Here is a 55,426-nt window from a genome sequence, read left to right on the forward strand (position 1 = left end):
CCCGCCCCCCCCCGCCCCGCGCCCCCCCCGCCCCCCCCCCCCCCCCCCCCCCCCCCGCCCGCCGCCGCCCGCCGGGCGGCCGCCGGCCCCGCCCCCCCCCCCCCCCCCCCCCCCCTCTCTCTCCCCCCCCCCCCCCCCCCCCCCCCCCCACGCTCAGGGATTGCTTCGCTGCGCTCGCAATGACGGAGTGAGACGGCTATGCTGGCGCGTCAACAAGCGTTGAGGAAATGACCCATGCAATATCGCCAACTCGGCCGCAGCGGCCTGAAAGTGTCGCCGATCTGCTTGGGCACGATGATGTTCGGCGGGCCGACCGATGAGGCCACCTCAAAGCGCATCATCGCGAAGGCGCACGAGGCCGGCATCAACTTCATCGACACCGCCGACGCCTATTCGAAGGGTGCATCTGAAGAAGTCGTGGGACGCGCCATCGGCAACAACCGTCACGCCTGGGTGCTCGCGACGAAACTTGCGAACCCCATGGGCGAGGATCCCAACCGTGTCGGCCTGTCGCGGCGCTGGGTATTGGAGGCGGCGGATGAGAGCCTGAAGCGGCTCGGCACCGATCACATCGACATCTATTATCTGCACAAGGAAGACCATGCGACGCCGCTGGAGGAGACGGTGCGCGCGATGGGCGACCTGATCCGCGCCGGCAAGGTGCGCTATTTCGGCGTCTCGAACTACCGCGCCTGGCGCGTCGCCGAAATCTGCAACATCTGCGACCGGCTCGGAATCGACCGGCCCGCGGTGAGCCAACCCTATTACAACGCCATGAATCGCATGCCTGAAGTCGAGCACTTTCCGGCCTGCTCCTACTACGGCCTCGGCATCGTGCCCTACAGCCCGCTGGCGCGCGGCGTGCTGACCGGCAAATACAAGCTCGACGCGGCTCCCGACAAGGAGACGCGCGCAGGCCGCAATGACACGCGCATGATGCAGACCGAATGGCGGCCGGAATCGCTCCAGCTCGCGCAGGAGATCAAGACCCACGCCGAGAAAAAGGGCATCACCGCAGGCCAGTTCGCGGTCGCCTGGGTGCTGAACTCCGCCTTTGTCTCCTCGATCGTTGCCGGTCCGCGCACCGAAGAGCAATGGGACGGCTACACCGGCGCGCTCGACTATCGCTTCACTATGGAAGACGAGGCGCTGATAGACAGACTGGTCGTGCCAGGTCATCCCTCGACGCCGGGCTACAACGACCCGGCCTATCCGATTGAAGGACGTCGCGCGCGGACCGCCTGAGCCGGAGACAAGAATGGCCTTCGAAGATCGCTATGGCCTGTCGATCTCCACCTCTTCGCCCGAGGCGGCATCCGCCTATCGCGAGGGCGTCGACCTCATGCTCGCCGGCTGGACCGGCACGGCGGAGACTCTGGAGCGCGCGATTGCGGCCGATCAGGATTTTGCGCTGGCCCATATCGCCCGCGCCCGCCTGCATGGCTTCTATCAGCAAGGCGATCTGGCACGGCAGAAGGCAGCCCGCGCGCGCGAGCTCGTGGCGAACCGCGGCACGGAACGCGAGCGTTCGCATGTCGAGACGTTGGTGCTCGCAATCGAGGGCCGGCTGCCCGAGGCAATCGCGGCGACTATGAAGCACGTCGAGGCGTGGCCGCGCGACGCATTAGTGCTGTCGCTGCCGCTCGGCGCGTTCGGCCTGTTCGCGTTCTCCGGTATGGCCGATCACGACCGTGCGCGGCAGCAGCTGTGCGAGCGCGTCGCGCATCGCTATGGCGAGGATTGGTGGTTCCTCACCATGTACGGCTGGGCGATGACCGAGAACGGCAATGTCAGTCGCGGCCGCGGCGTCACCGAGCGCGGCTTCGATCTGCGCCGGCAGAATGCCCATGCCGCGCACGCCGTGCTGCATGCGATGTTCGAGGACGGTTCGATCGAAGCGGCCGACCGGCTCGTCGACGACTGGATCCCCTCTTACGACCGCGCCGGGATCTTGTACGGCCATATCCGCTGGCATCAGGCGCTCGGCGCACTGGAGCATGGCGATGCCGCGCGGGCGCTTGCGATCTATGCCGATGTGCTGCAGCCAAAGGCGACACAGGCGCCGCCGCTCAATGTCGTCACCGACGGCGCGTCACTGCTCTGGCGCCTGTCGGCTTACGGCCACGCCGTGCCGAAAGCGCTCTGGGTCGAAGGCGATGCCGCCGCGCAAAAACTGTTTCCGAAATCGAGCCTGCCCTTCGCCGACGTCCACATGGCGCTGTTCGCGGCCGCGACGCAAAATCGCGAGGCGCTCGCCGCGCGTCTTGCCGTGATCGAGCAGCGGCTCGCCGACGGCAAGCTCCCGGCCGGTCCCGTGGTGCCGGCGGTCTGCCGCGCGCTGGCAACCTTTGCGGACGAGGATTACGCGGCATGCGTGCAAATGCTCGCGCCGGTCCTCGGCGAGGTCGTGCGTCTCGGCGGCAGTCACGCCCAACGCGAACTGATCGAGGACACTTTTGTCGTCGCCCTCATGCGCAGCGGCGACCTGCCCCGCGCCCGCGCGTTACTCGATGCCCGCCTGCACCGCCGTCCCTCCCTGCGCGATACGCGCTGGAAGGCGACGATGGGCTAGCTCCGCCACGAAAAAAACACCGGCCGGGCGGCAAGTGCCGGCCGGGAACGGGTTGGGCGATATGGGCGAATCGCCGTTGGGGTGGCGCGGTGGTATTTCAGACGAATCAGGCAGAACAAACGGGATCGCAACCAATTTACGGTTCGACGGTTGTCGGACGGAACTTTCCCGTGGTTCCCTGGCATGTGAACCTTCCGATGCGCCTCTGCCGACCAGTCCTCACCGCCGCCCTCATCGCCTTGGCAAGCCCTTGTTTTGCCGAGTCTTCCTTGTCGATTCCCGTGAATAACCCTCAGGCCGCAAACGCCTTCGTCGACCTGCTGGCGCTGATGTCCGGCCACTGCAAGACGCTGAAGGTCGCGGGCCGCACCTTTGCCTGCAAGACGGTCGCCTATGCCCATGGTGACAAGGGCCGGGTCAATTTCGCGGTCGCGGTGGACGATCCCGCCGACGAGAATCACGTCGTGTCGTTCTCCGGCGAGAACGGCAAGCGCGCCGACGACAATTCCTATGAGCTGCCGATCGACCGTATGCTGCTCAATTCCAAGGACCGCCCCAAGGTCGACGGGTTGCCGGTGCCGGCCGAGCAGACCTCCACAGGCCTCTGCCGCCAGACCGGCAATTTCGCCGCCAGAAAGGTGACTGACGTCACCTGCTCCGCCACCGACAGCGAGGGCCGCCGCTACGAACTGCTGTTCGTTTCCGACGGCACGCCCGTGAGCGTGCGTCGTATCAGGCAGTCGGCTCCGTCGATCCAGGATCCGTTCAAATAGCGGACCTTGTTCGCTCCGCATGCGGGCGAGGTGAACCGCCGCCTGCGCGGCACAGCCGGATCAAATCCTTTCATTGAAACTTCGGAACCGGCAGGTATGCTCGGATGCGTCCTCATCGAGGAGGCGCCCGTTGCAAACACAGGCAGGCACAGAGTCCAGCAATGCGGATGGTCAAGGCGATCAAGCGGCTCCTGATCGTCTGCCTGTTCGCAACCCTGGCACATGAATGCCCCGCGGCCGACAGTCCGGGGCAGCGCTCGATCCTGGTGCTGGAAGACGCCGACTTTCGTTCGCCGTTCTATTCGGAGATTTTTGCCGGTATCCGCACGGCTGCGAAGGAAAATGGACAGATCCATACCGTGATCTACGGCGAAAGCCTCGATCTCGCCCGTTTCCCGGGACCGGACTACGAGGAGAGTCTGGTCGGTCATCTCAAGACCAAATACGCGCACCGGTCGATCGACGTCATCGTCTCCATCGGCGTCGCGTCGGCGAAATTCCTTCAGGGGCGCAAGCACGACATCTGGCCCGCTGCACCCGTGGTTTACGGCTTCGTGCCCGATCTGCCCGAGACGCGCGCGCTGTTCCTACCCGACACGACCGCAATCTTTGCCAAGGTGTCTCCGGCGCAGTTACTGACTGCGGCACGCGCGGTCGTTCCCGACCTGACTGGTGTCGTCCTTGTTGGCGATGCATGGAAAAATCCGCTGACATACGGCCACTGGAAGCAGGAATTCGCGGCCGCGATGCCGGATCTCGAGATTGTCGATCTGTCCGGGATGGTGCTGCGGGAAGTGCGCGAACGGGTCGGCTCCTTGCCCCCTGGCTCTGCAATCCTGACCTCGGCAATGTATTCCGACGGCGAAGGCACCCACTATTTGCCGGCTGCGGCGCTTGCGCGTGTCGCCGAGCACGCGAACCGCCCGATCATCATCACCTCCGATACATTTCTCGGGCGGACGGGAGTTGGCGGCTTCCTGCTGCTGCCCGGAACCATCGGACGGGAAGCCGGCCAATTGGCAATGCGGATTCTCGGCGGCGAATCGCCGTCGAGCATCCCGCCCGTTGCCGGGGACAACGTGAAGCCGATCTTCGACTGGAGACAGCTCAAGCTCTGGAATGTGGACGAAGCTCATCTGCCTCCGGGCAGCGAGGTGCGTTTCCGAGAACCGAGCTTCTGGGAGCAGTATTACTGGCGCGTCATGATCAGTGTCGGCTTGGTGCTGGTGCAGGCGACGATGATCGTCATCCTCCTGCGCGAGCGCAGGCTGCGATTCCTGGCGGAGGTCGAAGCGCGCCAACGCATGTCGGAGCTTGCCCACATGAATCGCCTTGCCACCGCGGGCGAGATGTCTGTCACAATCGCGCATGAGCTGAGCCAGCCGCTCGCCGCCATTCTGATCAATGCAGAGACCGCCGAGCAACTGTTGCAGATACCGGCACCTGACCTTGGCGTGATCAGGGATATACTGGGTGACATTCGCCGAGACGATAAGCGCGCCAACGAGATCGTCGTTCAGGTGCGCTCATTTCTGAAGAGGGCCCGCACAGAGCGGAGCGAGCTCGACCTCAACGCGGCGGTCGGCGACGTGTTTAGGTTCCTCTCCGTTCAGGCCCTGACCTACGACGTTGCGCTCGCGACGGACCGATCGGCCTCGGATATTCACGTAACTGCCGACAAAGTGCAGCTCCAGCAGGCTATTCTGAACCTGGTCATGAATGCCATCGAAGCGGTGGCCGATCTGCCGGAGGATCGGCGACGCATCGTCGGTCGAACCAGCCTAGCGGGCAATCAGGCCATGATCTCGATCGCAGATGCCGGCGACGGCATCTGCACAGAAAAGATAACCGAAATCTTCAAGCCGTTTTTCACAACCAAGACGCAGGGCATGGGAATCGGCCTCTCGATCACGCGCACGATCGTCGAGGCACACGGCGGGCGGATCTGGGCCGAGAACGCGCCGACCGGAGGCGCCGTCTTTCATATCAGCCTGCCGCTGGCCGCCGCGCGATCGTGAGTCGAGGCCTTCTGCCGCCAGACGTCAACCATCGCATATGATGGTCACCATACCTCGGAGCGACCCATGACGCGCGACCGCCTGTTTCTGCTGCGTCCCGGGTTCGAGGACCCGACTTTTCCTGGACGCCGCTTCTATTGCTGGCATTGCGCGCTGATCGAGGGCGTGCTGGTCTCGCTTCCGCAGCTCGCCGGCAAGCTCGACATCGAACGCATCCCGTGGCCACGCCCGCGGCAAGCCGTGATCGCGCTGGCCGGCGAGGAGAACTAGTCGTTGCCGCTGCTCGTGCTGGCGGTTGGAGCGACCTCGCCGCACCAGACCGGCAGCTATCAGGGCCGCGCGTTCATTGCTGACAAGGACGCCATCCTGGCCGCGCTCTCCGAACGCCACGGCTTTCCCGATCCGCATCCGTGAGGGGGAGAGCGCGTAGCCTGCAATCACGTCGCGAAACGAGGGAAAATTGACATTGCGTGTCGTCACTGTCGCCTCGCATAGTCGGCGCTGCAGGTAAGTCTGCAAGTAAGTCTGAAAGCCGCCCCTCATGTCACTCGCGCTTCCCGCCCTCATCGTCGTCGACGTCCAGCGTGCGTTCGACGAATGGGAGGCGGCGGGCAAGCGGCGCAATAACCCGGATGCAGTGGCACGTATTGCCGATCTCCTGACGGCGTTCAGAACCAGCGGCGCGCCAATCTTTCACATTCGTCATGAGGGCACCAAGCCGTCCTCCTCATTTCTGCCAACGAGCTCCGGATATGCCGTCAGGGACGAGGCATGCGAGCGGCCGGGCGAGATCGTGATCGTCAAGCACGTCAACAGCGCCTTCATCGGCACCGATCTGGAAAGGCGCCTGCGCGCGGGCAACATCGGCACTCTCGTCATTTGCGGCGCCACCACCAATCATTGCGTCGAGTCGACGACGCGGATGGCCGGCAATCTCGGCTTCGACGCACGGCTGGTGCGCGACGCGACCTGGACGTTCGAGCGGGTCGGGCCGGATGGCGACAGGCATTCTGCGGAGGAGATCCATGCGATGACGCTGTCGAACCTCAACGGCGAATTCGCGCGCATCGTCACCACCGATGACGTGATTGCATCATTCGCGGCAGAGTGATGGCGGAGTTACGGCCACGCCCGTGATGCGACAATAAATCTCACGAGACGCACGTAGCCGCGCGAACCGGACGCCCATGAAACTGCGTCGTTTCGACGCCCGCACTGGCCGGAACGTGCCGGATGACCAGGTGTTGTCACACGACATTCAACTGGAGTGATGACATGAAGTATCTCATTGTCGCGATGGCCGTCGGTGCTGCGGCGCTTGCCGGCGGATCGGCGGCGAACGCGGCCAATCATTCAAGCGCGAAACACAACGCGCCAGCCGCCCAGTCAACCGACATCAGCGCGCAGCACAGGCACCACCATCACGGACATCGCCATCACTGGCGTCCTCACCACCATTACGGATTTCATCGTCCGCACTACCGGAGCTACGGCTACTATCCGCGGCACCACGGCTATTACGGCGGCGGACCGTACGGATATTATGGCGGCGGCGGTCCGAGCGTGACGTTCGGCTTCGGCGGCAGCCGCTGGTAAGACGAAAGGCAGCAACGCGAAAGGCTCGCGAAATGCGGGCCTTTCTTTGCGCGCCAGCCTATCCTCGCAAGATCATCCCCGCCGTCTGCTGACCGCTCGCCAGCGCCGCCTCGACCGTGCCCATATCGGCTCCGCGATAGAGCGCCTCGCCGGAGAAAAGCACCGGACCATCGGCGCGTGCGAGGATCGTCTGCGCCTCGCGCGTTCGCGGCGTTGCCCAGGAATAGGCGCCGCGGGCGTAGGGATCGTGCGCCCAGTTTGTCGCAACGGCCGCGACGAGCTCGCGCGCGAGGTCCTCACGCGACAGGCCGAAGACGGTCGCAAGCGAATCGAGCCCGGCATCGATCAGCCCTTGCGGGTCGAGGTGCGACAGCGCTGCCGTGCGCGGGCCGCCGAACCATCCGGTCAGCACGAGATGCCGGTTCGGATATTGCGTCCACCATACGGGAATGGCCTGGTCGGACAAAAGGAAGCTCATGTCCGCGAGCTCTTCCTTGCGCTCGCGCCACCATGGCCGCCTGAAGCGCAGCAGGATTTTTATCACGTTACCGAAGCCGATATCGTCGGCCGCCGCCGCCTTCGCGCGCGCGCCGCTCGGCAGCCCGATCTCGCGCAGCAACGGCAGCGGAACGGTGAGCATCACGCGATCGCAGCCATGCACGGCGCCGCCGACACAGCGAACGGCGATCGCGCCGCCCTCCTCCTCGATCGCCGACACCACGCAACCGAAGCGAATAATCACGCCAAGCTTGCGGCACTCGGCTGCCAGGAAGTCGATCATCGCACCATAGCCGCCCTTGATGCGCGCCTGCGGAGAGTGCCCGCCGGCCATCCATTCCTCGCGCAGCGCCAGCGTCGAGGCGCGCTCGGGATCGGCCGCATCGTAGCCCTCGACCATTCGCTCGATCGCATGGCGCAGCCGCGCGTGCTCATCCCCGGCAAAATGCCGGCGCAGGAAATCGGCGACCGTGAGGTCGTCGTTCAATTCCCGAACCACGGCGTGCAGCTCAGCCTCATGCGGATCGTGGCGATCCTCGCGCACGATGTCAGCGCCGTCGAAGCCCCATCGCTCGCCCTCGATCTCCTGAAGGGACAGCCCGGCCTCACGCAGCAACGCGCGCGTGACCGGCGCCTCGCCGTGCACGAATTCGGCGCCGCCGTCGGCGCGGTAGCCGAACTCCGAAGCAGGCAGCGGATGGATGCGGCCGCCGCAGCGCTCGCGCGCCTCCAGGATCGTCACGGTCCTGCCCGCGCGCGCCAGCTCGCGCGCCGCCATCAGGCCGGCCGCGCCGGCACCGGCGACGACGATATGCTCTGATGTTGCCGACATCTCGGTGCTGCTACTTGCCCACGGCCTGCGGATCGTTCTGGATCAGATAGCGCAGCAGCAGGACGCCGCCGCCGAGATCCCGCGTGCTCTCCAGCCTCATCGCGCTCAGCGGTGCACGCCGGTCGCCGTCGGAGTCCGTGGAATCGAACACGAAGGGCGCGCCCCTGGCGCCGTCGATCGCGGGGCTGAGGATCAGGTTGAACTCGTCGATCAGGCCGGCACGCAGGAACGCGCCGTTGGCGACGCCGCCGCCCTCGACCAGCAGGCGCTTCACGCCGAGTTCGCGATTGAGAATGTCCAGCGTCAGCGCGAGGTCGATCTCGGACTTGCCGGCAAAGATATAGGACACGCCCTCGCCGCGGAGCCCCGCGAGATGCGAATCGGGGACACTCTCGGTCAGCACGACGACGATCGGATCGCCGCCGATATCGGAGCGGCCCCAGCCGATCTTGCCTTTCGCATCCAGGACGACGCCATAGGTTTTCGCATCACGTCGCGCGAACCAGTTTTCGCGCGGAAATTTCGCGTCCGCCGTCGTGGGATAGGGCTCGCCCTTGGCGAACTCCGAGCCGGTGACGCGGCCGATCGCCCAGGCATCACCGCCGAGCTCGTCGTGGATCTTCTCGAACCAGTCCGTCCCTGCCCCCTTCGGGCGCCAGCGGCTCGGATGGGTGCGGCCGTCCAGACTCGAATGCATCAGACAGATGACGTAAGGCTTCATGCGTATCTCCGGGCCGCGCTCAGGCGGCCGGCTCATTGCCCTTCTCATTCCCCGTGGCGCGATCGTTCACGATCACCGCGAGGGGATTGAGCTTTGGCGGCGCGACGAGTTTCAGCGTGTTGGTGTCGCGATGGTTGAACGGCGCGCCGCGCACGAACAACTCGGTCTGGATCAGATAGGTCCAACTGCCGTCGTCGTTGAAGGTGATGTCGCAGCGGTAAGCGTCGGTGCGGAACGCTTGTTCCAGAAAATCAGTCGAGCAGATCCCGTAAGCGGTATCCCCACGCTTGGCGGTGACGGAGATCGCTTTGTCGTCCGGCCCGGCCTTGCCCGACGCCAGCAGCACCTGCCCGCGCGGGATCGCCAGCGTCTGCATGATCAACCCGGTCGCGGGCTCCCACAACCAGTAGCCGACCTGGTCGTGGAAGGTGATGTCTTCCTCGGGCGTGTTGATGTGGATGTGATAGCGCAGCCCGTAGAGCAGCTGCGGCCCGTTGGCCTGCGGATCGATCGGGTCCATCCGGATGCGCTCGATGAACGTCCGCCGCTCCGGCCCCTGCGCCTTCGGATTGATGTCGATACCCTTGTCGGCCTGCCAGCTGCCTGCGAGACGGCGGAGCGGGCCGAGATTGGCAAGGCCGTCGGGCGAGACATCCTCGGGCTCGGTGAAGATATCGGCTGGAAGGGGGAGCATGGGTGTCCTCGCGTCATTGCGGAGGCAGCAATAGCACGAGAGTGCGGGCGTGGCTCGTTCTCAAGCCTCACAATCGCGAATGGACATAGGCGCCACGCGCAGACGATCCATGAGCGAGCCACCTGATAACAGGCTACACTGACCGGCTGGAATGATATGTGTCGTCAATTACGGGCTGATTGTCGACGCGCTTGCGACTTGCCTCGTGCAATCGGAGGAGAGGCCATCCGCGCTGCTACTTCAATGCAAGGCTGCTGCAATATGCCGAGGTTTCGCCGGACCGCCAACCGGTGACGCGTCCCGCTTCCTTGCACTCGTCGTAGGTCTTGTAGTTGCCGACGTTGCGGCACGTGAACGAATAGACGCCACCCGAAACGTTGCAACCGACCCAGGGCTTGTCGCCCGCCTTGAAGCTCGATTGACAACCGCCGACGCAGCTGCCCGTGGCGGCGGCGAGCTTGGCAAGCTTCGTGGCGTCCGAGGTCGGCGCCAGTGACGCCGTCGAAGCGGCTGACGTGCGCGATCCGGTCCCGCGAGCTGTCGCGTGATGCGCTGGCCGGTGTGGCCGCGCCACATGCTTCGGCGCATCAACCATGACGCCGGGAAGCTGGGTGTCGGCGGCGGTCGTGGTCGGCGTCGGTTGCGACATCGCGGTGCCGCCGAGGGCGCACAGGAGCAGTGCAACCGATGAGATGGCGACAGCGGGACGCGTAACGAAGCATGATGACAACGTCATGGCCATGTCCATCCAGATGCGGGGCCGGTCAATTCCGTCCCGAGGGCCAGGATATCACGCCCTGATCCAGGTTGCATGGAGAGGAACCATGCAACTTGACACGGCCTGTCGACGCGCTCCGCATCGCACCTGCCGCAGTTTTGAGCAGGCATCGAGCATGACAGACACGCGGCAGCAAGGCAGGAGCGCGAAACTCGCCCCGGTCGCCAACAAGCCACCCAAGCATTTGTGTTGGGTCCCTCTCGTCATCCACATTCTGCCGTTGCGACGCAGCCACACGCGATCAGGCCTGATCCAGAGCGCCGCCGCCATGTTCGTGACGTCGCCCTCCGGGCCGCCGCGATTGCCTCACGATGCGCTCAACCAACTCTATGACCTGACGCCGGCCGAGATTCGCATCATCGAGTTCATCTGCGAGGGACACACACGAGACGCGATCTCGGCCTTGCTCGGCGTTTCCGTCAGCACCGTGAAGAGCCACCTCATTCACGTCTTCGAAAAGACGGGCTGCAGGCGCCAGGTCGATCTGGTCAGGGCGCGAAATCGCTGACGCTCCCGGTGTAGGATGCGGGACCGACGGTAGCGACGGACGCGCGCGCGGCGGCTCAGGAGGTCGTGGCAGTGATCAAGAACTCGAAGAACGTCATCACGGCAGCGACTGCGATGGCTACGACCAAAATGTTTGGTTCCTGGAGCGGACGGTAATCCTTGTTGCGTTCCGCTCTGACGCGGGCACAACCATGAATGAGCATCGTCAGCAGCACCACGCCGATCAGCGCATAAGCGACGTAGACGAGCATGGATTGCGCCAGATCCGAGTCGCAGACGACTCTTATCCAGGGACCGGGTTCGGACTGGCACAGAAGGCCTTGAACCACGTCTCGCGGACGCGATGAGCGCCCTGCTGTAAGGCTGGACGAAAGGCAGACCAGAGCCAGCGCAAACGCCCATGTGCCGAGCATCGACGAGACCAGGGAGCGGGCGGCGTCGTAGTAATACTCCGAGCGCGGATAGAAGATCGCAATCACCCCGGCAACGCAGACCATCGACGCCACCAGAACGATGACGAGGGCCGCCGACGGCAAATAGCTCTCGAGGTTGAAACCGGCCGGCAATTGCTGCGCGTAATAGTATTGAAGCGGGACGACCAGCCACAGCAGCTTCGGGAAGAGCTGCTGCATCCACTGGGTCCGGAGCAGCTTGTTGATCGGCAGCAAGCGCCGTTCCAGCAGGCGCCGCCAGCCGGACTTTGGCGCCGCTTGCATCGCGCTTCCTGCGTCCAGGCTCATCGGTCCGCCCAAGTGATCGTCTTCGATGTCAACGGAATCACCCGCCTTCCCTCGAGCCGCTTGATGACGAGCAGCGTCGATCTCGGCCTCCAGCCGGCCGCCGCCTGCATGGCGTCGTCATAGGCGTTGCTGAACCAACCGCCGCGCTGTACCGGCCCGGTCGGAATCGGTGACGCAAAGGAGACGCAGACGCCGTTGGGCGTGTCGCGATAAGCGAACTCGGAGCTCAGTCCCTGATAACTCGACGATGACGCGTAGGCACGCGGCACCAGAGTCGTGGCGACTTCGAACGCGGAATCCAGGTCACGCCGGTTCACGTCGGTGAAGCCATATGTGCCGCTGAGGTCGAAAGCCTTGTCGTTGTCGGTCCAGACGCAATCATTTGCCGCGACATCCTGGATCGGCATGTGGAACCGCCTGGTCAGGCGGTAGACCTTCTGGCGCGGGTGGTCCGGATCCGACAGATGATGATCAAGATACGCCGTCAACGTCACCAGCCGGTCGCCGCCCTCCAAGGCCGGAAGCACGTCCCGGGAGCAGCGCGTCTTGACGGGCGGGCGATAGACATAGGCCTTGTTCGCCCGCCTGCTCTGCTCGGCAACCGTCTGGGTCCGGACATGCCACACGCCCTCGAAGTCGCGCTCCTGCCGTGGCGGCACCGGCGCCGTGATCAGGACGAAGCGCGCATCCCTGTCATAGGACAGCGGCGCGCCGTTCACCGGCGTGTGCTGGTATGGCGGCTGACTGCGGGCATAGAACAGCCCCGGCTTGTTGATCGCGGCGCAGATCGCCTGCTCGTCGAAATTCTGCGCGACGACAGATCCTACAGAGGCCAGCAAGAGAAGCACGGCGACGACGAGTTTCATACGCATCACATCATCCTCCCCAGGGAACAGTCACTGTGGCAGCGACGGCCGCGGGCTGTGCAGCCGCCGTCCCGGCGGCCGATGCAGTCGGCTGCGCTGAGTGTGCTCGAATCGCGGCCACGAATGCGTCTACGCCCGAATAAGGCTTGCCCGCTGCGCCATCGATATGATCGACCGCGAAGCGGCCGAGCGCGCGATAGGCTTCGAATTGCGACTCGCCGAAGAACTGGTCCGCCGTGCTTTCGTGCGGGAAAACCGTTGCCTTGAGGGCATAACTGCGGACTGAAATTGGCTCGATGCCCTGGAAGTTCGGCTTGATGTAGACAAGGATTCCCTCCTTGCCGCCGAGGTCACGGTACTTGATCCGGGCAACCGCAAAATAGGGCCCTTCAGCGGGCGGCGTCTTGCGGGCCACCATCTTCAGCGCCTCGAACTCGATATCGACGTCCTGATCGATGGAAATTTTCCTGCATGCATTGCCGAGATCCTCGAACCCGAAGTCCGGATCGCAACCTGCGTCGCTGATGATGATCAGCCGGCAGCGGCGCCGGATCATCTCGTAGAGGCCGAGATTGTCGAAGTGCCCGCCGTCGGAAAGATAGACGTAGCCCCTCGTCCCGTCGGTCAATCCCAGCGCTTCCTCGATCATCGGCCGGCCGGCAATCCTGGGTCCTGCCTGTCGCCAAGTACGCTTTCCGGCAGAGTTGGGATTGCCAAGCCAGGCTCCGAGACGGACGTTGAAGAAAGTCAGCAACAGACTGAGGGCGGGCGAGGAGTGATAGCCCATGTTGGGACTTGCGGCCGCGCCGGAGATTGCCATCGAAGTTCCGACGCTGATGCCTCCGCCGTAGTTTTGCGAAGGCCTATAGCAACCCGAGGCTCCGGAAAGATCGGCGCGTAAGACCTCCGATTCGCGGTTCTGATCCCCGCAGCCGCACCACCATGGCGTGACGACGAAGGACATCGCCTTGCGCTCCTGCCAGGCCAGCTCGCGCGTCGCGACGATATTCATCGCAATGTTCTGCACCAGATACTGCGGCGGAATCCGTCCTTCGTCCGGCGTGACATTGGGCCAGAGATCGCTCAGATTGAGGTTGTCCTGCTGGTAGAAGTCCGTGAACGCGTTCGGTTTGCGCTTTTGCTTCGAGGCGCCGAGAAAGGTCCTGATCAGCCGGTTGCGATAGACGCCGTGAAGCGAGAAGCGGTTGGTATTGACGAACCATGACGCGATAGCCCCGACGAGCAACGTCCAGAGGAACACTTTGCCGAGTGAATAGAACACATGGTAGTTTTGATCGAACCAGAGCGCCTTGCGTACCGGCAGGACAAGCCAGTCGACCACCGCGGAAAGCACGCTCGTCAAGACGACGATGAACAGGGTCGCAGCCACCGCGAGGACGAAATTGAGTGACCGGCTCGCAAGGGTCGCGTAGCCCTTCTTGAAAACCGCCATGGTCGAAGACGACTTGCCGACCAGGCTCGCGGCCACGCCGGCGAGACCGCCGGTTGCGATCAAGCCGCTGAACGAGGAAAAGGACCAGTTGTAGAGATAGTTGACGCCGTACGAACCAAGATAGACCACGGCAAAGGCCAGCGACCAGAACACCGCCGCACGCGCGTGATACCCGGCGGCCCTGCCCAGCCACTCCCGCTCGGCGTCGGCCCAGGAGACCTTGCCGGTCAGCGCGCAGTAAAGCAGTTCGGCGAGAAACACCGCCGTCATGAACACCGGGGGGCCGAGGCACAACAACAGGAACACCCTGACCGGTGTGAGCGCCGTGACCGTCTCTGCCTGCGACATACCGATGGCATCAATGATCTTGGCAAGCACCAGACCGACCACGGCGCCGGAGGCGGTCAGCTTCAAAACGATCAGCATGCCTCTGTGCAGGGCGCCCTTATGCAGATCTCCCGAGCGGATATTCTCCGACGTGGACTTGTCGTCGTCCTTGTCGGCGCGTGGTGGTGAAAAGGACAGAGCGAGCACTGCGGCAACGAAATAGGTGCCGGCGGCTACCACCGCGATGCTCCAGTACCATTTGATCCCTTTCAGCAATGACAGGAGCTGTAGCTGCCCGTTGCCCTTGAGGTTCGTTTCGGCCGCGAACTGCTGATAGATCTTCAGGGCAGCAACGCTGATCAGCACCCCCGCAAGCAGCGTCGGCAACAATTCAAGCGCAATGAAGCGCGAACGACTGGAGGATTCATCGCCCCAGCCCGGCCGCTGCTGGAGGGAATCGACCATCGACATGCCGGCAAGAGCTACGGCCAGAAGACCGAGCATCGCGACCGCCGTGGGACTGGCCTGGGACGTCCAGGCCCATAGCGTGATCGCTTTCAACGCAATGATCGTCAGCAACAAAATGGGAATCAGCACGAACCAGTTCAGCAGCAGATTGCGGATATAGAGCGCAACGAGCGCCAGCATGTCGGTCGAGAGCAGCCCTGCGGTCGGCGACAGGTAACTGCTGTACCGTCGCAGGTGCTGAAGCGGTGAGATCGTCGCATTGCTCAGCGGGCCGTCGACGAGCGCCTTCTCGACGTTGTCGTAGCCGGCACGCTGCACCCAGGCGGTCAGCATCGCACCGGTATAGCCGCCGCCGGACACCGTCGAGAGATAATCGAACGTGCTCAGGATCTTTCGCGCGGCGAGGCCCTGCACCACCCCGAGCGCGAACGCGGCGCTGCGAATACCGCCGCCGGACAAGCACAAGGCCGACAGGTTGAGGTCCCCGGCCCTGGTGACGAACTCCTCCAGCTTTTCTGGCAAAGCTCTTGGATCGCGCGGCGGCGCGGGGATCGGCTGCAGGTGGCGCGCTGCATCCGCCAGCAACGCACGTCGTTGCTCAATCGCCTGCAACTCGCCCAGCAACACGTCGCCATTATCGACTACATCCGCGACAACGGAATTGATAGGGTCCGCGACAACAGGTTGCGGCATGGCCAAAAAATCCCGCCAGCGGGAGTCTCTGCCGGATCGAAGCCCGGCTGGGCTCCACACGAAAATCACGACGTCATCGAAAATATCCCGCCAAGATTGCACGAAGTTTTTGCTGGCGCCAGCACAATTTGGGCGATGTGCGCGTCAGCGATGACACGGTTCGGCAAACGATTCCGTCCGCCGAATCGGCGGTTCACGATCGGTCGTGATGCGTTGTGTTCGTGGGATCGGCCGGAGAAATTGGTTGTCAGCGGATGCCGGAGAGCAAAGGCAAACACCGGAATGGTGCCCAGGGAGGGTATCATACGCAACCACCGACGGGACGAATTGCTGTTTGTCCTCAATATGGTGGCGGGAGTGCCTGGCAGCGGTGGCCTAGATTCGCTTCATCGCCAATCCGCCACCGCGTTAGTCCCGCGCTTGATTGGAATCAGAGGCTTGCTCTTTCATAAGCCGATACAAATGCCCGCGACTGATGCCGAGCAGCCCTGCTGCTTGTCGCTTGTTACCGCCGGATCTCTCCAACGCGGCTCGAATTTCCGCCGCGGTTTGAGACCGGATGCGTTCCTTCAACAATCCGGACACCTTCTCCGCTTCCGGCGTTGGCAAAGCATGTGCGGTGAGCACCGACAATTGACCGGTCACGATGAAGCGAGTGAGCACGTTTTCCAGCTCCCGCACATTTCCAGGCCACCCATGCGCACCCAGCGACGCTAACTGTTTTCGCGATAGGTCCCTGGTCTCGCTGCCCAACCGCTCTCCAATCCGGGTGAGCAATTGTCGGGCGAGAAATTCGATATCGTCCCGCTCACGGAGCGATGGCACGTTGATCGGCAACACGCTCAGGCGGTAATAGAGATCCTGCCGAAAGCGGCCGGCCTGGGCCAGTTCCGGAAGTGATTGATTGGTTGCGCAAACAATTCGGACATTGACCCCAACCGGAGTTGTGCCGCCTACCCGCACCATCTCATTCGTCTGAAGCACCCGCAGCAAACTGCCCTGCAGATGCAGCGGCATATCTCCGATTTCGTCCAAGAACAGGGTGCCCCCGGAGGCTAGCTCGAACTTCCCGGGCTTTCCCCGGCTTCGGGCGCCCGTGAACGCGCCCCCTTCATAGCCAAACAATTCAGCTTCAATCAGTTCGCCCGGGATTGAAGCACAATTAATCCAGACAAAGGGGCCCTCGGATCGGCTCGAATTCGTGTGAATCGCGTGGGCGGCCAGTTCCTTGCCGGAACCGGTCTCTCCCGAGATCGACACGGGAAGGTCGTGGCCGGCGACGATCTCGAGCGAGTGCCGGTACGCGTCCATGAGCCCGCCTTGGCCAACGATGTCGCGCATGCTGAAGCGGGAGCGCCATTGCTTGTTCGCCTGCGGCAGTGCCAGTTCGGCTTGCGCGACCCGGCGAAACGTCCTCTTCAAAGCACCGAGATTCGAGAACAGGGCCAGACCGACCGCGCCAATAATGCGGCCATCCTGAAGCACTGGGACCTGTCGCGTAATGAGTTGGTGTCCACGCACTTTCAGGGGATAACCGATATGGCTGCCTTCGCCGCGCGCCACGAGATGGAGCTTGGTTTGTGGACCAACGACATCGGTAATATGTCGCCCGATGAAGTCCTCCGCCTGGCCTTCTAGCAATCTGCAATACGGCTGGTTGATCAATACGATTGTGCCTGACGTATCAACCGCGACCAAGCAGTCCGAGACATGATCGAGGACAAGCTTCAGGAAGCTCGCTTCCTCGGACGAGCCGGCGATCCACTGGGACAGAACCATTTTACGGAAACCTCAGATCAGCAAGCGTTACACTTGGGCGACATACTGTCTCATAAACGCGACACTAGCGTCACGTTCGGAAAGCGTCAAACCGGAAGGGCCGCTCCCCGCCACACGCGTTTTGGCAACGAGAACAATTCACTAGGTGCCCCCGTGCAGCGGGGCGCCGACATGGCACGGCGCTTGCGATCTTACTGTGATGGAATCGACCTCGGGAGGGAGCGAAATGACGACCATAAGAACCATCGCAGTCGGCGATACCGTCGTGCAGGTGTCCGGAGCCGGAATGCCGATGGTGTTCGTGCACGGCTTTACGACAACAGCGGAATTCTGGCGTGAGCAGGTCGAGCCGTTCTCGACCGGTTACCAGATGATTCGCATCAACCTGCCCGGTCACGGTCGCTCACCACGCCCTGTAGATCGAAAATATACGATCGCCGCCTTCGTCGAGGACGTGCTCGGAGTGTACCGCGCATTGTCCATCGAGTCGGCCATTCTCGTCGGCCTTTCGATGGGCGGAACTGTGGCCCAGAGCCTCACGCTCGCCCACCCGAAGTACGTGCGGGCGTTGGTGCTGGTGGGAGCCACGCCTCATGGATTGGGCGCAGACGTCAATGTCGACAACGTGCGCAAAGCCATTGAGGAACTGGGTGCGGCGACGGCGAGCCAAAAGGTGATCGAACGATCCTTCGGCTCCGCCGCGAGCGCCGAGCTCATCGACTTTGCCAGGAACGAGGTCACGCAGACTCCGGCCTTTGTCGCGCGCCAGGCGATTGCCTCGCTCAACGCCTCGGATAGCCGCGCAAAGCTTGGAGAGATCTGCGTGCCAACGCTGGTCCTCGTCGGCGAGGAGGACGTCATCACCCCACCGAAAGAATCGCAAACCTTGGCGGACGGCATTCCGAATAGTCGCCTTCACATCATACCATCGGCGGGCCATTTCCCGATGCTTGAGCAACCGGATACTTTCAATCGCTTGCTGAACGAATTTCTGGCGCAGCAGGACGTGCCGCCACGCCCGACCGAAGACGCGTCGTCTTACACACACCAAGCCGTTTGATGCTGGAGGATCGAATGTCCATTCAAGCTATCGAATCAGAAACCATCCTCGCGTCCAACGGCCTCGATCGCGATACCAAGCGCATTGTCTTCGCGGCCGCCCTGGGCACCGTTTTCGAGTGGTACGATTTTTTTGTCTACGGCTCGTTGGCAGCGTTTTTCAGCACGCTGTTTTTTCCGAAAGGAAATGACACCGCGGCATTGCTCGCAGCATTGGCGACCTTCGGCGCGGGGTTCGTTCTTCGCCCGCTCGGCGCCATCGTGTTCGGACGCCTCGGCGATCTCGTAGGCCGCAAAAAGACATTCCTCGTAACCATGCTGGTGATGGGCCTCGCTACCGCGGCGGTCGGCCTGCTGCCCTCATTCGAGACTTTCGGCTGGTGGGCGCCGACCATCTTGGTCGGATTGCGCCTGCTGCAAGGGCTCGCCGTTGGCGGCGAGTTCGGGGGTGCGGTGACCTACGTTGCCGAGCACTCCGATCCGGACAAGCGAGGCTTCACGACAAGCTGGATCCAGATCACGGCGACGCTTGGGCTGTTTCTCTCGCTGGCGGTGATCATTCTTTGCCGTTCTTCGATGTCGGCGGAGAGCTTCTCGAGCTGGGGCTGGCGAATTCCATTCATCGGATCGATCGCGCTTCTGATCCTCTCTTTGTACATCCGGCTGAAGCTGCACGAGTCGCCGGTGTTCCAGCAGATGAAGGCCGAGGGCAAAGGCTCGAAAAATCCTATCGCTGACACATTTGGTGACAGGCGCAATCTGCGTTTGGTGCTCGTGGCCATCTTTGGAGTCGTAGCGGGGCAGGCGGTGATTTGGTACACGGGGCATTTCTACAGCCTTTATTTCATGACCACCGCACTGAAGATGAGCCAGGATCAGGCCAATTTCTACCTTCTGGTCGCACTCATTCTCGGCACACCGTTCTTCCTGTTCTTCGGCTGGCTCTCCGACAAGGTGGGGCGCAAGTGGATCGTCGTCACGGGATGCGCGCTATCAGCCCTGCTGATCATGCCGTTATTCCAGAGTCTGGCGACTTACGGCAACCCTGCGCTTGCAGAATTCCGCGCCAAGACTTCTGTGGTCGTGCACGGCAACGACTGCAGCGAGGATCAGTCCTGGATTGGCCAGCTATTCCGCCCGCTAGCGACGAAGGAATGTACGCGCGTGAAGGCATTCCTGACTGCGAATGCCGTTCCATACGTCGTGAAGGCCGATACTGCTTCCCTTAGCGTCCAGATCAACGACGATCCGGCGACCGCCTTCGATGGAGCCAAGCTTCTAAAGGAGCTGACCGAACGAGGCCTCCCATCGGCGAAGGCGCCGGCTCAACCCAACGGTCCGATGGTGATCGCCATCTTGTTCGCTTTGGTCTTCCTGGCGACCATGGTTTACGGGCCGCTGGGCGCTCTTCTGGTCGAGCTCTTTCCTGTCCATATCCGCTACAGCGGCGTGTCCGTCGCACTGCAGCTCGGTAACGGCTGGATCGGCGGTTTTGCTCCATTCGTCGCAACGACGGTCGTCATCGCGAGCGGCGACATCTTCGGCGGGCTTTGGTACACGATCGCGTTTGCCGGTTTGACCGCGATCATCGGAGCACTCTTTCTGCCGGAAACCCGTGGTCGCGATATCCGAGGGCAATAGCGCGATCGCATACCTGCGGCGCCGAGTTTCGCCGTCGCAGGTCTTCGTTGGGATGCGCCACTCGAGCGGCGCATTCCACTGCATCAGACATGCGACAGGCGTTGGAACAATCTGGCGGCAACAATGACAATATCACAAAAAATTCCGGTCACTATCCTCACGGGCTTCCTCGGATCCGGCAAGACGACGCTGCTGAATCAATTGCTCGAAAGCGACTTGATGGCCGAGTCAGCGGTCATCGTGAATGAGTTCGGAGCCATCAGCATCGACGCCGAGCTGGTCGTCGGCGTTGACGAGGAGATTCTGCAGATCAACAACGGCTGCATCTGCTGTACGGTCCGCTCGGATCTTGTTTCGACGATCACCAATCTTCTCTCAGGAACAAGGCCCATCCGCCGCATCCTCATCGAGACCACAGGGTTGGCCGATCCAGCCCCCATCATTCAAAGCTTTATTGTCGACGAGGTGCTTTCTGAAGTCACGGCGCTCGATGCAGTCGTGACCGTGGTCGACGCCATCAATATAGACCGGTGGCTCGCCGATCAGGGCTCCGGCGAAAACGTCGCGGCCGAACAGATCGCCTTCGCCGACGTCCTGGTGATAAGCAAGCTGGATCTTGTCGACCAAGACGCACGCGCCAGATGCGAGGCGACTATTCGGACCATAAATCCCATGGCTCCGATGGTCCGAGCGATCGACAGCCGGATTGACGCCGCCTCAATCGTCGACGTCAAGGCCTTCGATCTGAAAAACTGCTTGTCGATTGAACCGCTGCTGCTCTCTGAGCTCGAGCACGAGCATGATCTCTCGGTGGTCAGCGTCGAAGTACGCGCAGAACGCGCCCTCGACGGGCCTCGATTCTTCCGGTGGCTCAATGTGTTCGTCCTGGAGAATGGTGAGACCCTTCTACGCTGCAAGGGTGTCCTGTCGCTGGCAGGCGAGGCCCGGCGTTGGGTTTTCCATGGAGTCCATATGACGCTCGAAGGTCGACCAGGCAGGGCCTGGGCCTCGAATGAGCACCGCGCCAGCGCGATCGTCTTCATCGGAAGAGGGCTCGACGCAACGCGAATTCGAAATGAAATTTCGGATCTGACCTCGTCGGATACCGGCCTGGTCACGTGATCAAAGCCAGAAGAGGGGCGCTGTAACAATGAAGTTGCAACACTATCTAGGAGGCCTCGAAGGTCTCGATCCGATCTCGCTTGAAACGCGGGTGTTCGTGGAAGCTTGGGAGGAGAGGATCTTCGGCATCCACACGGCGATGATGGCACTGAGTTCGCAACTCGATCTCGAAGCAACACCGAGTACATTCAACACCGAATGGACCTGGGCCGACCTGCGCAAGGGCGCAGAGTCGATGAATCCGTTCGATTACTTCAAATTCCGCTACTATGAGAAGTGGCTGGGCGGAATCTCTGCGTATTTCGTCGCGAAGGGTTACATCACTCAGATCGAACTCGACGCGCGAACCGAAACCTTCTTGACGTCAGCCCCAGTCATGCCGAAAGGCGGAGACGCGGCTGTGGACGCTCGCGTGCGGAAATATCTGCTGATCGGCGACGATCCGAAACGGGAGCGCTCGACCCAACCGCGCTTCGCGGCCGGCGAGGCGGTTTGCGTCGCCGATCCGAAATCGGTCGATCACACTCGCTTGCCAGGGCATCTTCGGAACAAGGCGGGCATTATCGATAGCGTGTATCCTGACGCTTACACTTATCTTTGCGAGATCGGGCCGGACGGGATCGGCAAAGCAATGCCCGTCTACTGCGTCAAATTCGATCCCGAAACTCTGTGGCCAGGAAATACCGAGCAGAATTTTACTTTTTACGCAGACCTGTTCGAGGCCTATCTCGAACCGGCCATCGCATCCTGAGGAGCCACATGATGCAACGTTTCGAGTATTCCACGGATCGAGAAACGGTGAACGCGGCGCGCGTCCGCGCGCTGGAGGCTCTGCTCATCGAGAAGGGAGTCATCACGCGCGAGACTGTCGACAAGATCATGGCAATCTTCGCGACTGAAATGGGCCCGTTCAATGGCGCCAAGCTTGTTGCGAAAGCGTGGGTCGATCCGGCATTCAAGAAGATTCTGGCCGAAGACACCATGGCTGCGGTCGAACAGATGAAGTTCGTGACCGGGGGAGCCGGCGCCGAAGGCGAGCATATGCGAGCGGCGATCAACACGCCGGAGGTGCACAATCTCATCATCTGCACCCTCTGTTCCTGCTATCCTTGGCCGATTCTGGGCCTGCCGCCCTATTGGTACAAGGATCCTTCGTTCCGCGCGCGAGCTGCACGCGAGCCCCGCAAAGTGCTGAGCGAATTTGGTCTGAACATTGGGCCGGAAAAGGAAATCAGGACCTGGGACAGCAGCGCCCAGATCCGCTGGTTCGTTGTCCCGGAACGACCGGCGGGCACCGATACCTTCAGCGAAGAGCAGTTGGCAGCTCTTGTCACACCCGAGTCGATGATGGGCGTCGCGATCGTCAAGCCGCCGAGCACCTGAAGCGATGCAAACAAATTTCGAGCATTTCGCCCTGGGAAGCATGTTGGGGAAGACCGACATGCCACCCAAGGATAACGGAAGCCTTTGCTTCGGCGCGCCTTGGGAGCGTCAGGCATTCGGCCTGGCGCTTGCTCTCTCCAAACAAGGCTTGTTCGAATGGGAGGATTTCCGCTCGGAAATGATATCAAGCATCGCCGCTTGGGAGGCCACCCACGACGAGACCGACCCAAGCTGGGACTACTACGAGATCTGGCTCACCGTAGTTGAGCAGATGGTGCAACGATCCGGCTTGATCGAGCAATCGGCCCGGTCGTATTTCTAGGCGTCTCGATGTCGGGTCGATGCAGCGGGCCCCAGAGCGCGGCGGGCTGGACTTGATCGTACGTACACTTAGCGAGCGCTAGAGAGATAGATCTGCGAGGGCCTTCGCGCCGATCATCTGGTGAATGTAGCCGTACGAATTGTGCCCCAGCGCACAAAATCGTGGATTTGGTGCCCAGGGGCGGAATCGAACCACCGACACTGCGATTTTCAGTCGCATGCTCTACCAACTGAGCTACCTGGGCGTGCTCCAAAGAGGGGCCAAAGCCCATCGAGCGGGCGGTTTATAGTGGGCTGAAGGCTGCCTGTCCACCCACGCTTCGCCGATGGCTTCGCGGGCCGCGGCCCGGCTGTGCACAAGGCGGGACGGGGCTCGGAGGGAACGGCGCGCGACGGCGCATCGAGAACTTAAATAATTGATACGATAGGCTTATTCCTCTCCATCGGCCTCGTCATCCCGGCCGGGAATGACATAGGAGCCTTTCAGCCAGCGGTTCAGATCAACGTCGCGGCAGCGCGAGGAGCAGAACGGGCGGGTGGCCCCGGACTGCGGCTTGCCGCAGATCGGGCAGGTTTTGAGCGGGCTTGGGGGCTTTTTCACCTGGTCGTCCATAGGGTGCTCGGCTTGCACGAGGTGAGAGAGTTCAAGAGCCTGTCGCCAAAGGGGTTCCTCCGGCGGAAGCGCAGGCGTCCCGGCCAGGTTCCCGCGGGGCAATTCTACTGTGCATGGGGTTGTTTTCGCGATTTTTGCAGGAGCGGCTGTTCGGCTCACACCGCGGTGGCGTTGAGCCAGCCGAAGCGGATCGGGAAACCTTCGCCGCCGAGCAGCGTGGTGGTCTCGTAGAGCGGCAGGCCGACCACGTTGGTGTAGGACCCCACCATCTTGACCACGAATGAGCCGGCGATGCCCTGCACGGCGTAGCCGCCGGCTTTGCCGCGCCATTCGCCGGAGCCGATATAGGCCTGGATGTCGTCTTCCGAGAGGCGCTTGAATCGGACGCGGGTCTCGACCAGGCGCTGGCGGAAGGCCTCGCGCGGCGTCACCAGGGTGATCGCGGTGTAGACGCGGTGGTTGCGGCCCGACAGCAGCCGCAGGCACTGCGCGGCCTCGTCGACGAGGTTGGCCTTGGGCAGGATGCGGCGGCCGACCGCCACCACCGTGTCGGCGGAGAGGATGAAGGCGCCGCGCAGCTCGTCGTCGAGCTGCACCGATTTGAGCGCCGCATCCGCCTTGGCGCGCGCGAGCCGGTTGGCGCAGGCGCGAGGCAGCTCGCCCCGCTTCGGCGTCTCATCGACGTCGGCGGGCCGGAGCGCGTCCGGCTCGATGCCGGCTTGGTTGAGCAGCGACAGGCGCCGCGGCGAACCGGAGGCGAGAACGAATTTGGGGCGGCCGAGCATCAGGTGATTTGGGGAATGAAGCAGGGGGTGAATTGCGCGCGGAACCTATCGGACGGGGGCTGATTTCACAACCCGGGAACCCGGACTTTACCGATTCGACGGGCACGGGAAGCGTGTGCCTGCAGTCTGTGACGCGGGTGTTACGGGCGTCGAATGCTACCCGTTCGCCGCGCCCACCTTCGAAAATCGCCGGCGGATGCGCATCAGGAGTTGGTCGCAGACGTCGCGGTAAGCCGCCAACTTCTGGTCGCGGCTGCCTTCCATGGTGGTGGGATCAAGCGTCGGCCAATACTCGACCTCGGCCGCAAGCGTGCGGGTCAGCTCCAGCGCCTTATGGTGCGCCTCCGGCGACAGCGTGATGATCAGGTCGAAATTCAGCCCCTCCCAATCCTCCAGTTCCTCGAAGGTCTGCGGCTTGTGGGTGGAGATGTCCTGGCCGAGCTCGGCCATCACGGCGACCGCGAACGGATCGAGCTCGCCGCGCCTGGCGCCGGCCGACTTCACGTAGAGGCCTTGCGGAAACATGTGACGCAGCAGGCTCTCGGCCATCGGCGAGCGCACGCTGTTCATGGCGCAAGCGAACAGCACCGATTGCGGATCGCGTGCGCGTGGCGGACCCGCCATCGCGCTTAACCCTTCCAGTGCAGGACGGTAATGAGCGTGAACAGCCGGCGCGAGGTCTCGAAATCGACCCGCACCTTGCCCTTCAGCCGCTCCTGCAGCGTGCGCGAGCCCTCGTCGTGGATGCCGCGGCGGCCCATGTCGATGGCCTCGATCTTGTCCGGCGTCGCCGTGCGGATCGCCTGGTAGTAGCTGTCGCAGATCATGAAATAGTCCTTCACGATCCGCCGGAACGGCGTCAGCGACAACAGATGCGCGACCACGGGCGTGCCGTCCTCGCGGCGGATGTCGAACATCAGCCGGCTGCCGGTGATGCCGATATGCAGCGTGAACGGCCCCTTCCCGTCGGCGCCCTCCGGCGCGAACAGATTCTGCTCGATCAAATCGTAGATCGCGATCGCGCGCTCATGCTCGATGTCGGGCCCGGAACGGCCGATCGAGTCCTCGTCGAGCGTGACGCCGACGATGCGATTGGTCGAGTCGTCCTGTTCGGGCGGCTGGGTCATGACAAATTGAGGCGCAATCCAATCGAGCGCGAATGGGCATCTAGCCCCTCCGCCTTGCCGAGAATCATCGCGGCCGGACCCAGCGCACGCAGCTGATCCGGGCCGCATTTCAGGATCGAGGTGCGCTTGAGGAAATCGTGCACCGAGAGCCCCGACGAGAATCGTGCCGAGCGCGCCGTCGGCAGCACGTGGTTGGAGCCGCCGACATAGTCGCCGATCGCCTCCGGCGTATGCGGCCCAAGGAACACGGCGCCGGCGTTACGGATCTTTGCGGCGAGCGCGTCGGGATCCTGCGTCATGATCTCAAGATGCTCGGCGGCAATCGCATCCGCGAGCGGAATGGCGTCGTTGAGGCGTTTCACCATGATGATGGCGCCGAAATCGGCCCACGATGCACTGGCGATCGCGGCGCGCGGCAGCGTCTTCAACTGCGCCTCGACGGCCTTTTCGACATCGGCGGCAAGGCGCGCGGAATCGGTAATCAGGATCGACTGCGCGCTGGCATCGTGCTCGGCCTGGGCCAGCAGGTCGGCGGCAATCCAGTCGGCATTGCCGGTGTCATCGGCGATGACGAGCACCTCGGAGGGACCGGCGATCATGTCGATGCCGACCTTGCCGAACACCAGCCGCTTTGCCGCGGCGACATACGCATTGCCGGGTCCGACGATCTTGGCGACGGGCGCGATCGTCGCGGTGCCATGGGCTAGCGCGGCAACCGCCTGCGCGCCGCCGACGCGATAGATCTCGGTGACGCCGCCAAGCTTTGCCGCCGCCAGCACCAGCGGGTTGAGCTTGCCGTCGGGCGAGGGCACCACCATCACGAGACGCGTCACGCCGGCGACCTTTGCCGGCACCGCATTCATCAGCACCGATGACGGATAGGCCGCGGTGCCGCCGGGCACGTAGAGGCCGGCGGATTCGATCGCGGTGTAGCGCCAGCCGAGCTCGACGCCGAGCTGATCGGTGAAACGCTCGTCCTTCGGCAGTTGGCGGCTGTGATAGGTCTCGATGCGATCGCGCGCGAGCTTGAGCGCATCCAGCGTCGCCGCATCGCAGGCTTGCACCGCGGCCTCGATCTCGGTGGCGGTGACGCGCAGGCCGGAGGCATCCAGCGTCAACCGGTCGAACTTTGCCGTGGCCTCGAGCAGGGCGGCATCGCCCCGCTTCGCCACGTCGTCGACGATGGCACGCGCGGCCGCCTCGACGTCGGCCGAGGCCTCGCGCTTGGCGGCGAGGAAGGCCCCGAATCGCTGGTCAAAATCGGCGCTACTGCGGTCGAGACGAACGGGCATCTTGGCTTCTAACTGGTTTTTGGGGGCGCGGTTTGGCTCACCAGGCCCCTGCTCAATGGCGCGGCGGGGAAGCTGCGTCAACCCTTGGGCCGGGCCGTTCCCCTTCGGCGTTGTCCTGGCGAAAGCGGAATGCGTGGCCTTGGCATGCCACTCACCCCTCGCCTTCAGCCTCCAACCCCGTTCCTAGCTGATCCGCTCCCAGATCAGTCAGCTCGCATTCCAGGCATTCGACGTCGAGGCGGATGGCGCCGCCTTGGGCAAACAGGAGCAGCGCGCTCCCGCCGGGGGCGTCCTGGCCGTGGAATTCGATGCCGATAAGGTCCAGGACGGTGTCCGGCGCGTCGAGGTCGATGTTGCGCGACTTGCAGGCGAGCACGCGGTCGAAACGGAGGGCGGCCACCAGCCTGCGCGGCTCGGCCTCGCCGTCCAGCGTCTGCTCCCAGTCCAACCGGCTCATGCCGACGACCAGCCGCTTTTCGCTCTGCCGCCAGATGATGTCCGAGGGCTGCACGCGGGCGTCCTGGACGTGGGCCGAGATCACGGAGAGGTCGTCGGCGTCGAGTGCGATCAGTTTGAGCTGGGGAGACATCGACGGCGCTTTCTGCTTCGGGCGGACGGGGCTCAACGCGCGCCGGCGGCGAAATTTCCCTAGAACTAACGCCCCACTGGTCTAGAGGCTATTGATATCCTCCATCTCCAGCACCTTTCGCGGATACCCCTCCCGCGCAACCCGGATCATGGCGCGGCCGATCTGCTCGGTCGAGGTGACGAGCCGCGGCGAGAACCGGCGCAGCACCGACCACAGTGGCCAGGTTGCGGCATATACGGCCTGCACCCACGCGGTCTTGGAGCGGGCACCGTGGAGCGGTTGGATCGCACCGGGCCGGAACATGTAGGCCGCCCTAAACGGTAGCTTGAGCAGATCGTTCTCGGTCTTGCCCTTGATCCGCGCCCACATCCGCGCACCCTGCTCGGTGGAATCGGTGCCGGCGCCCGTGACATAGACGAATGTCATCTGCGGATTGAGCCGTGCCAGCGCGGTCGCCGCTGCGAGCGTGAGGTCATAGGTGAGACGACGGTAGCGCTCCTCGCTGATGCCGATCGAGGAGACGCCGAGGCAGAAGAAGCAGGCGTCGAAGCCGGTGAGCTGCGCTTCGATCGCCGAATAGTCCGTGAAATCGCCGTGCGTGATCTCCGTGAGCTTGGCGTTGCGCACGCCGGTCGGGCTGCGGCCGATCGCAACCACGCGGTCGATGCCGGCATCGATCAGGCATTCGCGAAAGACGCCCTGCCCGACCATGCCGGTCGCGCCGAAAATGATGATCTGCATCGGGAGCTCCCCGACAGGCTCGCGGCTCATGCGGCGGCCGCGATCTCGTCGAAGGATATACCGGTCAACGTCGCCGAGACATCCCACAGCATGGCTGCCGAGGCGAAATCCTTCGCCTGCGGCATGATCTTCGCCGGCCGCGGCGGCCCTTTCAATTCGTAGAACCCGTTCGGACCGTAATAGCCGCCGGGCTCCGCCGACGGCGAGGTCGCCGCAAACAAAGTCGGCAGCGCACCTTGCGCGGCAGACTGGCTGATGAAGGGCTGCAGCCACCGGCTCACACGCGACTGCAAACTGCTGGTGCCCGGCCCGTTCGAAATCAGATCGGTCCGCGCGTAGCCGGGATGTGCGGCAAGGCTCGTCAGACCCCATCCTGAGGCGAGGCTGCGGCGCTGCAACTCCAGCGAAAACATCAGCATCGCCAGTTTGGACTGGCAATAAGCCCGCCACGGACGATAGGAATGCCTAGCCTGCAGATCGTCGAAATTGATCGTCCCGGAGCGGTGCGCAAGGCTCGAGAGGTTCACGACCCGAGCCGCCTTCGCCCGGCGAAGATGCGGCAACAGCTGCGCCGTCAGCGCGTAGTGACTGAGATAATTGGTGCCGAGCTGCATCTCGAAACCGTCCGCCGTCTGCTGCCGCTTCGGCAGCGCCATCACGCCGGCATTGTTGACGAGCAGGTCGAGCTGCTCGTTGCCGGCGGCGAAGCGCCTGGTAAAATCGGCGACGGAGGCCAGGCTGGCGAGGTCGAGATGCTCGTAGGCGATCAGCGCATTGGGAAAGCGCTCGCAAATGCCCTCGATCGCGCGCATGCCCTTTGCGTCGTTGCGCCCCGTGAGTATGACGATGGCACCGGCGCCCGCCAGCGCCATCGCGGTTTCGTAGCCGAGGCCGCCCGTCGCTCCGGTCACGACGGCAGTCTTGCCGCTGAGGGAGGGGATGTCTGCCGTGGTCCAGTCGGTCATGCCATAGCTCCGTCGGGGCTGGGAAAAGGCCCGCGACGGGTCTAAATGTGCACTGGGTGCAACTTTGCAAGTGGTGAAATGATTTGAAGCTTTCGAAGCTCGCCGGGAAATCGGTCAACAGGCGCACCAAGCCATTGCCGGCAGGAGCAAAATCCGCCGATGGCCCCGGCCTGCGCCAGCGTAAATTGCAAGCGACCCGCGAGCGGTTGACCCGCGCCGCGATGGCACTCTTCCTGGAGCGCGGCTTCGAAGCCACGACCATCGACGATATAGCTGCCGCGGCGGACGTCTCGCGACGCAGCTTCTTCCATTATTTCGCCTCCAAAGAGGACGTGGTCGCGGCCTGGCAGGAAGGCGCCGCCGCCGCGCTGGTCGCGGAGGTCGTGGCGCGACCGGCGGGCGAAACCATGCTGACCGCGGCGGAGAACGCGATCGCGGCAGCGCTCAAGCGGATCGATCCGGCCGAGGCTGCGGCGATGTCGCGGCTCAAGCGCGACAATCCCGCGCTTCGGGCCCGCGATCAGCTCAAATACGAGAAGCTCGAGCGGGCGCTGGCCGAAGGGCTCGCGCAGCGCGCCAGAAACAAATCGGACCAGTTGAAGGCACGCCTCGTCGCCATGATCGCCACCGGCGCGATGCGCGTCGGCGGCGAGAGCTGGATCGGCGGAGGAGCGCGGGAGAAGCCGGAAGCCTTCGTCAAGCGCACCTTCGACGCGATCAGGGCGATATTGGCGTAAGGCCGCTCACTCCCTGAAGAACGCCAGCAGGTCCGCATTGATGGTCTCGGCGTGCGTCGTCGGCATGCCGTGCGGGAAACCCTTGTAGGTCTTCAGCGTGCCGTTCTTCAAGAGCTTGGCCGACAGCGGCGCGGAATCGGCGTAGGGCACGATCTGGTCGTCGTCGCCGTGCATCACCAGCACCGGCACCGTGATCTTCTTCAAATCCTCGGTGAAGTCGGTCTGCGAAAACGCGACGATGCCGTCGTAATGGGCCTTCGCGCCGCCCATCATGCCCTGGCGCCACCAGTTCTGGATCACCGCTTCCGACGGCTTTGCACCGGGACGATTGTAGCCATAGAAGGGGCCGGCCGCGATGTCGCGGTAGAAGCTGGCGCGGCCGGCAGCGAGCTGCACCTGGAAATCGTCGAACACGCTCTTCGGCAGGCCGCCGGGATTGGCCTCCGTCTTCAGCATAAGCGGCGGCACCGCGGAGAGGATCGCGGCCTTCGCCACCCGGCTCTCGCCGTGGCGCGCGATGTAATGCACGACTTCGCCGCCGCCGGTGGAGTGGCCGACATGGATCGCTTTCTTCAGGTCGAGATGCGCGGTCACGGCCGCGAGATCGTCGGCATAATGATCCATGTCGTGGCCGTCGGCGACCTGCGACGAGCGGCCATGGCCGCGACGGTCATGCGCGATGACGCGATAGCCGCGGGTGACGAAGAACATCATCTGCGCGTCCCAATCGTCGGCCGACAGCGGCCATCCGTGGCTGAACACGATTGGCTGGCCACTTCCCCAGTCCTTGTAGAATATCTCGACGCCGTCCTTGGCGGTGATGGTAGGCATTGTCAGGCTCCTTGAATGATCAGGCGAACGCCATCGGCTTGAAGCGGCGCCAGGCACCGACGGTGAGCACCACGAAGAACACCAGCACGAGGCCCTGCACCACGGCGAACACGGGACCTCCGGGCGGCGCCGGCGCCACGGCGGGCGCGAGCGCGGCGAGCGCCGGCACCTTCAGGAACGACTGGATCACCAGCACGAAGACATTGAAATACAGCGAGATCATCGCGGTCACGATGTAGACCGGGCGCCAGACGCCAGCGAGCTTCATGCCGTAGAGCGCGATGCAGGCAATCGCGAGCAGCACCAGCGAGATGATGCCGATGATATGCGACGGCAGCAGCTCCTTGAACGGAAACAGGAAGCCGGTGGCGCTGGTGAGGATCGTGAACAGCAGGAAAATCGCGGTCAGGCCCGGCATCGGCTTCGAGCCGAGCAGGCCGAACATCACGACAAGGCCGGCTGCGATGCCGATCAGGCTGATGATAACATGAACCAGCGTGAAGGCGGGCAAGCTCAACCCAAGAACCATGACATCTCTCCTACTCTCTGCGTCGAGTTCGGGATTGATATTACGGTCCTCATCGGATTGCCACACGCGCTGGTGTCACACATGCGTGCGCAGCCATGCGTCATCGTGCGAATCGACAAACGCATGGCTGAGTTTTTTGCAACGCTGTCACAAACGACGGCAGTTTGTGGTGCGTAGCCCGGATGGAGCGATAGCGTAATCCGGGATTTTCGCATGCAAATGCAGTGTCCCCGGATTGCGCTTCGCTCCATCCGGGCTACGAGTCGACGAAAGTCGAATCGCGGCTCACACTTCCTTGGTGTCGAAGATCAACAGGTCGGCGCCGCCACTGGCGAATTTCGGCACGTCAGCGCCGGTCGCCTTACCTTCCGGGCTAGCGAATGCCGCCTGGATGTCGGCCGTGCTGTCGAAGGTGAGAATGGCAACGAGATGGATTCCGGAAGGTCCAGCGGGGGAGCCGACCGGCCCCTTGCTGATGGCGTACTTCTTCAGGCCTGGAAGTTTCTTCGCGAGCGGAATGTGGGTCTCGGCATAGTATTTGTCGAAGGCCGCAGCATCCGTGGGCGTTTTATACAGCACGACGATTTCAGCCATTTAGTCCTCCCGTTAAGCGTTTTCTTTGTCGATCCTCATGGTGAGGAGGCGCGCGAGCGCCCCTGCGGACGATACTTGCGCATCGCCGCGCGAACCATGCAGGCCCGGCTGTTGCATCCGGGCCTTCGTCCTTCGAGACGCGCGCGATGCGCGCTCCTCAGGATGAGGAGATAGTCCCGCATCACACCGCAGGATGGCAAGCCTCAATCGACTTGCCATCTGCTTGTCTTCTCCTTGACTCATTGTTTGAGCACGATCTTTTCGGAACCGCTGCACGCTTTCCGGATCGTGCTCTAAAGCGCCGGTTTTGCGGCGTCGCCGAGGAAGCCGTGCAGGGAGGCCACGACCTGGGCGCCCTCGCCGATGGCGCCGCCGACGCGCTTGACCGAGCCGGAGCGGACGTCGCCGACGGCGTAGACGCCGGGCACCGAGGTCTCCAGCGGTGCGACCAGTCGGCCCTGGTTCTGCTCGGACTGCGCACCCGTCACGACGAAGCCGCCGCGATCGAGCGTCACGCCGCAGCCGTCGAGCCAGTTGGTGGCGGGATCGGCGCCGACGAACAGGAAGAGATTGCGGATGTCGGCGAAATCCTCGTCGCTCGAGAGCCGGCTCTTCCAGCGGATGCGCCGCAGCAGCGAAGCCTCGTCGCCTTCGAGCGCCGTGATCTCGGTGTTAAACATCAGTTCGATATTCGGCGTGGCTTCGATGCGCTCGATGAGATAGCGCGACATGCTGGCGCCAAGGCCGCCGCCGCGGATGATCATCAGCACTTTTTTGGCGTGCCCCGAGAGGAAAACAGCAGCCTGCCCCGCCGAGTTGCCGGCACCGACCAGCGCCACGTCCTCGCCGGCGCACAGCTTCGCCTCGACCGGCGAGGCCCAATACCAGACGCCGCGGCCTTCGAACTTGTCGAGGTTCTCGATCTCGGGCCGGCGATAGCGCGCGCCGCTCGCGACCACCACCGCGCGCGAATGCAGCGGATCGCAGCCATCAAGCGCCACCGAAAACGCGCCGTCCTTGCGCGTGCAGTCGAGCGACTTCACCGTCACCGGGATCATGATCTCCGCGCCAAACTTTTGCGCCTGGTTGAAGGCGCGCGCGGTCAGGGCCTGGCCGGAAATGCCGGTCGGAAAACCCAGATAGTTTTCGATGCGCGCGCTGGCGCCGGCCTGGCCGCCGAAGGCGCGGGTGTCGAGCACGGCGACCGAGAGGCCTTCGGACGCGGCATACACGGCGGTGGCGAGCCCGGCCGGTCCGGAGCCGACGATCGCGACGTCGTAGATGCGGTCGTTGCGGGGGCCACCGATCATGCCGATCGCGCGCGCAAGCTCGGTTTCGCCGGGATTGCGCAGCACCGCGCCATCGGGTGTGACGACCAGCGGCCAGTCGTCCGGCTTGGGCGAATAACGCGCGATGACGTCGGCGGCGTCGCGATCGCGCGCCGGATCGAGCAGATGATGCGGCTGGCCGTTGCGTGTGAGGAAGCCCTGCAGCCGCACCACGCCTGCCGAATGCGACGGACCGATCAGCACGACGCCGCCGACGCCGCCCTGCAGCAGATTGACCCGGCGCAGGATCAGCGCGCGCATGATGCGCTCGCCGAGCTCGGCCTCGGCGACCAGCAGCGCGCGCAGCCGCTCCGGCGGCAACAGCAGCGTCTCGACATCGCCTTCGGCGCGGCCGTCCACCAGCGCCGGCCGTCCGGAGAGCTGGCTCAGCTCGGCCAAAAATTGCCCCGGCCCCTGGTCGATCAACGGCGTGACATGACCAAGGCCATCGCGCTGGGTGATGGCGACGTGGCCCTTCAGCACGACGAACATGCCCGGCCCGGGCTTCCCGGTTTCGAACAGGAATTCCCCATCGGCATAGTTGCGGACCTCCCCGAAATGTCTCATCCGCTCGATCTCGGCTGATGTCAGCGTCGGAAAGGTCTGTTCAGGGCGGGTGAACCGCGACATCTGCGCGTCACCGTCGGGTCGTTGCGATTCGTCCTGCCCCATTGCCACGTCCATGCACTCCAAAAATTCTAATCGCCAGTCTTGTCGGCTGTCTTGCCGGCGGTCCCCTCATCTAGGGAATCATCTTCGTTCCGCGAGGGGCCGCCACTTGCGGCCCGTTCGCGCGCCTGCATCTTTCGCCGTTTCAGGTTTTCGCGCAGCGCCGATTTCAGCCGGTCGTCGCGAGACGCCCGGTCGTGTCTGGAGTCCTGCTTCGTGCTCTTGTCGTTCTCGTCTGCCATCGAGGTCCATTACAGCGATCGGCGATAACATGCCCGAGGAATAAGGCAGCTCAAGAGGCCCGCGCGATCCGATCGTGCGAAAATCGAAATGGATCGAATCCGGCGCGTCGGGCAACTGGCCAGTTGGGTGGGCATATCGGAACCGAATCCGCGGAAAGTCGGCCGTTTCGAGCCAAAACAGGCATTTTGGCCCCGATATCGACCCGATTTTATCGCTTTGGCGGAGCTAGCAAGCTTGCACAGGAGGGGGGCTTGTGGCAGATATCGGCCCGCTTGGTAGGCCCCTCGTGGCGGCCGATTCTTACCCCAGCACATGCTGCCGTAGCTCAGTGGTAGAGCACTCCATTGGTAATGGAGAGGTCGACAGTTCAATCCTGTCTGGCAGCACCAGCCATCCCTTTGGATGCATTGATTTTATTAATAATTCGGTCCTGAGTGCCACACAGACCAATGGTTTCACTAAAAATACGCATGGACAAGCGCGCCCGTTCTGCCGTTCCTCAACTTCGTTGTCGCGTCCCCACCAAGCTTGTTGATCAGGAAAGGTCCTCCCCCGTTCTTCAAGAGGCTGCGCGAGGACCTTCGATAGCTCGTCGACCATCTCCCGCGGTGCGGGGCGACGATAGTGACCAAACCATAGGTGCCGGCCGGCGTTTACACACTATGTCAGATGCATTTGATTACTTCCGCGCCTACGCCGTCCTTCTCTTTGCAAAGCCCGATCGATGCCCCGCGGCAGGATGAAGCATCTGCAGCGGGTTGCGGGCCAATTTACAACCTCCTCAAGAAGGACATCTGCTCATCAGCTGCTCGACAGGCTGGCTAGTTTGGCAGCGAGTTCGTTGCCGCTGAACGGCTTGACCATTCGCGGAAGATCGGGCGCAACACCTTCGCTTTCGGCATAGCCCGACACCAACAGCACCTGCGTGCCGGGCATTTCCGACCGAACGCGCCGGGCCAGATCCGTGCCGTTCATTCCTGTCATCAGATGGTCCGTAACAAGCAGTTGGGGCTTGAGACCGCCCTCGATCAGGCGGATGGCCTCTTCGGCTGAAGCAGCTTCCAGAACGGCGTATCCGATATCCGTTAGCATGTCGGCGGCTGCCGCACGCACAAGGGGCTCGTCGTCTACGAGAAGCGCCGTTCCAAGCGGGCCCCCGCTGGGCGTCGAGACTTGTTCTTGGCTCTCCGCCTTCACGGGCTCAGCGGTCGAAGGAAGCCAGATATCTATATTCGTGCCCAGCCCCGGGCGGCTTTGAATGGTCAGTGCGCCGCCTAGTTGCGACGCCAAGCCGTGAGCCATCGATAGGCCGAGACCCGTGCCCTTTCCGATGCCCTTGGTTGAGAAGAATGGCTCGATCGCGCGGGCCTTCACTGAGTCGTCCATGCCGACGCCGCTGTCCGCAACCGATAGCCTGACATAGCGGCCAGGCTTCAGATTGGCGCGATGTCCAAACTCGATGTCCTGGGCATCAGCGGTGATGCGCAACGTTCCGCCGTCAGGCATGGCGTCACGCGCATTGACCGCGAGATTGAGGAGAGCCATCTCGAGCTGATTTTCATCGACCTTTGCGGCCGGCAGGTCCTGCTCGAGTTCGACGGAGACCTTGACCTGCGGACCGGACGTACTCGCGATCAAATCCCCCATCCCGCGGATGAGGTCCCCCACCTGGGTCGCTCTGGTTTGGAGTGGCTGCCGACGAGCGAATGCGAGCAAGCGCTGCACAAGCGTCTTGGCCCTATCTGCGGATTGTATCGCTCCGGTGATCAACCGCTGTTCGCGTTCGCCGCCTACGCCTCGGCGCTGCAAGGCATCGAGGGCCCCGACGATCGGCGTCAACAGGTTGTTGAAGTCGTGCGCTACCCCGCCCGTCAGCTGCCCCATGGCCTCCATTTTCTGTCCCTGACGTAGCTGCTCCTCCGCCCTCGCGAGCCGCTCCTGCTCGCGGATACGTTCCGTCACATCGTAGACGAATTGATAGGCGCCGATCCGCTCTCCCTTGCTGTTCCGGAGGGTGTTGTACTTCATTTCGTAGTGGCGACGCTCGCGATCGCCGAACGTCGCAATCTCCGTGAATTCCTCCCCGGATAGTGCGCGGGCCCAAACCGCGCGCACGGCTTCTCGCTCGGCGGGCAGATGCGTCAACAGGTCAAGCATGCACTGCCCGGCTTGCGGACGAACTCCGAAGATCTTCGCGAATTCGTCCGCCGCGGCCTTGTTGATGGCGAGCCAACGGTATTCCAGGTCGACGACCTGCACGAACGCATCCGTCCCTTCGACGATGTCGGCCAAAACCTTGCGTTCAGCCAACACCTCGGAGATTCGGCGCTCCAATGTCTCGTTCAGCTCCTTGAGCTTTGCTTCATTTGCCTTGCGAGCAGTGATGTCGATGGCGGTGCCGGTCACTCGCACGCAGCGGCCGTCATCATCGAACACGCCTCGTCCCTTCGCAGCGACCCAGCGGACGCGACCGTCCTCTTTACCGACGGTTCGATACTCGACATCGTAGAGAGCGCGCTTCTTGGGATCTGCCGCCGCTGCATAAGCTGCGCCGACGAACTCTCGGTCCTCCGGGTGAAGGCCTGAGAAGAAGTCCGCCATCGACACGGGTCTGTCCGGCGAGATACCGAACATCGCCTTGACCACCGGCGGCCAATGCAGGACCTGATTGACCTCATCCACATCCCAGAAGCCGACGTCCGCGTTGGCGGTAGCCAAGCGCAAACGTTCTTCGTTCTCTCGCAGGGCAACATTCATCGCCTGCAATTCCTCTTCGGCACAGCGACGTTCTGCCTCTGCTTCCTCTCTCCGGGTGATGTCGACGTTGACGCCAATCATGCCGAGGAAGTCACCGGAAGCGCCGATGCGAGGATGCGCGACGGTTTCCAGAACCCGGTATGCTCCCGAGGCGCTGCGGTATCGTCCCTTCAGCTCCACCGGAGCCCGTTTCGCAATTGCGCCCCCCACCTGTTCGTGGATGGCAGAGGCGTCGTCGGGATGTATCGTCGACGACCAGTCGAAGTCGGGAATGGCGGCTTCCTCCACTCCCCAGAAGTCACGTAGCAGCCGATTGAGGTGGAGGCATTTTCCCGAGGAGTCACTTATCCAGATCATGACCGGAGCGTGCTCCGACATGAGCCGGAAACGAAGCTCGGATTCCCTCAACTGCGCTTCCGTCATGATTCTGTCGAGCGACAAGCTCAACTGGCGTGCAATGGTGCTGGCTAGACGGGTCTCTCCCTCGCTGAAGCGATGCGGGCACCTATAGTAGGCCATGAACTTGCCGAACACGCGCCCGTTGCGGACGAGGGGAATGAACGCGAGTCCACGAATCCCTTCGTCCTCGATCACCTTCTTCAGGCCCTCGGGTTCGTTCGTTTCCCGAATGTCGGCCAGGAAGATAGGGGGCTCGTCAGTCGTGTCGGGCGTCCATGGCGAGTGACCGTCGACGGCTTTGCGATACTGCTCGCTGATGCCTCTCCAAGCGACGAAGCGCATGTCGGAAGCCGAATCGAACAGCAGGATAGACGCGCGGTCGCACTCGAGCGCTTCGGTAATCGCATCGAGCGCGGCCTCATAGACCTCTTGGGCGGATCTGGCAGCCTGCAAGCGCTCGGTGAGGTGAAAGAGCGTTCCAAGCTCGCGAACGGACCGCGAAAGCGATTCAGCCGCGCTCTTGCGTTCGCTGATGTCCCGGCAAAAAGTCGCTCCGCCTACGATCGAGCCCTTGTCGTCGCGCAGGGGGACGACCGTAAGCTCCACGGCGAGGGCTCTGCCATCCTTGCCCACCCGGTCGGTTTCGAAGGGACCATAGGATTCGCCGGCGCCCACGCGCTCGATCATGTTCTCGGCGGCTGAGCGCTCCGCTTGGGGGACCAGATCCAGCAGCGTGTGACCGGCGATCTCCGAAGCGTCGAACCCCAACAGCCGTTGTGCCGCGGGATTCCACTGCGTGATGATGCCGTCGGTGCGCCAGCACCATATCGCGTCGGGCGAGCCGGCAAGGATTGCGGAAAGCACGACCGCTCCGGGCTCTACTGCCAGGTCGCGAGCGGATTTTGGTTTCAAGACGGAAACCGGTCGGTCAGCCCTGCTCGACATCCTTCCCCCCATAGCGGCCGCCTTTTGAGATTAGACGCTCAAATGTCTCGCTCGATTGCCGGATAACAAAACCTTACCCAACGACATGGGTTAGGGTTGGTTCCAAAGGTGGGCCCAAGATCGTAGGCTGATAGCGTTCGAAGGGTCAGATCCGTCAGCTCCCCGCAGCTAACGGCATTTCCTTCTCGCCCGGGTGTGGTAAATGATACTTCGTGGTGCACCTTGAGGGTGCACATAGAAATTGATCGGCGGACTGAAAAGTACAACAAAATCAAAAGTCGCCGGGATTGGTATCACAGTTCAATCCTGTCTGGCAGCACCGTTCCCCCGGTCAAATCACATACAGATCAGCATTCTCGCGGCATCAAACGCCCGAGTTTTGCTTTTTCCGTAGCCCTCCTCTGTGAAGAGGGCGCAGGGAAGACCGGGTGCCGGCTGGCACCCGCGGTCCGCTGCGCAAAGATGTAGCGCAAAGAGACCGCACAGCAGCATACAGGTGACGCCGAACACTCGGCCTTCCCTGCGCAGTGGGTTGACGGCTTATGCCGCGCTCTCCCCGGCGACGAGTTCCTTTTTGTCACCGTCGCCTTGCGAATTGGCGATGGCCAAAGACCCGGTTGAGCCTCGATCCATCTCCGCAAGGCTTGACCGTAGCAACGACGGCCAGGACCACACGATTTTGCCGTACGCAGCGATCCGGCTTCGCCAAGAGGCTTCGCCGGACACGTCCTGCTTTGCCCAAAAGGGCTTCGCAGGGCGTTGGCGCCGGTCGTCCGCACGCTAGACAAGACCTCACGAGGTTCATCTCGCCCTGGTCCCGTCTTCGTGCCCGACGCTGCCGCGTCCACCACACCCCGATCCACGTTCGTTACGACGGACGATCGCCCCTCTCCCTGGACCGGGATGGCGGTTAGATACTGCGATTCCGAATTTCGGTAAAGTGGAATATTTTTGTGAGGGAGGGTTGACGGACCTTGGGGGGAGGCGGGTGTTTTGCCCGACGGGTCGCCCTTGGCCACGCGTGCTGCTTTTGACATAATCGGCGAATCCAAGAGGCAATCCCGCGACAGTCCTGGCGCAGCTAAGACCTTGTTCGGTGGCCAAGCATGCATGACGGGTTTCGCAAGTGCTCTGCCCATCCTACGCGAGCTTAAGACTAAGAAGGAGAGAGGCATGCTTGGGAACGCGAAGGTGGCAACCCGGCTTCCAGCCAAAGACCTGGATCGGGCGCGAGCGTTCTATTCGGAAAAGCTCGGGCTTGAGCCGGTCGAACAGCGCGAGGGTGGACTCCGTTACGTCTGTGCGAATGGCGAGTTTGCGATATTCATTTCGGCCGGACTGCCATTCGGCACGCACACACAGATGGGCTGGGAAGTCGAGGATATCGAGGCAACGGTGCGCGAGCTTCGCGTGCGGGGAGTCGAGTTCGAGGAATATGACCTACCCGGCTTGAAGACCGTTGATGGAATTGCCGCGATTACCGGGAATTACCGCAGCAAGGGTATCGGTGAGCGGGGCGCGTGGTTCCGCGACAGCGAAGGTAACCTGCTGGGAATCGGGCAGCCGATTCGATCTTGACGAGCAGCTGGGTCGCTCGTGTCGTCGACATGCGGATGGCCACCGCCAACCATCGCAGCCTTGCGGCGGTGACGAAACATGATGGGTTTCGCAAGTGCTCTACCCATCCTACGCATTATCACTTGTCGCCACCCACCTGATGCCCCGCAAAGCGATCGTCGGACCGGCGCAGCCGTCGGCAGAGCTCGCGATTGATGTTCTGCAGGACGATCACATAGGCGTGGATATCGGCCTTGTAGCAGGCATAGAGCTTCTGGGCGGTCAACTCGTAGAGCACCGTCGGACTTTCCGCGATCACCGTGGCGGATCGATTCTGCATTTCGATCAGCGTCATCTCGCCGAAGAAATCGCCGGGCTCCAGAACGGAAATCGGGATGACGTTGCCCGCATTCGCTCGCTTACTCACCGCCAGCCGGCCGGATTTGACGATGAACAGCGAGCGTCCGGGTTCGCCCTCCGTCACGACGGTTGCTCCGGTATCAAATCGGCACTCGACCAGCATCGACATCAGGAGGTCGAGACTTTGATCCGGGATACCGCCGAAGAACGGTGTGGCGAGCAGGAACGCTTTCACGTCGGGGACACTGACGGCCATCGCGGGAGGATAATCTTCACGGCCTTCCGCGGCAAGCAGAGGAGACATCGGCGCTGACGATGCTCAACGTGTTGGAACAAGGCGGTCAGCGAAAATTTCGTAGCTCGTAGATGAGCAAAGCGAAGCGTGCCCACCAACAACTATTGATAGATAGATGGTGGGCACGGCGCTACGCGCCTTTGCCCACCCTACTCTTACTGCCGCGCAACACTCTCGCCGCGGAGCGTCCGCTTTCGCCAGAGGTCAACCATCACCTTGACGGTCGCCGCAAGCACAGCTGCGCACAGCGCTGCCTTCGAGATCGTCTCCATCGTCCCCTCGATCAGCAGGCAATGGGCCACGCTTCCTGCGACGATGACGATCGCGAGGGGAATATGGACGATGCGCCAGGTGCGCAGCCGCAGTCCCAATCGTCGGCGTAGCAGCGCCAGAAGCGCGACCGTGAAGAGGGCCCACATGGCGGTCACGCCGAAGGGGGAGAACGGCGTCGGCGATGTATAGGTCAGGGCGTCGATCATATCGGGCGGGCTGGTGATCCAGAGGCCGGCGACATGGATCACGACTGCCAGAGTGAGCGCGCCGCCGATCCAGTGATGGGCGCGCCGGCCGCGATAGGCCGACAGACCCGGCAGATATCCGCCGATCAGCAGGGGCTGAACGAGCACGAGACCGAGCGCGATAATCCCGGCGAAGCCGGCGAGGATGTAGACCGGGCCGCGCCATGCGAGCTGCTCGCTTCCGGCAGCGAGCGCGATCGGCACGCCGATGGCCAAAGCAAGGGCAACCCAGATCAGGGACGCCCGGGCCGATCTCCAGCCTTTCATTTGCAATGCGGTCAGGCCGGCTGCAGCACGAAATGCGCTTCCAGGCTGGTTTCCTTGGCGCTCCGCATCACCGGTCGCAGGAAAACGGTTTTGAACTCACCGCTGTCATAGGCGAGGTGGCCATGCGGCTGGCCGAAGATGGGAATGATCTGCGGCATCTCGAGCCGGAACTTGCCGTCCTTGTCAGTGAGCGTGGCGCCATGGCTCTGCGGCTCGTGCTCCTGTCCTTCGGTGGTGTGCGCCCAGATCTGGATGCGCTGGTCTGCGAGCGGCGCCCCGTCGCCGGCGCGGCGCACGGTGCCACTCATCCAGAAGCCGCCCTTGCCGATCCGCTCCACGATCGCCGCGCCCTTGCGGTAGTTGTTCGCCCCGCCCGACATCGTCTCGGTCGGCGCGAGGCCGTCCGCGCGTGCCGGCAATATCAGCCCGGGAACGCTGGTTGCCAACATGCCGGTGGCCAGGGCGGAGCCGCCAGCGACAAGGAGGTTGCGGCGATTGAGTAGAACCGTGGTCATGTCGGTTCCTCCTGCAACGGAGCAGTAGCTCCGGCAATGGTACAACAACAGGGGCGAGACGCCCAGTTGAGACGAGGGGTGGAACGGGGCGCGATGACGGTGTTGTGAACGGGGGTGCAGGCCGCTCGCACACGCCATCAATGATCGTCTTCTTCCTTCACCAGCGTCAACAAGCGAAGCGTCAGGAACGTGAATACGGCGACCGTCACCGCGACATCGTAAGCGCCGAGCCCGACGGAGACGCCGATGGCGCCGGTGGCCCAGAGGCTCGCGGCCGTCGCGGTGCCCTGCACCGAATTCCCCTGCTTGAGGATAGCGCCACCGCCGATAAAGCCGATGCCGGTGATGAGGCCCTCGATCACCTTTGCCATCCCGTCAGGCGAATGCACGAGCAGGCTTTCGCTGGCCTGCACGAAGCCGCAACTTGCCATTGCGACCAGCGGAAAAGTGCGCAAGCCCGCGCTGCGCGCCCGCTTCTCGCGGTCCCACCCGATCGGAACCGCCAGCGCGAAGGCCGCAGCCAGCGCAACGACATGAACGCCGATATTGAATCTGTCCAAGAAAGCCCCCGAAATGAAAATCGTCGCCGTTGATCAAACCGGCCGGCAACGCCGCAATGCAGCTCGCGGTTTCCATGCAGGCGGATTTGCCGCATGCATCAGCAGCAAGGACTTCGCCTCCGCGTAAGGGAGGCGGCGCAGCACAATGATCGTTTCGGCTGGTATTCCTGCGGCCGGCCCCTACATGTCGAGTCCACGTTCCCATCGCACGCGCCGTCCGGACCTGCCCATGATCCCCTTCTCCGTGCTCGACCTCGCGCCCATCCGCCAAGGCGGCGACGCCGCGCAGGCCTTCCGTAACTCGCTCGATCTGGCGCAGCATGCCGAAGCCTGGGGCTACAAACGCTTCTGGCTGGCCGAGCATCACAACATGACGGGCATCGCGAGTGCGGCGACGTCGGTGGTGATCGGGCATATCGCGGGCGGCACTAAAACCATCCGGGTCGGTTCCGGCGGAATCATGCTGCCGAACCATTCGCCGCTGGTCATCGCCGAGCAGTTCGGCACGCTGGCCTCGCTCTATCCCGGGCGGATCGATCTCGGGCTAGGGCGGGCGCCGGGCACCGACCAGTTCACCGCGCGGGCGCTGCGGCGCGATCTCGCCACCAGTTCCGAGAATTTTCCGCAGGACGTGCTGGAGTTGCAGGCGCTGCTCGGCGACGTGCAGCCGAACCAGGCCATCCGCGCCGTGCCGGGCATGGGGACGAAGGTGCCGCTGTGGATCCTGGGCTCCAGCACCTTTGGCGCGCAGCTCGCAGGCATGCTCGGCCTGCCGTTCGCGTTCGCCTCGCATTTCGCGCCGCAGATGATGATGCCGGCGCTGCGCGAGTATCGCGCGCGCTTCGAGCGGTCGGCCCAGCTCGACAAGCCCTACGCGATGGTCGGGGTCAACGTGTTCGCCGCCGACAGCGACGCGGACGCGCAGCGCATGTTCTCCTCGCTGCAGCAGCAGTTCATCAATCTGCGCCGCGGCACGCCGGGTCCGCTGCCGCCGCCGGTCGACGACATGGACGCGCTGTGGTCGCCGGCCGAAAAGGCGATGGTCGGTCAGTCGCTGTCGTGCTCGGCGGTCGGCACGCCTGACATGGTCGAAGCGAAGCTGAAGGCGCTGATCGCCGAGACCGGCGCGGACGAACTGATGACCACGGGCCAGATCTACGACCACGCCGCACGGCTGCGCTCGTTCGAGATCGCAGCCGGGGTAAGGGATCGGCTGGCGGGGTGAGCGCAGAGTCTGGCGCGGCCGACTTGGCAATGGCGCGTTCGTCATTGCGAGCGCAGAGAAGCAATCCAGAGTGCTTCTGCGGAAGCAAGTCTGGATTGCTTCGTCGCTCCGCTCCTCGCAATGACGGGTCGCCCTAATCCGGAAAGCCGAACAGCTTTGCCGGATTGTGCACCAATATCTTCTCCAGCTCCGCCTGGTCGGGCGCGTAGCGGTACATCAACTCCAGCAGATCGGCGTCGTTGGGCGGCTGCTTCACCGAGACCGGGTGCGGCCAGTCGCTGGCCCAGACGCAGCGGTCGACCGCGGCCTCGATATAGGCCCGCGCGATCGGGATGACGTCGTCGTAAGGAGCACCGCGCTTCGAGGTCTTTTCGCCGAGCGACAGCATCACCCAGAAATTGCCCTTGGCGAGCAGCTCCAGCATCTTGCGCAGGTTCGGATCGTTTCTGCCGGCTTCCGGATCGGGCCGGGCCATGTGGTCGATCAGCACGGGGACGTCGAGGTTCTCGTATTTGGCGACGCTCGACATGATGCCGTCCTTCTCGGGCTGGATCTTGACGTACCAGCCGAGCTCGCGGATACGCGCAATCGCGCGGGCGAAATCAGCATCCGACAGCACGGCGCCGAGCTCCTGGCGGAAGCTGAAGCGCGCGCCGCGGACACCCGCATCATGCAGCTTGGCGAGATAAGCATCGTTCGCCTCGGCGAACACCAGCGCGTTGGCGCAGCCGCGATAGTTCGGGCCCATCGCGGCGAGACCGTCGAGCACGACGGCATGATCGGCGCCATAGGTGGTGGTCTGCACGATGATGCCGCGCTCGATGCCGAGCGTCTTGTGCACGCGCAGCGCCGCTTCCCAGGTCGCGGTCGGCATCCGATAGGCAGCACCAGGACGCTCCGGATATTTGTCGATGGGGCCCAGCACGTGAAACTGGCTGTCGACGGTTTTGGGCGGTGGCGCCTTGACCGGGCGGCGCGGGTTCGGATCGAACGGCAGATAGGTCGGCATACGCGAAACTCCCTCAGTCGATCATTGCGGTGAAGTCACACTGCACCAGCGCGCCGCCATCCATGTTGTCCATCGGCAGCGCGTGGCGTGCCGGACGTGAATGCTCGTCCGGAAACATTTTTAGCCACTCGACATTGACCGGCCCGCGCTGCGTGCGGTCCTTCAGCCACACCGTCATCTTGATGATGTCGTCCGTGGTGCCGCCGGCGGCTTCCACCGTCGCCTTCATATGCGCGAACATGTTGGCGCATTGCGCGTCCAGGCTCTCGGGCATTGCGCCAGCCGCATCGCGGCCCAGGATGACGCCCGACATCACGAGATTGCCGATGCGGCAGGCGTTCGGAATCGGGTTGGCGTGCTTGAAGCCGCCGATATGGATGCTCTTGCGCCGCGTGTGACCGGTCATGATGCGCTCCTTCTTGCTAGCTTGTTCAGACGAATTGGCACGACACCGATCCGAAGGCGCCATAATCGGCATGAAACGTGTCGCCACGGCGGATGTCGACCGGACGCGTGAACGATCCGGCCAGCACCACCTCGCCGGCGGCGAGATGCTCGTCATGCGGCGCGAGGCGGTTGGCGAGCCAGGCGATGCCGTTGGCGGGATGATTGAGCACGCCGGCCGCAAGCCCGGTTTCCTCGACCTCGCCGTTGCGGAACAGCAGCGCGCCGATCCAGCGCATGTCCGCGTCCATCGGACGGAACGGCCGGCCGCCGAGCACCAGCGCGGCGTTGGCCGCGTTGTCCGAGATCGTGTCCATGACCTTTCGCGCCTTGCCGGTCTCGGGATCGACGCGGTGCATGCGCGTCTCCAGGATCTCCAGCGCCGGGGTGACGTAGTCGGTGGCGTTGAGCACGTCGAAGATGGTGCAATCCGGCCCGCGCAGCGGCGCCTTCAGCACGAAGGCGAGCTCGACCTCGATTCGCGGCGCGTGAAAGCGGTCGAACGGAATCGGCGTGGCGTCGGCATAGAACATGTCGGCGAACAGCACGCCGTAATCCGGCTCGGAAATGCCGACCGCGTTCTGCATCGCCTTCGAGGTCAGGCCGATCTTGTGGCCCTTGATGACGCGACCGCGACTGATCTGGAGTTTGGTCCAGGCGCGCTGAACGGCATAGGCATCCTCGATGCTGAAATCGGGATGGTCTTTGGTGAACATCGTGATCAGCGTCTTGGTGCGCTCGGCCTCGTCGAGCCGCGCGGCAAGGCGTTCGATCGTGGGAGTATCCAGCATGGCTTAACTCTCCGCCGCGACGGTATTGCGCAGCACGCCGATGCGGCTGGATTCGACCTCGACCACGTCGCCGACTTTCAGCCAGCGAGGCGGGTCAAAACGGGCGCCGGCGCCGGTCGGCGTGCCCGTCACGATCATGTCGCCGGGCTTCAGCGTGGCGAAGGTCGAGAGATAGGAGATCAGGAAATCGAACGGGAACATCAGGCGCTCGGTGGTGTCCTGCTGCCGCACCTCGCCGTTGACGCGCGTGATGATGTCGTGAGGCCCGCGCGGGTCGAGCTCGTCCGCGGTGACGATCCAGGGACCGATGCTGCCGGAGCGATCAAAATTCTTGCCCTGCGTGACATTGAACTTGCCGTGGCGCAGCCAGTCGCGAATCGTGCCCTCGTTGCACAAGGTCATGCCGAAGATGTGCGCCCAGGCCTTTTCGCGCGGGATGTGGCGGCCGCCCTGGCCGATCACGATGACGAGCTCGCCTTCGTAATCGAGCTGCTCGGAGACGTGAGGCTTCTCCAGCGGCTGACCGGAGCCCGTCATCGAGGACATGCTGCGCACGAACAGGCTGGGATATTTGGGCAGGTCGGAGCTGTCCTTATACTCCGCATTGCGCTCGGCGTAGTTGACGCCGATGCACCAGAGCTTTTCCGGCGCCAGCACCGGCGGAAGCAGCACGAGATCGTCGAGTGCGTAGTCCGGCTTTTGTCCGACGACCGCTTCCTGCGCGTCGGCCAGCGCATTGGCTGCGATCACCGCCCTCACATCGGAGAAGTCGCGGCCGATCCGCAGGGTCAGATCGACGACACCGCCTTCCATGGCGGCACCATAGCGCGGCTCTCCGTCCAGGAGATAACTTAAGAGTCGCATGGTCGTTCTCCAATGGCCTTAGGGCGCGCGCAGGGGTAGCGCGCTCAGTCTTTCGATTTGGGAGTTTGGAATACGCCGCGTAGCGTCACGATCTCGCCGAGCCGGGCGTAGCGCGGCCCGCCGATGCGTGCGATCGGATCGAGCGCCGCGGTTTCGACCTTGCCGTCGTTCACGAGGCCGTCGCGGAGGTGGAACATCACGACCTCGCCGACGATCAGGCGGCTGCGGGCGTCGCCGAATTCGAGGCACTGCCGGAAGCGGCATTCCATCGCGACGGGTGCAATGCCAAGACGCGGCACCTTGATGCGCTCGCTCGGGATCGTCTCAAGGCCAAGCTCCGCGACCTCGCTGATCTCAGGCGGATGCTCGACCGATGAGTCGTGCACGGCCTGCATCAGCGGGGTATCGGCGATGTGGATGACGTATTCCTCGGTGTCGAGGATGTTGTGCGCGGTGTCCTTGTAGTCCGCGCCCTTGCGGCCGACGCTGATGGCCAGCATCGGCGGCTTCTGCGAGACGAAGGTGAAGGCGCTGAACGGCGCGAGGTTGAGCACGCCCGCGCGCGACAGGCTCGTCACCCAGGCGATCGGGCGCGGCACCACGATGCCGGTCATCAGCCGGTAGATGCGCTCGGCGCCGAGCTCGGTGGGGTCGATCCGCATCGATCAATCCGCCTTGATGTTGGCCTTGCGCACGATCGGAATCCATTTGGCGTCCTCGCGCTCGAGATAGGCCTTGAATTCGTCGGGCGTCATCGCGACGGCTTCGCCGCCGAGCTTCTCGAACTTGTCGACCACGGCGGGATCCTTCAGGATCGCGGTCAGCGCCTCGTGCAGTTTGTCGATCACGGGCGCCGGCGTGCCTGCCGGTGCGAACAGGCCGGTGAAGGTCTGGCCGTCGAAATCCTTGTAGCCGAGCTCGGCGAAGGTCGGCACGTCGGGCAGCGACTTCAGGCGGTGCGGACTGGTGACGGCGAGCGCCCGGAACAGGCCGGCCTTGATGTGCTGCAGGCTGACGGTGAGCTGGTCGAACGCGAACTGCACCTGCCCGCCCAGGAGATCGTTGACTGCAGGCGCATTGCCGCGATAGTGCGCGGTGACCCATTGCAGGTCGAGGCTGGACTGCATCAGCTCGCTGAGCAAATGGTTGGTGGTGCCGGGACCGGGCGAGGCCATCGTCAGCTTGCCGGGCTCGCGCTTGGCGAGGTCGATGAATTCCTTGAAATTCGTCGCCTGCACCGACGGATGCACCTCGAGCACCAGCGGCGTCATCGAGATCGTCGTGATCGGCAGGAAGTCCTTCTTCCAGTTGTACACGTCGCGCTTGTTGATCTCGGTCGCGAACAGCACCGGGCCGTTGGCGCCGACGAACAGCGTGTAGCCGTCGGGCGCGGATTTCGCGAACGCCTCGCCCGCGATCATGCCGCCGGCACCCGCCTTGTTCTCGATGATGAAGGGCTGGCCGAGCTTTTCCTGAAGCTTGTCGGCGATGATGCGCGCGGCGCTATCGACATTGCCGCCGGCCGGATAGGGCACGATCAGCTTGACGTTGCGCGCCGGCCATTGCTGGCCCGACGCCGGTCCCGTCAACATCGCCGCTGCGGCAGCTATGGCAATCCAGATTAATCTCATGTTAACGTCCCGGCGGCGCTTCCAATTTTACGTCGATTTGCCTGAATTCGTACACGGCATCTCGATTCGGAGCGCAATCTCCAGATGCGCGCTTTACCTGTCGAGGAAATTGTGGCGTTCTTGTCCATATTATGGACAAGACGACTTCCGCAAAATCCACCCGCCGCATGACCGAACCGCGACAGGGCGCGCAGGCGATCCGCCGCGCGCTCGCGGTACTGCGCATTCTCGCCGCGGGCCGCGAAGACGGCGTGCCGCTGGCCGAGGTGGTGCGGGCGACCGGCCTCACCCGTCCGACCGTGCATCGCATCGTCCACGTGCTGATCGAGGAAGGCATCGTCGAACGGCATGATAGGACCGGCCGCTACGCGATCGGCAATCAGGTGCCGGAGCTCGCGCTCGCACGGGCACGGCCGTCGCGGCTGCTAATCGCCGCCAATCCGTCACTGCAACGCGCCTCCACCGAGATCGGCGACACGCTGTTCCTGACGGTGCGGACCGGCAACGACACGCTGTGCGTCGATCGCAGGATCGGTGTCTATCCGATCCAGGTGCTGTCGATCGAGGTCGGCGCGCGCCGGCCGCTCGGTGTCTCCAGCGCGGGCGTTGCCATCCTCGCCGCGATGCCGGCCCAGGACGCCCGGAAAATCGTCGCAGCCAATGAGAAGAGACTGGAGGCCTACCGGACCGACGCCGCGACGGTGCTGAGCCAGGTCACCGCCGCAAGACGGCTGGGGTATGGCATGAGGGAAATTGGTCTCGTGCAGGGCACGAAATCGATCTCGACCTGGATCAAGACTCCGGACGGCCGTCCCGCTGCCGCGATGACCGTCTCCGCCGTTCGGACGAGGCTCGGCCCGCGCCGCGAACAGGAGGTCGCGGAGATCTTGCTGCGGGAGGCGCGGATCATCGAGCAGGCGATCCGGGGTTAGACCACGCTGTCAATGGGCTGACGTCGCGCACCATTTTGTGGCACAAGAGCCGCCTCCGCCGACCGAGCAACGAGGCCCCGCATGCCCGCGCCAAAACCGCCTGCCTTCGAGACCCTGAGCCTGCATGCGGGCCAGCATCCGGATCCCGCGACCGGCGCCCGCGCGGTGCCGATCTACCAGACCACGTCCTACGTGTTCCAGGACTCCGATCACGCCGCCGCGCTGTTCAATCTCGAACGCGCCGGCCACATCTATACGCGCATCTCCAATCCGACCACGGGTGTGCTCGAGGAACGGCTTGCGGCGCTGGAGGGCGGCGTCGGCGCGATCTGCACCGCAAGCGGCATGGCCGCGCTCCATCTGGCCATCGCGACGTTGCTCAATGCCGGTGACCATATCGTGGCGTCGAGCTCGCTCTATGGCGGCACCATAAACCTGCTGGCACACACGTTGCCGCGCTTCGGCATCACCACCAGCTTTGTCAAGCCGCGCGATCTCGACGCGCTCCGCGCCGCGATCAGGCCGAACACGAAGCTGGTGATCGGCGAGACCATCGGCAATCCCGGGCTCGAAGTGCTTGATATTCCGAAGGTCGCGGCGATCGCGCATGACGCGAAGATTCCGCTGCTGATCGACAACACCTTTGCCACGCCCTATCTCAGCCGTCCGATCGAGCTCGGCGCCGACATCGTCATGCATTCGGCGACCAAATGGATCGGAGGCCACGGCATCGCGATCGGCGGCGCCATCGTCGACGGCGGCCGTTTCGATTGGCGTTCATCCGGAAAATTCGGCGTGCTGACCGAGCCCTATGGCGGCTATCACGGCATCGTCTTCGACGAGCAGTTCGGCACGGCCGCCTTCATCATGCGCGCGCGCACCGAAGGCCTGCGCGATTTCGGCGCTTGTCTATCCCCGACCAACGCCTTCCAGCTGTTGCAGGGCGTGGAGACGCTCGGTGTGCGCATGGACCGCCACATGCAGAACACGCACCTCGTGCTGGAAGCCCTGAAATCCAACAAGGCCGTAGATTGGGTGCTGCATCCCTCGCTGGAGGACCACGCTGACTACCAGCTGGCAAAGACATTGCTGCCGCGCGGCGCCGGCTCGATCGTCTCCTTCGGAATCAAGGGCGGCCGGCCCGCGGGACGCAAGTTCATCGAGGCGCTGCGCATGATCAGTCATCTCGCCAATGTCGGCGACGCCAAGACGCTGGTGATCCATCCCGCGTCGACCACGCACCAGCAGATGGACGCCGAGCAGCTCAAGGCCTCCGGCATCGGCGAGGAGCTGGTGCGGCTCTCGGTCGGCATCGAGACCGCAAGCGACATCATCGACGATCTCACCCAAGCGCTGCGCATCTCGCAAAAGGTCTGACACCATGAAGCTCTCCGTCAACGGCGCCGAGGTGCTGGTCGCAACCGGCGGCCGCGACTTCGACAGATCCCTGCCCGCAGTCGTCTTCCTCCATGGCGCCGGCTTCGATCATTCGACCTGGGCGCTGCACACGCGCTGGTTCGCCCATCATGGCTTTGGCGTGCTGGCGCCTGATCTGCCCGGTCACGGCCGCTCGCCCGGACCCTCGCTCGGCAGCATCGCCGAGATGGCCGACTGGACGGCGGCCCTGCTCGATGCGGCCGGAGCGACGAAAGCGCATCTGATCGGCCATTCCATGGGATCGCTGATCTCGCTGGAGACGGCCGCACGTCACCCCGACAAGGTGTCCGCGCTCAGCCTGATCGGCACGGCCGCGACCATGACGGTCGGCCCGGATCTGCTGAAAGCGGCCGAAGCCAATTCGCAGGATGCAAACGACATGGTCTCTATCTGGGGACTCGGCTTCAACGCCGAGCTCGGCGGCAGCCTCGCACCGGGCCTGTGGATGCATGGCGGCGCCCAGGCCGTGTTGAAACACTGCGAGCCGGGCGTGCTGTTCAGGGATTTGTCGGCTTGCAACGCTTACGCCAATGCGCTTCAGGCTGCCACGAGCGTGAAGGTGCCCACGACTCTCATCCTCGGCGAGCGGGACATGATGACGCCGGTGAAGGCCGGCAAGGCACTTGCCGCCGCGATCCCGCATGCAAAGACCGTCGTCGTGCCCGGCGCCGGCCACATGATCATGGCCGAACGCCCGGATGAATTGCTGGCGGCGCTGACGGGCTGAGGATTTAGATAGAAGCCGGCCTCCCCGGCGTCATGGCCGGGCTTGTCCCGGCCATCCATGCCTGGCCACTCCAAAGCAAGAACGTGGATGCCCGGGACAAACCCGGGCATGACGACAATTCAGGAGCCCGGCGTCCACTTCCAGACGATGTCGGACACGTTGACCGGCTTCGGGATCAGACCCAATTTTGCAAAACGGTCGGCGACCGCCTGCTGGCTCTTGGTCACCTCTGCATCCAGCGGTACCACGCGATAGGTGGAGCGGTTGACGAAGCGGCGGATCGCCTCGATGTCGACGCCGGTCGCGTCGGCCTGAGCCTTTGCTACCTCCTCATGATGAGATTCCGCCCACACGCCTTCGGAGGCGAAGCTCGCGTTGAGCTTTGCCATCAGCGAAGGATACTTCTCCACGAATTCGGCGCCAGCGATGTAGAATGCGTTCGGTTTGTGGACATCCTTGTCGAAGGCGATGACGCGGGCGCTCTCCTTCAATTCAGCAAGCGCCAGATACGGATCCCAGATCGACCAGGCATCGACCGAACCCTTTACAAAGGCGGCCGTCGCATCCGCCGGGGCGAGCGGAGCCGGCGCAATATCGGACCAGGAGAGACCGGCCTTCTCGAGCGACGCGACGAGGAGGTTGTGCGCACTCGATCCCTTGGCAAACGCAACGCGCTTCCCCTTGAGGTCCGCAAGCGATTTGATCGGCGAATCCTTCGGCACGATGATCGCCTGAGTGTCGCCTTCCGATTTCACCGCCGCGACGTAGCGGATCCTGGCCCCGCCGGCTTGCGCGAAGATCGGCGGCGTATCGCCGACGAAGCCGAAATCGACGCTGCCGACATTGATGGCTTCCAGCAGCGGCGGACCAAACTGGAAGTCGATCCATTTGATCTCGATGCCGAGCGGCTTGAAGGCGCTTTCGAGCGTTTGACGCTGGCGAACCGCCGGGAAGAAGCCGCCCTTCTGCGTACCGATGCGGATTTCCGCCGGCTTGTCGTCCGCGCGCGCCGGTGCGGCCAAAGCGGTCGCGAGCAGCAGCGTCGTTGCGAGAATGTGTCGACGATTGATCATGACGTGGTCCTTTCGGTGGGATCAGCTGGCAAAGGCTGGAGAATTCGCGCGCCGGGTCCGCTCGCAGAACACGGTACGGGCGGCACGCTCGGCCTCGCGCGCCGAGCGGAACTGCCGGCCTTCGAGGCTGTCGAACAGACGCTCGGAGGAGAAAAAGCGGAAGCCGCGCGTGTCCTTCGTGACGATGCCAGCGGCGCGGTCGTGGATTTCGATGATGTAAGCGTTCGATTGGTGTTGGGACATGACTGCTCGTTCGCCGGGGCTCGGCGTTTCTGTCTTGGGATTTGCTGGATGAGGTGCTGCTAGGAGGCGGCGGTCAGCAACAACAGGCGCCGGTGGCCGCCGAGAAACAACGCCGCGTCATGCATGCATGCATGTCGTTGTTAGTGCGCTGGTGATCGGTTCTCATATCGCGGCTTCGGCTCGAGGAGCAGTTTCGATGCATCGAATATCGAGCGTTTAGTGCGATCGGTCAATGAAATGGCTATCCATAATTGCCCCTGCCGCGTATCGGCACTTCTCCGCGCGCGAGCGCAAGCAAACGAATTCATCTCGCGATGAGCTCAACTAGCGAGGCACTTCGCCTCTCCCCGTAAGAACGGGGAGAGGGGGAAGAGGCAGCAGAGAGAGGGGAAGAGGCATCACCACATCGTCGCGGCCGCCCGCTCGGGCCAGGCGCGATCGTACTCCGCGCCGCCGACCTTGTTCTCGCTCATCTCGGCGAGGATCTGGCCAGGTGTCGGCAGCGTCTTGGGGTCGATGCGCTTGTCGGGATTCCAGAGATCGGAGCGGACGATGGCGCGGGCGCACTGGAAGTAGATTTCGTCGACATTCATCACCATGACGCTGCGCGGCGCCTTGCCGTCGACCTTGAACGAGGCGAGCAGTTCGGGATCGATGGAAAGATGCGCCCGGCCATTGGCCCGCACCGCATTGCCGGAGCCGGGGATCAGGAACATCAGCGACACCCTGGGATCGCGCACGATGTTGCGCAAGGAATCGACCCGGTTGTTGCCGCGGCGATCCGGCAGCATCAGCGTCTTCGGATCGTGAATGCGGACGAAGCCGGAGAGATCGCCGCGCGGCGAGCAGTCGATGCCCTCTGGTCCGATGGTGGCGAGCGCGGCGAACGGTGCTTTCTCGATGAAGACGCGATAGAGCGGGGTGACGTGGTCGGCGACTTTCACGGTCGAGGCGTCGTTGGTGACGCCGTAGATGGCCTCCAATTGCTCGACCGTTTCGATCACCGACATTCCAGTCTCCTTATCGTGCGGGCTATTCGTGCCAGCCTTGATTCCTAATCACGCGCAGGAGCTGGCGGCCGTGGTACTCCGCGCTGCCGGCGTTGAGGATGGTGACATCGGCCTGCGCCGTTGCATCGTCGACGCTGCGCGTCAGCCGTTCCGCGATATTGCCGTCACTGTCCCGGGCGCGGGCGGCGAGCCGCTGCGCCAGCACATCCGGCGGCGCAGTGATCGCGACCACCACGACGTTTGCATAGGCCTGGCGTAGCGCGCCGATCACCGTGCGCGAAACATTGGCCACGACGGCGCGTCCGGCACGAATATCGTCGTTGAGGTCGAGCGGCAGCGCGTAGGAATGCCCATGCGCCTCCCAATGCACGGCGAATTCGCCATGCTCGCGCGCGCGACGGAATTCGTCAGGGCTCACCGCAATATTGTCTTCGTCGGCCGAGGATTCGCGCGTCACGACACGGCGCGGAAAGACGATGTCCTGTTCCTCGATGCACGCCGCCCGCGCCAGTCGCAGCAGCGTGTCCTTGCCGGCACCGCTGGGACCGACCACGAGCACGAGCCGCCCGGGCCCGATCGCACCCGTCTGCGCTCCCGCCGTGGTGACGGTCTCGCTCATGCGACGCGGCTTCCTTCGCGCCAGACGCTGCGGACCGCGGGAACGTGGCCCGCGACGTGCACGCGGATCAGATCGGCACGCTTGCCGACGGCAATCTCACCCCGATCGGACAGGCCGACCGCCTCGGCGGGCGCCTTCGTCACCGTGCGGATCGCCGCCGCAAGACTGATGACGGGCACGTGCTCGGGCAAATGCAATGCAGCCATCAAAAGGCTCGAGGGAATGTAGTCCGACGACAGGATGTCGAGCAGGCCCTCGCGGGCGAGATCGACCGCGGCGATATTGCCGGAATGCGAGCCGCCACGCACGACGTTCGGCGCGCCCATCAAGATGTCGATCCCGGCCTCGTGCAGGCCGCGCGCGGCCTCCAGCGTGGTCGGGAATTCCGCCACCGAAACACCATCGCGCACGGCGTCCACGACGTTCTCCTCGGTGGTATCGTCATGGCTCGCCAGCGGGATCTTGTACTTGTGTGCCAGTGCCACGATCTCGCGCATGTTGGTCGCCGCATAGGCCTTCTGATATTCGAAGCGCTTCGCGAACAGCTGGTCGAGCTCGGCATCGGTCTTGCCGCCGCCCTTGCCGCGGTAATAGTCGCGCAGCTTGCCTTCGTCGCGGAACTGGCGCTGGCCGGGGGTGTGGTCCATTAGGGACATCAGCCGCACGTCGGGACGGTCGATCAGCTCCCTGGCCTCCTCCACCACGCTCGGCATCGGGATTTCGCAGCGCAGATGCAGGAAGTGATCGGCACGCAGCAATTTGGCATCGCGCGCGGTCGTGATCGCCGCGGCAAGCACGCCGGCGCGTCCATCTACTTCCTCGGCACCATCCTCGCGCCAGACCCGGAGCGAGTCGAACACCGTGGTGATGCCCGAGGTCGCGAGTTGGCCGTCATAGGAGACGACGGCCGCGACCGGATTCCAGAACACTTTTGGCCGCGGCACGTAATGCGCTTCGAGGTGGTCGGTGTGAAGCTCGATCAATCCCGGCATGATCAAATCGCCGCCGGCATCCTCGGCCCCCGCAGGCGCCCTGCCCTCACCGATCTCGGCGATACGTCCATCGGCGAGGGCAAGCCAGCCCTGCTCGATCACCCGGTCCGCCAGCACGATCCTGGCGTTGGCGATCACGATGTCCTTCTTGGCGTTCATGTCCATTTCCTTCAAGCCGCGGCGGCGAAGCTGGTGACGTCGACGATGCGGTCGGCAATCTGATGACGGATTTCGTCGTCATGGACAATGGCGACCATGGCGACGCCCTGGCGCTTCTTTTCGGCGACCAGCTCGACCACGACGGCCCGGTTGGCGGCATCCAGCGAGGCGGTGGGCTCGTCGAGCAGCAGGATCGGCAGATCCGAGATGAAG

The 55,426-nt window shown here is 63.5% G+C and carries 57 protein-coding genes, 2 tRNA genes and 1 pseudogene (1 of these 60 cut by a window edge); 21 read left to right on the forward strand and 39 right to left on the reverse strand.

The genetic code is table 11. The features are described from left to right. Positions 1–234 precede the first annotated feature (234 nt). The 7 genes and pseudogenes from AC0L21_RS24810 (at position 235) to AC0L21_RS24840 (ending at position 6,959) form a co-directional block, all read left to right on the forward strand. Positions 235–1,245: an aldo/keto reductase gene (locus AC0L21_RS24810; protein WP_473264363.1), complete on the forward strand. Its 1,011-nt coding sequence runs from the start codon at positions 235–237 to the stop codon at positions 1,243–1,245. A gap of 13 nt (positions 1,246–1,258) precedes the next feature. Beyond that, a complete protein-coding gene (locus AC0L21_RS24815; protein ID WP_473264364.1) occupies positions 1,259–2,572 on the forward strand; it encodes a tetratricopeptide repeat protein in 1,314 nt (437 codons plus the stop codon). A gap of 197 nt (positions 2,573–2,769) precedes the next feature. Continuing rightward, positions 2,770–3,345 (forward strand): hypothetical protein, encoded by a 576-nt coding sequence (locus AC0L21_RS24820; protein ID WP_473264492.1) that lies wholly within the window; start codon positions 2,770–2,772, stop codon positions 3,343–3,345. Positions 3,346–3,611: 266 nt separating this feature from the next. Continuing rightward, complete coding sequence (locus tag AC0L21_RS24825; protein ID WP_473264365.1) at positions 3,612–5,363, forward strand: sensor histidine kinase; 1,752 nt, start codon at positions 3,612–3,614, stop codon at positions 5,361–5,363. A 66-nt stretch (positions 5,364–5,429) separates the two neighbouring features. Then, positions 5,430–5,777 (forward strand): annotated as a pseudogene (locus tag AC0L21_RS24830) (DUF3088 domain-containing protein). A 127-nt stretch (positions 5,778–5,904) separates the two neighbouring features. Next, complete coding sequence (locus AC0L21_RS24835) at positions 5,905–6,474, forward strand: cysteine hydrolase family protein (protein WP_473264366.1); 570 nt, start codon at positions 5,905–5,907, stop codon at positions 6,472–6,474. Between the two features lie 164 nt (positions 6,475–6,638). Continuing rightward, positions 6,639–6,959 carry a hypothetical protein gene (locus tag AC0L21_RS24840; protein ID WP_473264367.1) on the forward strand — a complete coding sequence of 107 codons (321 nt, stop codon included), beginning with the start codon at positions 6,639–6,641 and terminating at the stop codon, positions 6,957–6,959. Positions 6,960–7,017: 58 nt separating this feature from the next. On the opposite strand, the gene AC0L21_RS24845 is transcribed toward AC0L21_RS24840, so the two are convergent. The 4 genes from AC0L21_RS24845 to AC0L21_RS24860 form a co-directional block, all read right to left on the reverse strand. Continuing rightward, on the reverse strand, positions 7,018–8,289 hold the full coding sequence (locus tag AC0L21_RS24845; protein ID WP_473264368.1) for a flavin monoamine oxidase family protein: 1,272 nt from the start codon (positions 8,287–8,289) through the stop codon (positions 7,018–7,020). Between the two features lie 10 nt (positions 8,290–8,299). Continuing rightward, positions 8,300–9,010, reverse strand: coding sequence for a RibD family protein (locus tag AC0L21_RS24850; RefSeq protein ID WP_473264369.1), 711 nt, complete (start codon positions 9,008–9,010; stop codon positions 8,300–8,302). A gap of 19 nt (positions 9,011–9,029) precedes the next feature. Then, entirely contained in the window at positions 9,030–9,704 is a 675-nt protein-coding gene (locus AC0L21_RS24855; protein WP_473264370.1) for an FABP family protein, read from the reverse strand. A 235-nt stretch (positions 9,705–9,939) separates the two neighbouring features. Continuing rightward, positions 9,940–10,440: a hypothetical protein gene (locus AC0L21_RS24860; RefSeq protein ID WP_473264371.1), complete on the reverse strand. Its 501-nt coding sequence runs from the start codon at positions 10,438–10,440 to the stop codon at positions 9,940–9,942. Positions 10,441–10,597: 157 nt separating this feature from the next. On the opposite strand from AC0L21_RS24860, the gene AC0L21_RS24865 reads away from it, so the two are divergent. Further along, entirely contained in the window at positions 10,598–10,990 is a 393-nt protein-coding gene (locus AC0L21_RS24865) for a helix-turn-helix transcriptional regulator (RefSeq protein WP_473264372.1), read from the forward strand. Positions 10,991–11,045: 55 nt separating this feature from the next. Here the strand turns inward: AC0L21_RS24865 and AC0L21_RS24870 are convergent, their stop codons facing one another. The 4 genes from AC0L21_RS24870 to AC0L21_RS24885 form a co-directional block, all read right to left on the reverse strand. Then, positions 11,046–11,741, reverse strand: coding sequence for a hypothetical protein (locus tag AC0L21_RS24870; RefSeq protein WP_473264373.1), 696 nt, complete (start codon positions 11,739–11,741; stop codon positions 11,046–11,048). Then, a complete protein-coding gene (locus AC0L21_RS24875) occupies positions 11,726–12,601 on the reverse strand; it encodes a hypothetical protein (protein ID WP_473264374.1) in 876 nt (291 codons plus the stop codon). Before AC0L21_RS24875 ends, AC0L21_RS24870 begins: the two co-directional genes overlap by 16 nt. Before the next feature lie 4 nt (positions 12,602–12,605). Beyond that, the gene (locus AC0L21_RS24880; protein ID WP_473264375.1) at positions 12,606–15,536 is read right to left on the reverse strand and encodes a patatin-like phospholipase family protein; all 2,931 of its coding nucleotides are present in this window, start codon (positions 15,534–15,536) and stop codon (positions 12,606–12,608) included. A 408-nt stretch (positions 15,537–15,944) separates the two neighbouring features. Then, positions 15,945–17,315, reverse strand: a complete 1,371-nt coding sequence (locus AC0L21_RS24885; RefSeq protein ID WP_473264376.1) for a sigma-54 interaction domain-containing protein — start codon at positions 17,313–17,315, stop codon at positions 15,945–15,947. A 226-nt stretch (positions 17,316–17,541) separates the two neighbouring features. Between AC0L21_RS24885 and AC0L21_RS24890 the strand changes: the two genes are divergently transcribed. The 6 genes from AC0L21_RS24890 (at position 17,542) to AC0L21_RS24915 (ending at position 22,842) form a co-directional block, all read left to right on the forward strand. Next, positions 17,542–18,375, forward strand: a complete 834-nt coding sequence (locus tag AC0L21_RS24890) for an alpha/beta fold hydrolase (protein WP_473264377.1) — start codon at positions 17,542–17,544, stop codon at positions 18,373–18,375. A 14-nt stretch (positions 18,376–18,389) separates the two neighbouring features. After that, entirely contained in the window at positions 18,390–20,015 is a 1,626-nt protein-coding gene (locus AC0L21_RS24895) for an MFS transporter (protein WP_473264378.1), read from the forward strand. Between the two features lie 123 nt (positions 20,016–20,138). Then, a complete protein-coding gene (locus AC0L21_RS24900; protein ID WP_473264379.1) occupies positions 20,139–21,137 on the forward strand; it encodes a CobW family GTP-binding protein in 999 nt (332 codons plus the stop codon). A gap of 28 nt (positions 21,138–21,165) precedes the next feature. Continuing rightward, a complete protein-coding gene (nthB, locus tag AC0L21_RS24905; RefSeq protein WP_007597549.1) occupies positions 21,166–21,888 on the forward strand; it encodes a nitrile hydratase subunit beta in 723 nt (240 codons plus the stop codon). Positions 21,889–21,896: 8 nt separating this feature from the next. After that, positions 21,897–22,520 (forward strand): nitrile hydratase subunit alpha, encoded by a 624-nt coding sequence (nthA, locus tag AC0L21_RS24910; protein WP_035993718.1) that lies wholly within the window; start codon positions 21,897–21,899, stop codon positions 22,518–22,520. Between the two features lie 4 nt (positions 22,521–22,524). Then, the gene (locus AC0L21_RS24915; RefSeq protein WP_007597553.1) at positions 22,525–22,842 is read left to right on the forward strand and encodes a nitrile hydratase accessory protein; all 318 of its coding nucleotides are present in this window, start codon (positions 22,525–22,527) and stop codon (positions 22,840–22,842) included. A 168-nt stretch (positions 22,843–23,010) separates the two neighbouring features. On the opposite strand, the gene AC0L21_RS24920 is transcribed toward AC0L21_RS24915, so the two are convergent. The 9 genes from AC0L21_RS24920 to AC0L21_RS24960 form a co-directional block, all read right to left on the reverse strand. Further along, positions 23,011–23,086, reverse strand: a tRNA-Phe gene (locus tag AC0L21_RS24920). A 185-nt stretch (positions 23,087–23,271) separates the two neighbouring features. Next, the gene (gene yacG / locus AC0L21_RS24925) at positions 23,272–23,454 is read right to left on the reverse strand and encodes a DNA gyrase inhibitor YacG (RefSeq protein ID WP_473264380.1); all 183 of its coding nucleotides are present in this window, start codon (positions 23,452–23,454) and stop codon (positions 23,272–23,274) included. 155 nt (positions 23,455–23,609) lie between these two features. Then, positions 23,610–24,239 carry a Maf-like protein gene (locus AC0L21_RS24930; RefSeq protein ID WP_007597557.1) on the reverse strand — a complete coding sequence of 210 codons (630 nt, stop codon included), beginning with the start codon at positions 24,237–24,239 and terminating at the stop codon, positions 23,610–23,612. A gap of 156 nt (positions 24,240–24,395) precedes the next feature. After that, positions 24,396–24,863, reverse strand: a complete 468-nt coding sequence (locus tag AC0L21_RS24935) for an arsenate-mycothiol transferase ArsC (RefSeq protein WP_473264381.1) — start codon at positions 24,861–24,863, stop codon at positions 24,396–24,398. 5 nt (positions 24,864–24,868) lie between these two features. Beyond that, positions 24,869–25,366, reverse strand: coding sequence for a UPF0262 family protein (locus AC0L21_RS24940; protein ID WP_018453111.1), 498 nt, complete (start codon positions 25,364–25,366; stop codon positions 24,869–24,871). After that, on the reverse strand, positions 25,363–26,658 hold the full coding sequence (hisD, locus tag AC0L21_RS24945) for a histidinol dehydrogenase (RefSeq protein WP_473264382.1): 1,296 nt from the start codon (positions 26,656–26,658) through the stop codon (positions 25,363–25,365). The genes AC0L21_RS24940 and hisD overlap by 4 nt, the downstream gene beginning before the upstream one ends. A gap of 151 nt (positions 26,659–26,809) precedes the next feature. Next, positions 26,810–27,247: a DUF2948 family protein gene (locus AC0L21_RS24950; RefSeq protein WP_473264383.1), complete on the reverse strand. Its 438-nt coding sequence runs from the start codon at positions 27,245–27,247 to the stop codon at positions 26,810–26,812. A gap of 81 nt (positions 27,248–27,328) precedes the next feature. Then, the gene (locus AC0L21_RS24955; protein ID WP_473264384.1) at positions 27,329–27,988 is read right to left on the reverse strand and encodes an NAD(P)H-binding protein; all 660 of its coding nucleotides are present in this window, start codon (positions 27,986–27,988) and stop codon (positions 27,329–27,331) included. Positions 27,989–28,014: 26 nt separating this feature from the next. Further along, positions 28,015–28,953 (reverse strand): SDR family oxidoreductase, encoded by a 939-nt coding sequence (locus tag AC0L21_RS24960; protein WP_473264385.1) that lies wholly within the window; start codon positions 28,951–28,953, stop codon positions 28,015–28,017. A gap of 83 nt (positions 28,954–29,036) precedes the next feature. On the opposite strand from AC0L21_RS24960, the gene AC0L21_RS24965 reads away from it, so the two are divergent. After that, positions 29,037–29,690: a TetR/AcrR family transcriptional regulator gene (locus AC0L21_RS24965; RefSeq protein ID WP_473264386.1), complete on the forward strand. Its 654-nt coding sequence runs from the start codon at positions 29,037–29,039 to the stop codon at positions 29,688–29,690. A 6-nt stretch (positions 29,691–29,696) separates the two neighbouring features. Here AC0L21_RS24965 and AC0L21_RS24970 read toward each other — a convergent pair whose 3' ends face one another. The 5 genes from AC0L21_RS24970 to AC0L21_RS24990 form a co-directional block, all read right to left on the reverse strand. Further along, a complete protein-coding gene (locus AC0L21_RS24970) occupies positions 29,697–30,521 on the reverse strand; it encodes an alpha/beta fold hydrolase (RefSeq protein WP_473264387.1) in 825 nt (274 codons plus the stop codon). A gap of 19 nt (positions 30,522–30,540) precedes the next feature. Continuing rightward, the gene (locus AC0L21_RS24975) at positions 30,541–31,050 is read right to left on the reverse strand and encodes a hypothetical protein (RefSeq protein ID WP_473264388.1); all 510 of its coding nucleotides are present in this window, start codon (positions 31,048–31,050) and stop codon (positions 30,541–30,543) included. A 285-nt stretch (positions 31,051–31,335) separates the two neighbouring features. Then, positions 31,336–31,644 carry an EthD family reductase gene (locus AC0L21_RS24980; protein ID WP_007615494.1) on the reverse strand — a complete coding sequence of 103 codons (309 nt, stop codon included), beginning with the start codon at positions 31,642–31,644 and terminating at the stop codon, positions 31,336–31,338. Positions 31,645–31,937: 293 nt separating this feature from the next. Continuing rightward, positions 31,938–33,644 carry an FAD-dependent oxidoreductase gene (locus AC0L21_RS24985; protein ID WP_473264389.1) on the reverse strand — a complete coding sequence of 569 codons (1,707 nt, stop codon included), beginning with the start codon at positions 33,642–33,644 and terminating at the stop codon, positions 31,938–31,940. Between the two features lie 26 nt (positions 33,645–33,670). Next, the gene (locus AC0L21_RS24990; RefSeq protein WP_473264390.1) at positions 33,671–33,883 is read right to left on the reverse strand and encodes a hypothetical protein; all 213 of its coding nucleotides are present in this window, start codon (positions 33,881–33,883) and stop codon (positions 33,671–33,673) included. A 315-nt stretch (positions 33,884–34,198) separates the two neighbouring features. Here AC0L21_RS24990 and AC0L21_RS24995 point away from each other — a divergent pair. Beyond that, a tRNA-Thr gene (locus tag AC0L21_RS24995) sits at positions 34,199–34,273 on the forward strand. A gap of 412 nt (positions 34,274–34,685) precedes the next feature. Here AC0L21_RS24995 and AC0L21_RS25000 read toward each other — a convergent pair. Next, positions 34,686–37,904 (reverse strand): PAS domain S-box protein, encoded by a 3,219-nt coding sequence (locus AC0L21_RS25000; protein WP_473264391.1) that lies wholly within the window; start codon positions 37,902–37,904, stop codon positions 34,686–34,688. A 1,254-nt stretch (positions 37,905–39,158) separates the two neighbouring features. Between AC0L21_RS25000 and AC0L21_RS25005 the strand changes: the two genes are divergently transcribed. Then, positions 39,159–39,563, forward strand: a complete 405-nt coding sequence (locus AC0L21_RS25005; protein WP_473264392.1) for a VOC family protein — start codon at positions 39,159–39,161, stop codon at positions 39,561–39,563. Between the two features lie 118 nt (positions 39,564–39,681). On the opposite strand, the gene AC0L21_RS25010 is transcribed toward AC0L21_RS25005, so the two are convergent. The 4 genes from AC0L21_RS25010 to AC0L21_RS25025 all read right to left on the reverse strand — a co-directional run bounded on the left by AC0L21_RS25010 (position 39,682) and on the right by AC0L21_RS25025 (position 42,057). Continuing rightward, a complete protein-coding gene (locus AC0L21_RS25010; RefSeq protein ID WP_473264393.1) occupies positions 39,682–40,158 on the reverse strand; it encodes a Crp/Fnr family transcriptional regulator in 477 nt (158 codons plus the stop codon). 194 nt (positions 40,159–40,352) lie between these two features. After that, positions 40,353–40,982: a ferric reductase-like transmembrane domain-containing protein gene (locus AC0L21_RS25015; protein ID WP_473264394.1), complete on the reverse strand. Its 630-nt coding sequence runs from the start codon at positions 40,980–40,982 to the stop codon at positions 40,353–40,355. Between the two features lie 11 nt (positions 40,983–40,993). Continuing rightward, on the reverse strand, positions 40,994–41,497 hold the full coding sequence (locus AC0L21_RS25020; protein ID WP_473264395.1) for a peptidase associated/transthyretin-like domain-containing protein: 504 nt from the start codon (positions 41,495–41,497) through the stop codon (positions 40,994–40,996). A 137-nt stretch (positions 41,498–41,634) separates the two neighbouring features. Next, positions 41,635–42,057, reverse strand: coding sequence for an MgtC/SapB family protein (locus tag AC0L21_RS25025; protein WP_473264396.1), 423 nt, complete (start codon positions 42,055–42,057; stop codon positions 41,635–41,637). A 229-nt stretch (positions 42,058–42,286) separates the two neighbouring features. Here AC0L21_RS25025 and AC0L21_RS25030 point away from each other — a divergent pair, with 229 nt between their 5' ends. Beyond that, positions 42,287–43,282, forward strand: coding sequence for an LLM class flavin-dependent oxidoreductase (locus AC0L21_RS25030; protein ID WP_473264397.1), 996 nt, complete (start codon positions 42,287–42,289; stop codon positions 43,280–43,282). Positions 43,283–43,415: 133 nt separating this feature from the next. Here the strand turns inward: AC0L21_RS25030 and AC0L21_RS25035 are convergent, their stop codons facing one another. From AC0L21_RS25035 to AC0L21_RS25060, 6 genes are read right to left on the reverse strand one after another with little or no spacing between them, the layout of a single operon-like run. Beyond that, on the reverse strand, positions 43,416–44,291 hold the full coding sequence (locus AC0L21_RS25035) for an amidohydrolase family protein (RefSeq protein WP_473264399.1): 876 nt from the start codon (positions 44,289–44,291) through the stop codon (positions 43,416–43,418). A gap of 13 nt (positions 44,292–44,304) precedes the next feature. Next, complete coding sequence (locus AC0L21_RS25040; RefSeq protein ID WP_219682465.1) at positions 44,305–44,697, reverse strand: RidA family protein; 393 nt, start codon at positions 44,695–44,697, stop codon at positions 44,305–44,307. A 25-nt stretch (positions 44,698–44,722) separates the two neighbouring features. Then, entirely contained in the window at positions 44,723–45,526 is an 804-nt protein-coding gene (gene hpaH / locus AC0L21_RS25045) for a 2-oxo-hept-4-ene-1,7-dioate hydratase (protein ID WP_473264400.1), read from the reverse strand. Between the two features lie 3 nt (positions 45,527–45,529). Then, positions 45,530–46,390, reverse strand: a complete 861-nt coding sequence (locus AC0L21_RS25050) for a fumarylacetoacetate hydrolase family protein (protein ID WP_473264401.1) — start codon at positions 46,388–46,390, stop codon at positions 45,530–45,532. A 44-nt stretch (positions 46,391–46,434) separates the two neighbouring features. After that, positions 46,435–47,052: a flavin reductase family protein gene (locus tag AC0L21_RS25055; protein ID WP_247463402.1), complete on the reverse strand. Its 618-nt coding sequence runs from the start codon at positions 47,050–47,052 to the stop codon at positions 46,435–46,437. Between the two features lie 3 nt (positions 47,053–47,055). Further along, positions 47,056–48,021: a Bug family tripartite tricarboxylate transporter substrate binding protein gene (locus AC0L21_RS25060; protein WP_473264402.1), complete on the reverse strand. Its 966-nt coding sequence runs from the start codon at positions 48,019–48,021 to the stop codon at positions 47,056–47,058. A 131-nt stretch (positions 48,022–48,152) separates the two neighbouring features. Here AC0L21_RS25060 and AC0L21_RS25065 point away from each other — a divergent pair, with 131 nt between their 5' ends. From AC0L21_RS25065 to AC0L21_RS25075, 3 genes are all read left to right on the forward strand, one after another. Then, positions 48,153–48,953, forward strand: a complete 801-nt coding sequence (locus tag AC0L21_RS25065; protein WP_473264403.1) for an IclR family transcriptional regulator — start codon at positions 48,153–48,155, stop codon at positions 48,951–48,953. An 81-nt stretch (positions 48,954–49,034) separates the two neighbouring features. Beyond that, complete coding sequence (locus AC0L21_RS25070; RefSeq protein WP_473264404.1) at positions 49,035–50,330, forward strand: O-acetylhomoserine aminocarboxypropyltransferase; 1,296 nt, start codon at positions 49,035–49,037, stop codon at positions 50,328–50,330. A gap of 4 nt (positions 50,331–50,334) precedes the next feature. Further along, positions 50,335–51,117 carry an alpha/beta fold hydrolase gene (locus AC0L21_RS25075; RefSeq protein ID WP_473264405.1) on the forward strand — a complete coding sequence of 261 codons (783 nt, stop codon included), beginning with the start codon at positions 50,335–50,337 and terminating at the stop codon, positions 51,115–51,117. A 119-nt stretch (positions 51,118–51,236) separates the two neighbouring features. Here AC0L21_RS25075 and AC0L21_RS25080 read toward each other — a convergent pair whose 3' ends face one another. The 6 genes from AC0L21_RS25080 to phnL form a co-directional block, all read right to left on the reverse strand. After that, complete coding sequence (locus AC0L21_RS25080; RefSeq protein ID WP_473264406.1) at positions 51,237–52,190, reverse strand: aliphatic sulfonate ABC transporter substrate-binding protein; 954 nt, start codon at positions 52,188–52,190, stop codon at positions 51,237–51,239. Positions 52,191–52,211: 21 nt separating this feature from the next. After that, positions 52,212–52,433 (reverse strand): hypothetical protein, encoded by a 222-nt coding sequence (locus tag AC0L21_RS25085; protein ID WP_473264407.1) that lies wholly within the window; start codon positions 52,431–52,433, stop codon positions 52,212–52,214. Between the two features lie 398 nt (positions 52,434–52,831). Next, complete coding sequence (locus AC0L21_RS25090; protein ID WP_473264408.1) at positions 52,832–53,443, reverse strand: pyridoxamine 5'-phosphate oxidase family protein; 612 nt, start codon at positions 53,441–53,443, stop codon at positions 52,832–52,834. 22 nt (positions 53,444–53,465) lie between these two features. Continuing rightward, the gene (phnN, locus tag AC0L21_RS25095) at positions 53,466–54,062 is read right to left on the reverse strand and encodes a phosphonate metabolism protein/1,5-bisphosphokinase (PRPP-forming) PhnN (protein ID WP_473264409.1); all 597 of its coding nucleotides are present in this window, start codon (positions 54,060–54,062) and stop codon (positions 53,466–53,468) included. Continuing rightward, positions 54,059–55,213, reverse strand: coding sequence for an alpha-D-ribose 1-methylphosphonate 5-triphosphate diphosphatase (locus AC0L21_RS25100; RefSeq protein ID WP_473264410.1), 1,155 nt, complete (start codon positions 55,211–55,213; stop codon positions 54,059–54,061). Before AC0L21_RS25100 ends, phnN begins: the two co-directional genes overlap by 4 nt. Before the next feature lie 11 nt (positions 55,214–55,224). Beyond that, a protein-coding gene (gene phnL / locus AC0L21_RS25105) for a phosphonate C-P lyase system protein PhnL (RefSeq protein ID WP_473264411.1) crosses the window boundary here: on the reverse strand, positions 55,225–55,426 show its 3' end. 497 nt of this gene lie beyond the right edge of the window; 202 of the gene's 699 nt are visible here — the last part of the coding sequence; the start codon falls outside the window, past its right edge; it ends in the stop codon at positions 55,225–55,227.

Source organism: Bradyrhizobium sp. WSM4873 (genome assembly GCF_055811355.1).

Bases quoted from the DNA above. Each gene is read 5' to 3' on its own strand.
- AC0L21_RS24970 (WP_473264387.1), bottom strand. From the start codon at position 30,521: ATGCCTACCATCACCGCCAAGGACGGCGTCGAGATATTCTACAAGGAC.
- AC0L21_RS25035 (WP_473264399.1), bottom strand. From the start codon at position 44,291: ATGCCGACCTATCTGCCGTTCGATCCGAACCCGCGCCGCCCGGTCAAG.
- hisD (WP_473264382.1), bottom strand. From the start codon at position 26,658: ATGCCCGTTCGTCTCGACCGCAGTAGCGCCGATTTTGACCAGCGATTC.
- AC0L21_RS25040 (WP_219682465.1), bottom strand. From the start codon at position 44,697: ATGACCGGTCACACGCGGCGCAAGAGCATCCATATCGGCGGCTTCAAG.
- phnN (WP_473264409.1), bottom strand. From the start codon at position 54,062: ATGAGCGAGACCGTCACCACGGCGGGAGCGCAGACGGGTGCGATCGGG.
- AC0L21_RS24955 (WP_473264384.1), bottom strand. From the start codon at position 27,988: ATGCAGATCATCATTTTCGGCGCGACCGGCATGGTCGGGCAGGGCGTC.
- AC0L21_RS24980 (WP_007615494.1), bottom strand. From the start codon at position 31,644: ATGGCTGAAATCGTCGTGCTGTATAAAACGCCCACGGATGCTGCGGCC.
- AC0L21_RS24860 (WP_473264371.1), bottom strand. From the start codon at position 10,440: ATGACGTTGTCATCATGCTTCGTTACGCGTCCCGCTGTCGCCATCTCA.
- AC0L21_RS24950 (WP_473264383.1), bottom strand. From the start codon at position 27,247: ATGTCTCCCCAGCTCAAACTGATCGCACTCGACGCCGACGACCTCTCC.
- AC0L21_RS24835 (WP_473264366.1), top strand. From the start codon at position 5,905: ATGTCACTCGCGCTTCCCGCCCTCATCGTCGTCGACGTCCAGCGTGCG.
- AC0L21_RS24875 (WP_473264374.1), bottom strand. From the start codon at position 12,601: ATGCGTATGAAACTCGTCGTCGCCGTGCTTCTCTTGCTGGCCTCTGTA.
- AC0L21_RS25100 (WP_473264410.1), bottom strand. From the start codon at position 55,213: ATGAACGCCAAGAAGGACATCGTGATCGCCAACGCCAGGATCGTGCTG.
- AC0L21_RS24885 (WP_473264376.1), bottom strand. From the start codon at position 17,315: ATGGTTCTGTCCCAGTGGATCGCCGGCTCGTCCGAGGAAGCGAGCTTC.
- AC0L21_RS24865 (WP_473264372.1), top strand. From the start codon at position 10,598: ATGACAGACACGCGGCAGCAAGGCAGGAGCGCGAAACTCGCCCCGGTC.
- AC0L21_RS24985 (WP_473264389.1), bottom strand. From the start codon at position 33,644: ATGGGGCAGGACGAATCGCAACGACCCGACGGTGACGCGCAGATGTCG.
- AC0L21_RS25090 (WP_473264408.1), bottom strand. From the start codon at position 53,443: ATGTCGGTGATCGAAACGGTCGAGCAATTGGAGGCCATCTACGGCGTC.
- AC0L21_RS24940 (WP_018453111.1), bottom strand. From the start codon at position 25,366: ATGACCCAGCCGCCCGAACAGGACGACTCGACCAATCGCATCGTCGGC.
- AC0L21_RS24930 (WP_007597557.1), bottom strand. From the start codon at position 24,239: ATGCTCGGCCGCCCCAAATTCGTTCTCGCCTCCGGTTCGCCGCGGCGC.
- AC0L21_RS24840 (WP_473264367.1), top strand. From the start codon at position 6,639: ATGAAGTATCTCATTGTCGCGATGGCCGTCGGTGCTGCGGCGCTTGCC.
- AC0L21_RS25065 (WP_473264403.1), top strand. From the start codon at position 48,153: ATGGACAAGACGACTTCCGCAAAATCCACCCGCCGCATGACCGAACCG.
- AC0L21_RS25070 (WP_473264404.1), top strand. From the start codon at position 49,035: ATGCCCGCGCCAAAACCGCCTGCCTTCGAGACCCTGAGCCTGCATGCG.
- AC0L21_RS25080 (WP_473264406.1), bottom strand. From the start codon at position 52,190: ATGATCAATCGTCGACACATTCTCGCAACGACGCTGCTGCTCGCGACC.
- AC0L21_RS24890 (WP_473264377.1), top strand. From the start codon at position 17,542: ATGACGACCATAAGAACCATCGCAGTCGGCGATACCGTCGTGCAGGTG.
- AC0L21_RS24975 (WP_473264388.1), bottom strand. From the start codon at position 31,050: ATGGTTCTTGGGTTGAGCTTGCCCGCCTTCACGCTGGTTCATGTTATC.
- AC0L21_RS24845 (WP_473264368.1), bottom strand. From the start codon at position 8,289: ATGTCGGCAACATCAGAGCATATCGTCGTCGCCGGTGCCGGCGCGGCC.
- AC0L21_RS24935 (WP_473264381.1), bottom strand. From the start codon at position 24,863: ATGGCGGGTCCGCCACGCGCACGCGATCCGCAATCGGTGCTGTTCGCT.
- AC0L21_RS24820 (WP_473264492.1), top strand. From the start codon at position 2,770: ATGCGCCTCTGCCGACCAGTCCTCACCGCCGCCCTCATCGCCTTGGCA.
- AC0L21_RS25030 (WP_473264397.1), top strand. From the start codon at position 42,287: ATGATCCCCTTCTCCGTGCTCGACCTCGCGCCCATCCGCCAAGGCGGC.
- AC0L21_RS24990 (WP_473264390.1), bottom strand. From the start codon at position 33,883: ATGGCAGACGAGAACGACAAGAGCACGAAGCAGGACTCCAGACACGAC.
- nthA (WP_035993718.1), top strand. From the start codon at position 21,897: ATGATGCAACGTTTCGAGTATTCCACGGATCGAGAAACGGTGAACGCG.
- AC0L21_RS24895 (WP_473264378.1), top strand. From the start codon at position 18,390: ATGTCCATTCAAGCTATCGAATCAGAAACCATCCTCGCGTCCAACGGC.
- AC0L21_RS25015 (WP_473264394.1), bottom strand. From the start codon at position 40,982: ATGAAAGGCTGGAGATCGGCCCGGGCGTCCCTGATCTGGGTTGCCCTT.
- yacG (WP_473264380.1), bottom strand. From the start codon at position 23,454: ATGGACGACCAGGTGAAAAAGCCCCCAAGCCCGCTCAAAACCTGCCCG.
- AC0L21_RS24815 (WP_473264364.1), top strand. From the start codon at position 1,259: ATGGCCTTCGAAGATCGCTATGGCCTGTCGATCTCCACCTCTTCGCCC.
- AC0L21_RS24810 (WP_473264363.1), top strand. From the start codon at position 235: ATGCAATATCGCCAACTCGGCCGCAGCGGCCTGAAAGTGTCGCCGATC.
- AC0L21_RS25085 (WP_473264407.1), bottom strand. From the start codon at position 52,433: ATGTCCCAACACCAATCGAACGCTTACATCATCGAAATCCACGACCGC.
- AC0L21_RS25075 (WP_473264405.1), top strand. From the start codon at position 50,335: ATGAAGCTCTCCGTCAACGGCGCCGAGGTGCTGGTCGCAACCGGCGGC.
- nthB (WP_007597549.1), top strand. From the start codon at position 21,166: ATGAAGTTGCAACACTATCTAGGAGGCCTCGAAGGTCTCGATCCGATC.
- AC0L21_RS25055 (WP_247463402.1), bottom strand. From the start codon at position 47,052: ATGCGGATCGACCCCACCGAGCTCGGCGCCGAGCGCATCTACCGGCTG.
- hpaH (WP_473264400.1), bottom strand. From the start codon at position 45,526: ATGCTGGATACTCCCACGATCGAACGCCTTGCCGCGCGGCTCGACGAG.
- AC0L21_RS24880 (WP_473264375.1), bottom strand. From the start codon at position 15,536: ATGCCGCAACCTGTTGTCGCGGACCCTATCAATTCCGTTGTCGCGGAT.
- AC0L21_RS24960 (WP_473264385.1), bottom strand. From the start codon at position 28,953: ATGACCGACTGGACCACGGCAGACATCCCCTCCCTCAGCGGCAAGACT.
- AC0L21_RS25010 (WP_473264393.1), bottom strand. From the start codon at position 40,158: ATGGCCGTCAGTGTCCCCGACGTGAAAGCGTTCCTGCTCGCCACACCG.
- AC0L21_RS25060 (WP_473264402.1), bottom strand. From the start codon at position 48,021: ATGAGATTAATCTGGATTGCCATAGCTGCCGCAGCGGCGATGTTGACG.
- AC0L21_RS24855 (WP_473264370.1), bottom strand. From the start codon at position 9,704: ATGCTCCCCCTTCCAGCCGATATCTTCACCGAGCCCGAGGATGTCTCG.
- AC0L21_RS25020 (WP_473264395.1), bottom strand. From the start codon at position 41,497: ATGACCACGGTTCTACTCAATCGCCGCAACCTCCTTGTCGCTGGCGGC.
- AC0L21_RS25050 (WP_473264401.1), bottom strand. From the start codon at position 46,390: ATGCGACTCTTAAGTTATCTCCTGGACGGAGAGCCGCGCTATGGTGCC.
- AC0L21_RS24915 (WP_007597553.1), top strand. From the start codon at position 22,525: ATGCAAACAAATTTCGAGCATTTCGCCCTGGGAAGCATGTTGGGGAAG.
- AC0L21_RS24900 (WP_473264379.1), top strand. From the start codon at position 20,139: ATGACAATATCACAAAAAATTCCGGTCACTATCCTCACGGGCTTCCTC.
- AC0L21_RS25005 (WP_473264392.1), top strand. From the start codon at position 39,159: ATGCTTGGGAACGCGAAGGTGGCAACCCGGCTTCCAGCCAAAGACCTG.
- AC0L21_RS24850 (WP_473264369.1), bottom strand. From the start codon at position 9,010: ATGAAGCCTTACGTCATCTGTCTGATGCATTCGAGTCTGGACGGCCGC.